The 57671-nt window shown below is 60.3% G+C and carries 51 protein-coding genes, 1 tRNA gene and 1 pseudogene (2 of these 53 running past the window's edge); 24 read left to right on the top strand and 29 right to left on the bottom strand.

Features of this window, described 5'->3' with window-relative positions:
• Positions 1-799, top strand: the 3' end of a protein-coding gene (locus ACSQ26_RS28605; protein WP_436015014.1) for a Na/Pi cotransporter family protein. It extends 839 nt beyond the left edge of the window; the window shows 799 of its 1638 coding nt (coding positions 840-1638); its start codon lies beyond the left edge, outside the window; its stop codon occupies positions 797-799.
• Between the two features lie 282 nt (positions 800-1081).
• On the top strand, positions 1082-1450 hold the full coding sequence (locus ACSQ26_RS28600; RefSeq protein ID WP_436015012.1) for a hypothetical protein: 369 nt from the start codon (positions 1082-1084) through the stop codon (positions 1448-1450).
• Between the two features lie 169 nt (positions 1451-1619).
• On the opposite strand, the gene ACSQ26_RS28595 is transcribed toward ACSQ26_RS28600, so the two are convergent.
• From ACSQ26_RS28595 to ACSQ26_RS28585, 3 genes are all read right to left on the bottom strand, one after another.
• Positions 1620-2990: an IS1182 family transposase gene (locus tag ACSQ26_RS28595; RefSeq protein ID WP_436010012.1), complete on the bottom strand. Its 1371-nt coding sequence runs from the start codon at positions 2988-2990 to the stop codon at positions 1620-1622.
• A gap of 101 nt (positions 2991-3091) precedes the next feature.
• Positions 3092-3799 (bottom strand): response regulator, encoded by a 708-nt coding sequence (locus ACSQ26_RS28590; RefSeq protein ID WP_436015010.1) that lies wholly within the window; start codon positions 3797-3799, stop codon positions 3092-3094.
• Entirely contained in the window at positions 3799-6780 is a 2982-nt protein-coding gene (locus ACSQ26_RS28585; protein WP_436015008.1) for a PAS domain S-box protein, read from the bottom strand. The genes ACSQ26_RS28590 and ACSQ26_RS28585 overlap by 1 nt, the downstream gene beginning before the upstream one ends.
• Before the next feature lie 267 nt (positions 6781-7047).
• Here ACSQ26_RS28585 and ACSQ26_RS28580 point away from each other — a divergent pair, with 267 nt between their 5' ends.
• A complete protein-coding gene (locus ACSQ26_RS28580) occupies positions 7048-7737 on the top strand; it encodes a response regulator (RefSeq protein WP_436015006.1) in 690 nt (229 codons plus the stop codon).
• 181 nt (positions 7738-7918) lie between these two features.
• A complete protein-coding gene (locus tag ACSQ26_RS28575) occupies positions 7919-8893 on the top strand; it encodes a L,D-transpeptidase family protein (protein WP_436015004.1) in 975 nt (324 codons plus the stop codon).
• 119 nt (positions 8894-9012) lie between these two features.
• On the opposite strand, the gene speB is transcribed toward ACSQ26_RS28575, so the two are convergent.
• From speB to ACSQ26_RS28540, 7 genes are all read right to left on the bottom strand, one after another.
• Complete coding sequence (gene speB, locus ACSQ26_RS28570; protein ID WP_436015002.1) at positions 9013-9966, bottom strand: agmatinase; 954 nt, start codon at positions 9964-9966, stop codon at positions 9013-9015.
• A 260-nt stretch (positions 9967-10226) separates the two neighbouring features.
• Positions 10227-11849, bottom strand: coding sequence for a 5-guanidino-2-oxopentanoate decarboxylase (locus ACSQ26_RS28565; protein WP_436015000.1), 1623 nt, complete (start codon positions 11847-11849; stop codon positions 10227-10229).
• A gap of 68 nt (positions 11850-11917) precedes the next feature.
• Positions 11918-12721: an ABC transporter permease gene (locus ACSQ26_RS28560; RefSeq protein WP_258158498.1), complete on the bottom strand. Its 804-nt coding sequence runs from the start codon at positions 12719-12721 to the stop codon at positions 11918-11920.
• The gene (locus ACSQ26_RS28555; protein WP_436014997.1) at positions 12721-13548 is read right to left on the bottom strand and encodes an ABC transporter permease; all 828 of its coding nucleotides are present in this window, start codon (positions 13546-13548) and stop codon (positions 12721-12723) included. Before ACSQ26_RS28555 ends, ACSQ26_RS28560 begins: the two co-directional genes overlap by 1 nt.
• A gap of 273 nt (positions 13549-13821) precedes the next feature.
• Positions 13822-14937, bottom strand: a complete 1116-nt coding sequence (locus ACSQ26_RS28550) for an ABC transporter substrate-binding protein (RefSeq protein ID WP_436014995.1) — start codon at positions 14935-14937, stop codon at positions 13822-13824.
• Between the two features lie 63 nt (positions 14938-15000).
• Complete coding sequence (locus ACSQ26_RS28545) at positions 15001-16074, bottom strand: ABC transporter ATP-binding protein (protein WP_436014993.1); 1074 nt, start codon at positions 16072-16074, stop codon at positions 15001-15003.
• 109 nt (positions 16075-16183) lie between these two features.
• Positions 16184-17089 (bottom strand): LysR substrate-binding domain-containing protein, encoded by a 906-nt coding sequence (locus ACSQ26_RS28540; protein WP_436014991.1) that lies wholly within the window; start codon positions 17087-17089, stop codon positions 16184-16186.
• A 136-nt stretch (positions 17090-17225) separates the two neighbouring features.
• On the opposite strand from ACSQ26_RS28540, the gene ACSQ26_RS28535 reads away from it, so the two are divergent.
• The 5 genes from ACSQ26_RS28535 to ACSQ26_RS28515 all read left to right on the top strand — a co-directional run bounded on the left by ACSQ26_RS28535 (position 17226) and on the right by ACSQ26_RS28515 (position 23445).
• A complete protein-coding gene (locus ACSQ26_RS28535) occupies positions 17226-18806 on the top strand; it encodes an amidohydrolase (RefSeq protein WP_436014989.1) in 1581 nt (526 codons plus the stop codon).
• Between the two features lie 33 nt (positions 18807-18839).
• Complete coding sequence (locus ACSQ26_RS28530; protein WP_436014987.1) at positions 18840-19775, top strand: dimethylarginine dimethylaminohydrolase family protein; 936 nt, start codon at positions 18840-18842, stop codon at positions 19773-19775.
• A 17-nt stretch (positions 19776-19792) separates the two neighbouring features.
• The gene (locus tag ACSQ26_RS28525) at positions 19793-20944 is read left to right on the top strand and encodes an alpha-hydroxy acid oxidase (protein ID WP_436014985.1); all 1152 of its coding nucleotides are present in this window, start codon (positions 19793-19795) and stop codon (positions 20942-20944) included.
• 6 nt (positions 20945-20950) lie between these two features.
• On the top strand, positions 20951-22330 hold the full coding sequence (locus ACSQ26_RS28520) for an FAD-binding oxidoreductase (protein WP_436014983.1): 1380 nt from the start codon (positions 20951-20953) through the stop codon (positions 22328-22330).
• Positions 22331-22440: 110 nt separating this feature from the next.
• The gene (locus ACSQ26_RS28515) at positions 22441-23445 is read left to right on the top strand and encodes a LacI family DNA-binding transcriptional regulator (RefSeq protein ID WP_436014981.1); all 1005 of its coding nucleotides are present in this window, start codon (positions 22441-22443) and stop codon (positions 23443-23445) included.
• Here ACSQ26_RS28515 and ACSQ26_RS28510 read toward each other — a convergent pair.
• From ACSQ26_RS28510 to ACSQ26_RS28495, 4 genes are all read right to left on the bottom strand, one after another.
• Positions 23442-24125 (bottom strand): hypothetical protein, encoded by a 684-nt coding sequence (locus ACSQ26_RS28510; protein ID WP_436014979.1) that lies wholly within the window; start codon positions 24123-24125, stop codon positions 23442-23444. The genes ACSQ26_RS28515 and ACSQ26_RS28510 overlap by 4 nt on opposite strands.
• A gap of 79 nt (positions 24126-24204) precedes the next feature.
• On the bottom strand, positions 24205-24954 hold the full coding sequence (locus tag ACSQ26_RS28505) for a glutamine amidotransferase (protein ID WP_436014977.1): 750 nt from the start codon (positions 24952-24954) through the stop codon (positions 24205-24207).
• A 66-nt stretch (positions 24955-25020) separates the two neighbouring features.
• The gene (locus tag ACSQ26_RS28500; RefSeq protein ID WP_436014975.1) at positions 25021-25827 is read right to left on the bottom strand and encodes a phosphodiesterase; all 807 of its coding nucleotides are present in this window, start codon (positions 25825-25827) and stop codon (positions 25021-25023) included.
• A gap of 199 nt (positions 25828-26026) precedes the next feature.
• Positions 26027-27388, bottom strand: coding sequence for an aspartate aminotransferase family protein (locus ACSQ26_RS28495; RefSeq protein ID WP_436014973.1), 1362 nt, complete (start codon positions 27386-27388; stop codon positions 26027-26029).
• 182 nt (positions 27389-27570) lie between these two features.
• Here ACSQ26_RS28495 and ACSQ26_RS28490 point away from each other — a divergent pair, with 182 nt between their 5' ends.
• The 15 genes from ACSQ26_RS28490 to ACSQ26_RS28420 all read left to right on the top strand — a co-directional run bounded on the left by ACSQ26_RS28490 (position 27571) and on the right by ACSQ26_RS28420 (position 40685).
• Positions 27571-28929 (top strand): glutamine synthetase family protein, encoded by a 1359-nt coding sequence (locus ACSQ26_RS28490; protein WP_436014971.1) that lies wholly within the window; start codon positions 27571-27573, stop codon positions 28927-28929.
• Positions 28930-29005: 76 nt separating this feature from the next.
• Positions 29006-29281, top strand: a complete 276-nt coding sequence (locus ACSQ26_RS28485; RefSeq protein ID WP_436014969.1) for a DUF1778 domain-containing protein — start codon at positions 29006-29008, stop codon at positions 29279-29281.
• Complete coding sequence (locus ACSQ26_RS28480) at positions 29278-29817, top strand: GNAT family N-acetyltransferase (RefSeq protein ID WP_436014967.1); 540 nt, start codon at positions 29278-29280, stop codon at positions 29815-29817. The genes ACSQ26_RS28485 and ACSQ26_RS28480 overlap by 4 nt, the downstream gene beginning before the upstream one ends.
• A 55-nt stretch (positions 29818-29872) precedes the next feature.
• A complete protein-coding gene (locus ACSQ26_RS28475) occupies positions 29873-31534 on the top strand; it encodes an amidohydrolase (protein WP_436014965.1) in 1662 nt (553 codons plus the stop codon).
• Between the two features lie 52 nt (positions 31535-31586).
• Positions 31587-31859 carry a CopG family ribbon-helix-helix protein gene (locus tag ACSQ26_RS28470; protein ID WP_436014963.1) on the top strand — a complete coding sequence of 91 codons (273 nt, stop codon included), beginning with the start codon at positions 31587-31589 and terminating at the stop codon, positions 31857-31859.
• Positions 31856-32155, top strand: a complete 300-nt coding sequence (locus ACSQ26_RS28465) for a type II toxin-antitoxin system RelE/ParE family toxin (RefSeq protein WP_436014961.1) — start codon at positions 31856-31858, stop codon at positions 32153-32155. Before ACSQ26_RS28470 ends, ACSQ26_RS28465 begins: the two co-directional genes overlap by 4 nt.
• Before the next feature lie 128 nt (positions 32156-32283).
• Positions 32284-33381 carry an ABC transporter ATP-binding protein gene (locus tag ACSQ26_RS28460; protein ID WP_436014959.1) on the top strand — a complete coding sequence of 366 codons (1098 nt, stop codon included), beginning with the start codon at positions 32284-32286 and terminating at the stop codon, positions 33379-33381.
• Between the two features lies 1 nt (position 33382).
• Positions 33383-34303: an ABC transporter permease gene (locus ACSQ26_RS28455; RefSeq protein ID WP_436014957.1), complete on the top strand. Its 921-nt coding sequence runs from the start codon at positions 33383-33385 to the stop codon at positions 34301-34303.
• Positions 34296-35096, top strand: a complete 801-nt coding sequence (locus ACSQ26_RS28450; RefSeq protein WP_436014955.1) for an ABC transporter permease — start codon at positions 34296-34298, stop codon at positions 35094-35096. Before ACSQ26_RS28455 ends, ACSQ26_RS28450 begins: the two co-directional genes overlap by 8 nt.
• Positions 35097-35116: 20 nt before the next feature.
• Complete coding sequence (locus ACSQ26_RS28445; protein WP_436014953.1) at positions 35117-36151, top strand: ABC transporter substrate-binding protein; 1035 nt, start codon at positions 35117-35119, stop codon at positions 36149-36151.
• Between the two features lie 68 nt (positions 36152-36219).
• The gene (locus tag ACSQ26_RS28440; RefSeq protein ID WP_436014951.1) at positions 36220-37251 is read left to right on the top strand and encodes a histone deacetylase family protein; all 1032 of its coding nucleotides are present in this window, start codon (positions 36220-36222) and stop codon (positions 37249-37251) included.
• A 114-nt stretch (positions 37252-37365) separates the two neighbouring features.
• Positions 37366-37440: transfer RNA gene (locus ACSQ26_RS28435), tRNA-Val, on the top strand.
• A gap of 317 nt (positions 37441-37757) precedes the next feature.
• Entirely contained in the window at positions 37758-38381 is a 624-nt protein-coding gene (locus ACSQ26_RS28430; RefSeq protein ID WP_436014949.1) for a tyrosine-type recombinase/integrase, read from the top strand.
• A gap of 13 nt (positions 38382-38394) precedes the next feature.
• The gene (locus ACSQ26_RS28425; RefSeq protein WP_436014947.1) at positions 38395-38775 is read left to right on the top strand and encodes a DUF3768 domain-containing protein; all 381 of its coding nucleotides are present in this window, start codon (positions 38395-38397) and stop codon (positions 38773-38775) included.
• Positions 38776-39953: 1178 nt separating this feature from the next.
• On the top strand, positions 39954-40685 hold the full coding sequence (locus ACSQ26_RS28420; RefSeq protein WP_436014945.1) for a DNA-processing protein DprA: 732 nt from the start codon (positions 39954-39956) through the stop codon (positions 40683-40685).
• A 325-nt stretch (positions 40686-41010) separates the two neighbouring features.
• Here the strand turns inward: ACSQ26_RS28420 and ACSQ26_RS28415 are convergent.
• From ACSQ26_RS28415 to ACSQ26_RS28345, 15 genes and pseudogenes are all read right to left on the bottom strand, one after another.
• A pseudogene (locus tag ACSQ26_RS28415) lies at positions 41011-41299 on the bottom strand (transposase); the annotation flags it as partial.
• Between the two features lie 7 nt (positions 41300-41306).
• Positions 41307-42509, bottom strand: coding sequence for a tyrosine-type recombinase/integrase (locus ACSQ26_RS28410; protein WP_436014943.1), 1203 nt, complete (start codon positions 42507-42509; stop codon positions 41307-41309).
• Positions 42510-42723: 214 nt separating this feature from the next.
• A complete protein-coding gene (locus ACSQ26_RS28405) occupies positions 42724-47532 on the bottom strand; it encodes an NAD-glutamate dehydrogenase (RefSeq protein ID WP_436014941.1) in 4809 nt (1602 codons plus the stop codon).
• 205 nt (positions 47533-47737) lie between these two features.
• Complete coding sequence (locus ACSQ26_RS28400) at positions 47738-48547, bottom strand: IclR family transcriptional regulator (protein WP_436014939.1); 810 nt, start codon at positions 48545-48547, stop codon at positions 47738-47740.
• Positions 48548-48566: 19 nt separating this feature from the next.
• Complete coding sequence (locus ACSQ26_RS28395) at positions 48567-48956, bottom strand: RidA family protein (RefSeq protein ID WP_258158522.1); 390 nt, start codon at positions 48954-48956, stop codon at positions 48567-48569.
• Positions 48957-48972: 16 nt separating this feature from the next.
• Positions 48973-49743: an amino acid ABC transporter ATP-binding protein gene (locus ACSQ26_RS28390; RefSeq protein ID WP_436014936.1), complete on the bottom strand. Its 771-nt coding sequence runs from the start codon at positions 49741-49743 to the stop codon at positions 48973-48975.
• Positions 49744-49750: 7 nt separating this feature from the next.
• Positions 49751-50413 (bottom strand): amino acid ABC transporter permease, encoded by a 663-nt coding sequence (locus tag ACSQ26_RS28385; RefSeq protein WP_436015516.1) that lies wholly within the window; start codon positions 50411-50413, stop codon positions 49751-49753.
• A gap of 5 nt (positions 50414-50418) precedes the next feature.
• Positions 50419-51081: an amino acid ABC transporter permease gene (locus ACSQ26_RS28380; RefSeq protein ID WP_436014934.1), complete on the bottom strand. Its 663-nt coding sequence runs from the start codon at positions 51079-51081 to the stop codon at positions 50419-50421.
• A gap of 69 nt (positions 51082-51150) precedes the next feature.
• Positions 51151-51993 carry a transporter substrate-binding domain-containing protein gene (locus tag ACSQ26_RS28375; protein ID WP_436014932.1) on the bottom strand — a complete coding sequence of 281 codons (843 nt, stop codon included), beginning with the start codon at positions 51991-51993 and terminating at the stop codon, positions 51151-51153.
• 322 nt (positions 51994-52315) lie between these two features.
• Entirely contained in the window at positions 52316-52975 is a 660-nt protein-coding gene (locus ACSQ26_RS28370) for a TetR/AcrR family transcriptional regulator (RefSeq protein ID WP_436014930.1), read from the bottom strand.
• A 131-nt stretch (positions 52976-53106) separates the two neighbouring features.
• Complete coding sequence (locus tag ACSQ26_RS28365) at positions 53107-54534, bottom strand: amidase (protein ID WP_436014928.1); 1428 nt, start codon at positions 54532-54534, stop codon at positions 53107-53109.
• Between the two features lie 108 nt (positions 54535-54642).
• Complete coding sequence (locus ACSQ26_RS28360) at positions 54643-55677, bottom strand: extracellular solute-binding protein (protein WP_436014926.1); 1035 nt, start codon at positions 55675-55677, stop codon at positions 54643-54645.
• 39 nt (positions 55678-55716) lie between these two features.
• Positions 55717-56529: an ABC transporter permease gene (locus ACSQ26_RS28355; RefSeq protein WP_436014924.1), complete on the bottom strand. Its 813-nt coding sequence runs from the start codon at positions 56527-56529 to the stop codon at positions 55717-55719.
• Between the two features lie 37 nt (positions 56530-56566).
• Positions 56567-57487 (bottom strand): ABC transporter permease, encoded by a 921-nt coding sequence (locus ACSQ26_RS28350; protein WP_436014922.1) that lies wholly within the window; start codon positions 57485-57487, stop codon positions 56567-56569.
• 3 nt (positions 57488-57490) lie between these two features.
• A protein-coding gene (locus ACSQ26_RS28345; RefSeq protein WP_436015514.1) for an ABC transporter ATP-binding protein crosses the window boundary here: on the bottom strand, positions 57491-57671 show its final stretch. 902 nt of this gene lie beyond the right edge of the window; the window shows 181 of its 1083 coding nt (coding positions 903-1083); the start codon falls outside the window, past its right edge — the gene reads right to left on this strand; the stop codon is at positions 57491-57493.

Here is a 57671-nt window from a genome sequence, read left to right as displayed (position 1 = left end):
CCATCTCGCCTTCAATCTCCTGCTCGCTGCCGTCGCCTGGCCACTGTCGCCGGTGCTAAGCCGAATGATGACGCGAATTGTGCCGGATGACCCCAAGGGTGACGACGGCCCGAAATTTCTCGATGTGCAGGCACTCGAATCGCCCGTCGTGGCGCTTGCCAATGCCACCCGCGAAGTGCTCGGCATCGGCGACCTGATCGAGAAGATGCTGATCCAGTGCCAGAAATCGTTCGTGCAGAACGATCTGGCGCCAATGCGCGAGGTCGCCGCGCTGGAGAAGAAGGTCGACCGGCTGCAGCAGGAGGTGAAGATCTATCTCTCGCGCCTCGGCCGCGCCAAGATCGACCAAGCCAACGATCGGCGTTCTATCGTTATCATCGAATACGCAATCAATCTCGAACATATCGGCGACATCATCGAAAAAGGCCTGAACGATCAGGTTACCAAGAAGATCTCCAAGGGGCTGACCTTTTCCGAAGATGGCTACCAGGAACTGAAAAGCCTGTTCGGTATGACGATCGACAACCTCCGCATCGCCCAGACGATATTCGTCACCGGGGACGAAGCCCTCGCCCGTCAATTGATGGAAGTGAAGGTGCATGTCCGCCGGCTGGAGAAGCAATCTTCCGATCGCCATCTGGCGCGTCTTCGCGACGGCCGGGCCGACAGCCTTCAGACCAGTTCGCTGCATCTCGACATGCTGCGCGACCTCAAGCGCATCAATGCCCATATCGTCTCGGTCGCCCATCCGATTCTCGACGAAAGCGGGCTGTTGATCGAGAGCCGCTTGCGTAGCTGACACCTGCGAAGGTCGCATCATCTAGCCAAATTTCTGACACGATCGTTACAAAATTGAGGAATGCGCGCCAAACCGGCGCGTGAAATTCCTATATGGCAGCGCTACCACATGGCTTCACGGCGCCTTCATGGGGATTTTCCTCACGCAAAACCACATAAACCCACATCACCGAGTGTTTCTGTATCAATTGACCGCATCTCGCGACATCGTGGTGAAACAAACTTTTCTTAATTATGTTCTCAACAAGGCGGCCGGGGAGACGGTCGAGCCGGGGACATTCAGATGAGCAACATCGGAAATCAGATCGTAGCCGTCGTAGCCACCCTGTTGGGCTTTGTCGCTCACGACTTCCTGTCTGACGCAAAAACAGTCTCCACCAACGACACCAACATGGTTGTCGCTGCAGCAAACGTCGATCCCATCGTCACGCGTTCGGTCAATATGGAAAGCCTGTCGGTCGAATTCATCGAGACTGCCGCCATCGCCCCTGCAGCCATGCCAAGCGCTCCGGCAAGCAGCGTCACGATCCGCACATCAGCCGTGAAATTCGATCATAGCGAAAACGCCTTCGCGAGCGTCAACAATGTCCGTGGAAACGGTATCCCGGTTGAAACCTCGGTCTCCGACCGCGTCGCTGGATACATCCGCTAGAATAAAGTGCCACATCCTCCCAAGGACCTGGCCAAGGAAAAGGCGCGCTGCACCCAGCGCGCCTCAGACTGCTGACAAACCCGTCGATATTTTCGGCGGGTTTTGTTGTTTTTGGATGGCGCGGTTTTTGGGTTGGGTTTTGTCGGCTGCGATGAGGGGTTTGCCCCGCTCATGCGGGTCTTGGGGATGGCTTTGGGGCCATTGCCATGGCGATTTTCTTGATGTTCTGGGCGCAAGCGGCCAGCAGGCACTGGCAGGTGACGCGGACCAGACCTCGGAAGCGCGCGTAGCGATGGCCGTGAAGCTGCTTGGCATCGGCAAAGGAGCGCTCGACCGTCTCCTTTCGTCGCTTGTAGATCGCCTTGCCCTTCGGGGTCAGGCGGTGGGCGTCGGTTCGCTCGCGGGCGTCGGCCCAGACATGGCGGGTGATGGTGCGGATCGCCTTGGCATTGGATGTGCAGGAGGCAAGCAGCGGACACGTTTGGCAGATGGCTGGATCGGAGGTGTAATGCCGGTAGCCGTTGCGGTCGGTGGTGGCAAAGGTCAGTAACTGTCCCTCGGGACAACGATAGCCGTCGGTCTCCGGCTCAAAGGCATATTTCGACTTGCGCATCATGCCCGGCTTGGGCGGCGTCGGGTTGCGATAGCCGGTGATGCCGGTGATCTCGCGATCTTCCAAGCCCTTGGCGATGCCTGCCGCCGCATAGCCCGCATCCAGGCCCACCGCCTGGACGTCGAAGTCGAAGCGCTGACGCTGCCGGTCGAGCCGGGAAAGATAGACGATGCTGTCATGGACATTGGCCGGCGTGGTGTAAGTGTCGGTGATGATGGCGAATTTGCCATCGACCGTGCGGTGGTCGAGATAGAAGAAGCCCTTCGGCTTGCCATCCCGCACCATGTAGCCGCTCTCCGGGTCGGCGCGAGACACCTTGGTTTCCTTCACCTCCGGCTCACGTTCCTTCTCCTTCAGCGGCGACTTGCCATGGGCGATGCGATCCGCGTCGATGGCAAGGTCTAGGTCGTCCCAATAATCAGCGCGCGACTTGGCGACCATCGCAAGATCATATTTGCCCTTGTTGGCATTGGCTTTGAGATGCGTGCTATCGGTGTAGAGAACCCGGCCATCGACCAGGCCGTGACCGATCGCCTGCTCGACGATCGCATCGAAGATATCCTGGGCCACCGACGCATCCTGATAGCGCCGCCTGCGGTTCTGCGACAGCGTCGAGGCATCGAACACCGGATCGGTCAACCTCAGCCGCAGGAACCAGCGATAGGCGACATTGACTTCGATCTCGCGCACCAGTTGGCGCTCGGAACGCACGCCATAGAGATAGCCGATGAACAGGGCCTTGAACATCAAGGTCGGATCGAGCGGCGGGCGGCCGTTGTCGGGGCAGTAGAGCCCCGCAACGCGATCGTGAATGAAAGAAAAGTCGATCACCGCATCGATCTTGCGAAGCAGGTGATCTGCGGGAACCAAACTCTCGAGACTGACCATCTCAAGCGCGGTCTGCTGGGGCGCTGGTTTCTTCAACATGTCCCAGTGAATCACAAACCCCCAGAAATCACCAGGGGTTTGTCATCAGTCTGAGGCGCGCTGCACCCAGCGCGCCTTTTCTCATTCTGGAAGAGCAGATTTTAGTTGGCCGGTTCGAAGACGTAACCTTCGCCACGCACGGTCTTCAGGACCGGGGGCATGGAGGGGTCGGTCTCGATCTTCTTGCGCAGCCGGGCGATCCTGATGTCGAGGCTGCGATCGGCCTGTGACAGGGGCCGTCCGAAGGCCAGTTCGCAGAGCCGGTCGCGCGACAGGATCTGCCTTGGATGCCGAGCAAATGTCTCGAGCAGGTCGAAATCCATGCTGGACACTTCGACCTCTATTCCCTCGGGTCCGAACACGCGTCGGCCTTCCATATCAAGTTCATAAGGGCCGAGATTGAGAACCTGCCGGGTTCGGGATGGCTTCTCCACCTTCGCCGGCATGCGGCGCAGCACGCTGCGCACCCGCGCGAGCAGTTCCCGCACTTCAAAAGGCTTGGACAGGTAATCGTCGGCGCCGTTCGAAAGGCCGCTCACCTTGCTGTTCTCATCGGCATTCGCGGTCAGCATGATGATGCCCATGCGCTCGCCGGCATTGCGGAGCCGCTTGACGATCGACAGTCCGTCTTCGCCTGGCATGTTCACATCCATCAGGATGATATCCGGGCTGGTACTCACCAGCAGCCGATCGAGCGCCGCGCCATTCTCGGCGGCACTGACGGCGAAACCCTGCATGGACAGGTAGTCCTCGATCATGCCACGAAGGCCCGCCTCGTCATCGACGACGATGATATTCACGTCTGACATTACACATTCTCTCTTTGGTCTTCCGCCGCGTCCTCTTCGTCCGCGGCAAGTCTTTCGTTTTTGTCCAGCATCGGCCGCAGCGCCGAACGCAGGGCCGATAGTTCGAGTGGCTTGACGATCACCGGGACATCGCTCGAATTGGTGTTGATTTCCGGGCCGAGCGCATCGCCGGTCATGATCACGACACGATCCGCGAGATCCGGACGCTTTGCCGCGATGAAGGCCATGAGCTTGTCGCCGCTGACATCGGGCATGCGCAAATCGGTCAGCACGGCGTCGAAGGCCGTGCCCTTGCGCAACAGGGTCTGCGCTTCCCGGCCGCTCGAAACCGCCGTCACTTCGACGCCCTCAACCGTCAGATATTCGCTGACATAGCGGCCGATGGCAGGTTCGTCATCGACGACGAGAAGCTTGCCCGAAAGCCGGAACGTCGCCTCTTCGAGGCCCGCATCGGGTCGTAAGCCCACAGCAGTGACGGGCAGCCGAATCCGGCAAATCGTGCCGCCGCTATCGGCATTGTCGAGGAAGATCGTGCCGCCATGCGCCTGCACGATGCGAAGGCACACGGAAAGGCCGATGCCTGTGCCGACGCCCTGCGGCTTGGTGGTGAAGAACGGCTCGAACACCCGCTTCCGGATGTCTTCGGGAATACCGTGGCCGCTGTCCCTAAGGTCGATCGCAATCTGCTCGCCCTCAAACCGGCTTTCGACATCGAGCGTGCGGGCACCGTCAATGCCCATCATCGCCTGCTGTGCGTTGAGCACGATATTCATGAACACCTGATGCATCTGGTCGGGATCGGCCAGCGTTGCGGGCAGCTTGTCCGCCCGCTTCCGCACCACGGTCACGCCATTGCTACGCAGGCCATAGGCGGCGAGTTCCAGCACGTCGTCGATCACCGTATCCATATCGACGCTGCGTTTTTCGATCGGTTTGGACCGGGCCATCGAGAGGAAGGTCTTGACGATGCGTCCGCAACGTTCGGCTGCCGAATGAAGCTCGCGCGTCCTGCGTTTCGTCGCCTCGTCGGTTGCCATTTCATTGAGCATGCCGGCATAGCCGACCACGATCGACAGGGGATTGTTGAGTTCGTGCGCCACGCCCGCCAGCAGCGAGCCAAGTGCGGCGAGCTTCTCGCTCTGGTGCAACGCGCCGCGCTGCTGGTCGAGTTCGAGCTCGGCAAGTTTTTCGCGCGTCTGGTCGACGACAAAGACGCCCGCCCCGGTGATCTCGCCGGTATGCGCGCGCAGTGGAAAGCGGATGAAGAGACTGTAAAGGAACGGATCGAGCGAGGGATGATGCTGCTCTTCCAGCTGCATCGTGCCGGTTGCCAGCACGCGCGCGATGGACCTATCCATCGCTTCGGCTTCCTCCGGCGGCAAGAGGTCCAGCGTCTTCTTGCCGATCACCTCGTCCGCCGTTTTCTTGAGCCGCTTCAAGGCCTCGGGATTGGCCATGGTGAAATGACCGTCCAGGTCCTTGGCCAGCATCGCCACGGGCGCGTAATTCAGGAAGGCGGACATCCGTGCCTCGCTGATACTCAGCGCCTCCTGGGCTTCTCTCTTCTCGGTCACATCGCGACCGATCGCCTGGATCTCGACAAGATTTCCATCGGCGTCGAAAATACCGGTATCCGTCCATTCCTCCCAGTGAATGGCATCGTTTTTCAGCGTCCGGCAGCGGATCACGATCGTCTCCGAGGGATGGCCCGGCGTAAGCGACGCGATATAGGCGCGGTGGCGCTCCCTGTCCTCGGGCACGACGAGTTCGAAGTCGCTCCGGCTGCGGTCCAGCATTTCCTCGAGCGTCACGCCGAGATAACGGCAATAGGCCTCGTTGGCGAAGGTGGGGTTTCCCTCGCCGTCGTAGCGGACCACCAGCTCGGTCTGGGTTTCGACGACGTTGCGATAACGCTCCTCGCTGTCGCGCAGCTTCATCTCGGCGGTCTTGGAATCCGTGATGTCGCGCAGAAGAATGACGCGCCCGCCATCCGGCATGACGCTCTGACGTCCCGCGACCCAGCGCCCATTGTCGAGCTGCCGCTCGATATCGACGCCATTGCTGCCGGCCCAGATGCTATCGACGAAATCGCGCACGTCGCGGCCGACAAACAGCTTTTCGCGCTGCTCCTCGGAGAGATGCCAGGTCAGCGCCTCGTTGAAGAAAGCGAGCTTTCCATCCGGCCCGATAATGGCAAACCCATCGCGAAGGCTCGCGGTCGCAGCCAGGAAGCGAGCCTCGCTCTCCTCCAGCTGCGCCTGATACCGCCGGCTGCTGGCGAATGCGTTGGAGACGACGCTGAATTGCTTGCGCCAGATCGACGGCAAGGCGGGAGGGATAGCCTGCGAGCCCGACGCGTGATCGCTGATATAGCGCGCCAGCCGCAGGCTCGGGACAATGTAGGTGCGATGCAGGAAATAGAAGATGCCGAAAACCGTCGCCACCAAGCCTGCCAGGATGAAGAGAAACGGTGCGAAGCGGGGCAGCAGGAAGATCCGAAGCTCCTCGTTTGGAACCAGATAGACAAGCTTGTAGCCCGTGATCCCGAACCTGCGGGTCAGCACCCTGAAATCGTTGCGCCGCTCGAAATTGAGGCCTGGCGTATCGGTCAATCCGAAATCCGTGGCATCCAGGCTCGCGATGTGTTGCTTGAGGCGAACGCGATCCTCATCGTGCATCTCGCCATTGATGCTGACGACATTGTTGTGCGTGTCGAGTATGGCGGCGAGACCGATCTCCGGCTTGAACAGATCAAGCCCCATGGAAAGCCGAAGTCGTGCCAGTTGCGGCCCCGCACCCTCGAGCGAGGAACTGACAAGTCCATGTTGTTCGTTGGCCTTGCCGGCGAGATCGTTAAGGAGCGCTGCGCGCTGGCGAACGTATTGGTCCGCCGCCAGGCCGATGATCAGGACGGCGAGCGGCAGGAAACAAAGGAACAGAAGCCGAGGAGAAGGGCCGATGCCGGCGATCTTGGTTGCCATGACGTCTTCACGCTCCCGCACGCTTGTCGCAAGTTTCTCCAATACAACTCCATGCGCGGGGCGGAATTCAATCATTTTCTCCCATTATTCGCCGAATGTTTCATCAGGATGTCGCCGAGCGCGGCGCAATTGGGGTCTTGGAAAGCAGAATTGTGACACCGGCCGCGAAATGGCGTCCAGATCAGGCTCAACTCATTGCTTTTCCTACGCGTCTGGACGATATTTCGCTTGGCGGCTTTGTAGCGGAAACAGAAGTCCGGGGATCAGATGGCGGAACTCATTGTTGTCGATGACGACCAGGGCTTGAGTGGCATGTTGATGGATTACCTGACGATGTCGGGGCATGCCGTCCGTGTCGCCGGGAGCGCCGTCGAACTCGACGCGTTGTTTGCCGCAGCACCCGCCGAACTCCTCATTCTGGATGTCAGCTTGCCGGGCGAAGATGGCTTCAGCATTGCGCGCCGCATGCGCCAGATGGCCGATATCGGCATCATCATGCTCACCGGCGCCGGCGAAATGGTCGATCGCGTCGTCGGCCTGGAAATCGGCGCCGACGACTATGTCACCAAGCCTTTTTCACTGGCCGAAATGTCGGCGCGGATCGAAGCCATTCTCCGCCGCCGCCGCGCGCGTGGCGCCAATGTCATGCCGTTCGGCGCCTTCTCCCTGGATCTCAAGCGTTGGGCGCTTTTCGATACCAAAGGCGAGCAGATACAGCTTTTCCCGACAGAGATCGATCTGGTCGCCGCCTTCGTCACCAACCAGGGCAAGCTGATGAGCCGCGACGAGCTTCTGAAGCTCGCGCCGGGCAATGGCTCCGACCCGATCGACCGTTCGATCGACAAGCGTATCGAACGGCTGCGCCGCAAGCTGGAAAAGCAGGGCCTGGAGGCGGATATCATCCAGACTGTGCGCAGCGACGGCTATATCTACAAGGGACCTTTGAGCCGGGTGTGAGAGATTTTCTAACCCTCTCTTAACCCTGATGTCGCATTGTGATACGGAAGCCGCAATCTCTTTGGCCGGCGCCAAAATGGCGACACAAGCGTGTCGCAAGGAGACGGGCGCATGACAGATGCTTTCAGGGATTCCTAGAGTTCAGCCGATGACCACCAACTTGACGTCCTTCAAGAGAACGATGAGCCGCCTTTCCCTAGGCGCATTCGTGAGTGCGACCGTGCTGCTTGCCGGCTGCTCGGGCGGCCTCGATGCATTGGCGCCTTCGACGGATATCACGCCGAAGCTCGCCCGCGAGATCAAGTCCAAGGGCTTCAATCAGCAGGACGCGGTTCTGGTCCGCATCTTCAAGGAAGAGAGCGAACTCGAAGTCTGGAAGAAGAAGGCGTCGGGCCAGTATGCGTTGTTCAAGACCTATCCGATCTGCCGCTGGTCCGGAAAGCTCGGTCCCAAGAAGAAGATCGGCGACCGCCAGGCGCCCGAGGGCTTCTACCAGGTCGATATGGGCCTGCTCAATCCGAAGTCCCAGTATTATCTCAGCTTCAATCTCGGCTATCCGAACCGGCTTGAAAGCGCACTCGGCTATACCGGCGAAGCGCTGATGGTGCATGGCGCCTGCTCTTCCTCGGGCTGCTACGCCATGACGGATGCGCAGATGGCCGAACTCTATCCGATCGTGCTGAAGGCGATGCAGAGTGGCCAGCGTTCGTTCCAGGTCCATGCCTATCCCTTCCGCATGACGTCGGCCAACATGGCTGAGCACGCGGGCGATCCCAACATGGCCTTCTGGCAGAACCTGAAACAGGGTTATGACAACTTCCAGTCGACAAAGCGCGAGCCGAAGGTTTCCGTTTGCAACGGCAAATATCAATTCAACAAGAACTTTGTCGAAGACCCGGAAAGCCCGCTCAGTGCCTGCCCGGCCGTTGTGGGCCAGTCCGACATGGTCGCCGACGCGGCGCCTGCGACCCGCGAGATCGTGATGGAAAGCCGTATCACCGAACATTCCTATGTCGACGGCGGCATGCATCCGCAGTTCCGCGAACAGCTCAAGCGCTACGGCGCCAAGAGCTTCTCGGCCAAGACCTCGACGCGGAAATACCCCGTCAGCCGGCCGGAAGCAGCGCTTTCGGATCCGTTCACCCCGGCCAAATAGCGCGGAAATCGTGCCGGGCGCGGAAGGCGCACCAGCGGTCGCGGCTTCACTCCCCGGTAGGCGATCTACGCGCACGGCTTCATTCCCGAGGCCGCGCAATGATGCCGGAGTAGCCGAGGTCAGCCCCGCTTGACGCCCGGCAGCACGCACAGCATTTCGTAGAGCAGATTGGCACCGATCAGCGCTGTATTTCCCGACGGATCGAACGGTGGCGAGACTTCGACCAGATCACCGCCAACGAGGTTCAACCCCGCACAGCCGCGGATGATTTCCAGCGCCTGCCATGTCGTCAACCCGCCGATCTCGACTGTGCCGGTGCCGGGCGCGAAAGCCGGATCGAGGCTGTCGATGTCATAGGTCAGGTAAACCGGCGCATCGCCGATCTTGGCGCGCACCTCCTCCATCAACGGCTTCATCGACTTGCCCCAGCAATCCTCGGCCTGCACCACCGTCCAGCCCTTGCCGCGCGCCCAGTTGAAATCCTCCGGCGAATAGCCGGTGCCGCGCAGGCCGATCTGGAAGACCTTGTCGTTCTGCAGCAGTCCGTCATCGTAAGCACGGCGGAATGGCGTGCCATGGGCAATCTTCTCGCCGAACATCTCGTCATTAATATCGGCGTGGGCATCGATATGGATCAGCGCCACCGGCCCATGCTTCTTCGCGATCGCGCGCAGGATCGGATAGGTCAGCGTATGATCGCCGCCGAGCGTCAGCGGAATGCAGGGGTGCTTGAGGATGTCGTCATAGAAGGCGGTGATGATATCGACGGACTTCTTGAGATCGAACGTGTTGATCGGCACATCGCCGATATCCGCGACCTGGATGGAATCGAACGGTGCTGCCCCCGTAGCCATGTTGTAGGGCCGCAGCATGCAGCTTTCCTGTCGGATCTGACGCGGCCCCAACCGCGTGCCCGGCCGGTTGGACGTACCGACATCGAGGGGAATGCCCACGAAGCAGGCATCGAGGCCCTCGGCGGTGGGTTGGGTCGGCAGCCGCATCATCGTGCCGGGGCCGGCAAAGCGGGGCATCTCGTTGCCGCCGAGCGGCTGGTTGAATTTCTGTTCGGACATTTGCGTCAACCTCTTTCGTGAATGACCCGCTTGGCGTTCACCCCTCACCAAGCGCGCCCATGCATTCGACTTTGTCTCATGCGGGCTTGCTATCCTCTCCCGCAAGGGGAGAGATAAAACTCGTGGCACTGCTTCGCCCAAATTGAAGGCAGCGAGTGCGACACCCTACCTCTCCCCCTGCGGGAGAGGATACGAAGGCCGGGTAAGCGCAGCGAACCCTTGGCCGAAGTTGGTGAGGGGTGAGTCCTCGAGCAAAACAACTACCCCGCAGTCACCACCTTCACCGCCTCATCCCGCACCGCATCCCCGAACACGATCATGCTCGGCTCATCACGCTCGTTCGCCTCAAGCAGCGCCGCCCGCAACCCATCAAGGTCTTTCACCATCTCCGCATGCCATCCATAAGCCCGGCCGATGCCGATGAAATCCGGCGTGTAGAGATCGACACCCAGCGGAGGGATGTTCTTCGACACCATGTAGGACTTGATCTCCCCATAGCCCTTGTTGTCGAAGAGCAGCATGATGACGGGTAGTTTCGCTTCCTTCGCCGAGGCAAGCTCGGCGATGGCGAACTGCACGCCGCCGTCGCCGGCGAGGATCACGACGGGGGCATCCGGGGCCGCGACCTTGGCACCGATGCCGGCCGGCAGGCCGTAGCCCAGCGTGCCGTAGCCGGTGGCGGAATTGAAATACTGCGCCGGGGCAGCCGAAGAGAAACCGAGATTTCCGGCATAAACGAGCTGGGTCGAGTCGCCGGCGAAAATCACGCCGGGCAGCGTGTCGCGCACCATGTCGAGAATATGCAGGTCGCCACGCATCTGTTCCGTCAGGTCGCCGGTCTCGCCCTTTTCGCGCGCGCCAGCGGCACGGGCCTCGCCACGCCGGCCGGTGCGATCCACGAGATCGAACAGCAAGGCCGCGCTTGCCCTCGCATCGCCAGCAATGCCGATTTCCGGCAACCATGTGCGCATGATCTGGGTCGGGTCGATATCGATGCGGATCAGCTTGCCGGGGATTTCGAAGAAGCCGTCCTCATACATGTCGTAGTCCGTCGGCCCAAGTTCGGTGCCGATGGCGAGAACCACGTCCGAGGACTCGATGAGTTCACGCGTTGCCTTGAAACTTGGGGAGATCGAAATGCCCAGGGGATGGCCGGGCGGCAGTATGCCGCGTCCGTTCGTGGTCATCGCAACTGGCGCATCGAGCTTTTCGGCAAGTTCGGCGATTTCCTCACTCGCCCATTTGGCGCCGCCGCCGACAAGGATGACCGGCGCCTTGGCCGCATTGAGCAGTGCCGCAGCCTTGCCGAGTTCTTCCGCCGAAGGCACAGGCAGACCGACCCGCGCCGGATTCTCCGGCACGCTAAGATGCCCGGCATCGGCCAGCATGACATTGATCGGCAATTCGATATGGACTGGGCGCGGCCGGGCGCTGTCGAACACGGCGAACGCTCGCGCCAGCGCCGGCGCCAGTTCCTCCGGGCGGTTGACCGTATAGCTGGAAGCCGAGACCTGGCTGACCAGCGCCTGCTGGTTCGGCAGTTCATGCAGCCAGCCTTCTCCGGAACCCATCCGGCCATGACTGTTGACGGTCGAAATCACCAGCATGGGAATGGAATCGCCATAGGCCTGGCCCATGGCCGTGACGATATTGGTCATGCCCGGCCCGGTGATGATGAAGCAGACGCCCGGCTTGCCCGACACGCGCGCATAGCCATCCGCCATGAAGCCCGCGCCCTGCTCATGCCGTGGCGTGATGTGGCGGATCGAACTGCCCGCGAGCCCGCGATAGAGCTCCACCGTGTGCACGCCGGGAATGCCGAACACGGTGTCCACGCCATAGGCTTCCAGCAATTTCGTCAGATACATGCCCGTGCTGATCACGTTCCGCTCCCGTCGATTCTTTTAATTCTACAAACGTATAATTTATCTGGGAATTGTCCAGCCGCGCGTCAGGCCTTTTTCGAAGCCAGGGTGGAAATCACCGTCTTGCCGACGATCGCGGCGATCACAAGCACGATCAGCACCACCGAAATGGCGGCAATCGCCGGATCGATATTGTCACGCAGCCCCATCCACATCATGCGCGGCAGCGTCACCGCGTTCACCGAAGTTATGAACAGCGTCACGCCGATCTCCTCCCAGGAGAGAACGAATGCGAGGAAGGCCGCAGTGAAAACACCGAACTTTATGTTCGGCAGGATCACCCGGAAAATCCGCTGCGTCATGCTGGCGCCGAAGCCGCGCGCGGCAAGATCGATCCGGCGATCGACCTGGGCCAGCGCCACCGTGATCAACACCACCGCAAAGGGTGCGATCATCACCGCATGCGCGATCGCCACGCCGACCACCGTGTCATAGCCAATCACGTCATTGACCTTGGAAAGCGAAGTCAGAAAGAAATAGAGGGTGATCGCGGAGACGACGGGCGGCGCCACCATTGGCAGCAACACAAAACCGTAAAAAGCACCCGGATAAAGCGGCCGGTACATCCACATTCCCAGGCTGAAGGCCAAAGCCAGCGCCGTCGAAATCGCCGAACTCAGGACCGCGATCCTGATCGACAGCCAGGTCGCCTGCAACCAGGCGGGATTTTCGATCAGCGCCATGTAGTGGCGAACCGACCAGTTGCCTGATGGCATCGACAGGAACCGCGCCGGGGTGAACGACACCGGAATGACGGCAAACAGCGGCAGCAGCAGGAAGATTGCAACCACGGCGGCAAGTAGAATGGCGATCGGGCTCGGCTTTTCCATCACTTCACCATCCCGCCCGGCTTGGCGTAACGCATCAGCAATGCCAGCAGCAACCCGACAATCAGCATCATCAGCACGCTGATCGCAGCGCCCAGGCCCCAGTCCGGGCTCTGGAACAGCCGGAGATAGATGAGTTCCGCCGCCATGACGCTGCGGCCGCCACCGAGAATGGCCGGCGTGATGAAGAAGCCGAGCGAAAAGACGAACACCATGATCGCGGCACCGAGAATACCCGGGGCGGTCATCGGCAGGAATATCTGCCAGAAGGTCCGCATCCGCGATGCCCCCATGCCGCGCGCGGCGAGCAGCACGCGCTCGTCGAGGCTGCGCATGGCGGACGCGATCGGGAACACAGCGAATGGAATGAGGAAATGTGTCATGCCAAGCACGACGCCGAGTTCGTTGCGCACCATGGTCAGCGGCTCGGCAATCACGCCGAGTTGCGTCAGCCAGGTGTTGATCAGGCCACGATTGGAAAGCAGCGCCACCCAGCCGAAGGCGCGCGTCAGAACCGAAATCCAGAACGGGATGAGGATGCAAAGCTCGGCGATCAGCCGCTGCGTCGGCGAACCCCGCACCCAGACGAGCGCGATGATGTAGGCCATGGCTACGGCGAGAATGGTGACGAAGAAGCAGATCCGGAAGGTGCGGATGAAGACGGAGATGATCAGCGGATCGCTAACCGCCCGGCCGTAATTGGCGACGCCAAGTTCCGGTAGCGTCACGCTCCAGCGCACGACGCCGAGGAACGGAATTGCGTAGGCGAGTAGCAGGAACAGCATCAGGGGGCCGAGCAGCAGTGCTGGCTTGAGATAATCCGATCGCATGTCTTGGCCTCCTTTCTCTGTTCTTGGTCTCGATAGAAAATTTACCCCTCACCAAGCGCGTCCATGCGTTCGCCAGCTGCTCACGCGGACTTGCTATCCTCTCCCACAAGGGGAGAGGTAGAGGTGCCACAAGCACCGCCTTAGCTTGAAGCGAAGGCAGCGCAACGGGTTTACCTCTCCCCTTGTGGGAGAGGATACGCAGGCCGGGCGAGCTTGCGAGCCCTTGGCCGAAGTTGGTGAGGGGTGAATCTCGAACTCACCCCTTGCCTCACATCAAGCCGCGATGATCTTCGTATACTCGTCCAGCGCGGGACCGTAATTGGTCTCATACCAGGCCATATCAAGCGCGATCTGCTTGCTCATGTTCTCCGGATCGACCGGATTGAGGTGCTTCTGATCCGCCGGAACCAGCGCGTCGGCCGCCGGATTGGCCGGACCCTGTCCGAGCTTCTCGAACATCACGAGCTGTTTCTTGGGGTCCTGCGCGGAAGCGATGAACTTCATCGCATTGTCCTTGCCGCCGGGATTGCCCTTGAGCACGCCCATGGCGCCCGGCGAAATCAGGCCCTGGTCCCAGATGAACTTGATCGAACCGCCGGAATCCTTCTCGATCAGGCCGGCACGCGTCGACCAGATCAGCGCCATCGAGGCTTCGCCGTTGAGCAGAACCGACTGGCTTTCCGCACCGCCGCCCCAATAGGAGACGACATTGTCCTTGAAGGCCGCGATCTTGTCGTGCGCCCGCTTGAGGTCGAGCGGGTAGAGCTTGTCAGGGGCCACGCCATCGGCGAGCAGCGCTGCTTCCCACATGCCCGCGCCCCACTTGTAGAGCGAGCGCTTGCCGGGGAACTTCTCCACGTCGAAGAAATCCGCCATGCCGGTCGGCACCTTGTCGCCGAACTTCGAGGAATCGTAGGCAATGATGTAGGAGAAGAAATAGGTCGAGGCGGCATATTCCCAGCCGAAGCCCGGGCGGAATTTGCCCTTGTCGACGATATTGTAGTCGATCGGCTCCATCAGCCCCTTTTTGCCGAGCGCCTGCGCCGAGAACGGATCGGCATCGACGATGTCCCAGCTCGGCTTGCCACTTTCGACCTGGGCGGCGATCGCGCCTTCGGTCGGGCCGGAGCCGTCCTGCTTGACCGTCACGCCGGCCTCGGCCAGGAACGGCTTGCCATAGGCCTCGTCATAGGCGGTCATGGCATCGCCGCCCCAGTTGACGAAGACCAGTTCGTTGGCCGCAGCCCAAGCACCCTTGGCCTTGAGAGCCAGCGGCGCGCCGCCGATCAGCATGGCGGCAATCTGCGTGAAACGGCGGCGTGACAGCTGGCCGTTATCGACCTTCTTCGAGAGAATCTCGAGGGTTTCCTTTTCGAATTCCATGGACATGTCGTTCTCCTCTATTTTTGTTGTTTGTCGTCATTCCCAGTCTGCTTCAGGCTTTCTTGGGCGTCAGAGGAAAAATCCTTGATCCGGCGCCCAGCTTGCCCAAACTCTTTTTCCTTTCGCGAAATCCGGCCCCGTCTCGCGGGTCGGCATTTCAAGCGTCAGTCCCTTGCCACCCGGCGTCTTCAGCGCGAATCGCGTCGCGGCGCCGAGATAGGTCACGTCCTCGATATCGGCGGCCAGCGCGTTGCAATTGGCCGGCTCGGCGCTCGAGAGGACCATATGCTCGGGGCGGATGGCGAAGTGATTTGTCGGACTGCCGGCCGCATTCGAGGCACGGATGACCCTGTCCTCGAAGCGGCATTCCGCAAGCTCGCCCGAGAGCTTGGTGTCCTTGAGATCGAAGATATTGATATCGCCGAGAAATTCGGCAACGAAACGATTGGCCGGATGCTCGTAGACGGCCTTCGGTGTATCGACCTGCTGCAGCTTGCCCTTATTGAAGATCGCGACGCGCGTCGAAAGCGCCAGGGCCTCCGACTGGTCGTGGGTCACGAAAACAAAGGTCGTGCCGGTCTCCTGATGCAGACGGCGGACTTCCTCCTGCATCGAGCCGCGCAGGTTCTTGTCGAGCGCCGAAAATGGTTCGTCGAGCAGCAGCACGGACGGTTCGAACACCAGCGCACGGGCCAGCGCCACGCGCTGCTGCTGGCCTCCCGAAAGGTCGGCGGGACGCTTGGTGGCATGCTCGCGCAACCCGACACGATCGACGATATTGTCGACCTTCTTCTTGATGTCCTTGATATTGCGGCCCTGCACCTGCAGCGGAAAGGCTATGTTCTTCTCGACCGACATGTGGGGGAACAGCGCATAACCCTGGAACACCATGCCGAAGGCGCGCTTCTCGGCCGGCAGATGCGTTATGTCGGCGCCGTCCTTGGTCAGTGAACCCGATGTGGCGTTGACGAAGCCGGCGAGGATCATCAGAAACGTCGTCTTGCCCGAGCCGGAAGGTCCGAGAAGCGTCAGAAATTCGCCCCGGCCGATCGTCAGGGAGACATCGTCCAGTGCGTGAAAATCGCCGTAAGTCTTGCCAATTCCCCGGGCGTCCAGTTCGGCCGCCCTATTCTTGGTCTGCATGGCCGTTCCCTTATTATTGAGCTTAGCCTATGGGCGAAACGAGAGCCGTACAAACGAAATCTTTTCACCAACTCGACAAATTCCATTCACCTTTGCCGGGTGAAACTGGTCAAGCCTTGATCGGCGCCGCCTCATTTTTCATCACCTCTTCCTTCAGCCAATCGCTGAAGGCCATGACCGTCTTGTTGTCCGCCTTGGCTTCGGAAACGACGAGGTAATAGGAGCGCTTGGACTTGATGTTAATATCGAACGGCCGGACCAGTTGCCCCGTCGCCATGGCAGTCCGGCAGATGAATTCGTCTCCCATCGCAATCCCCTGCGCCGACATGGCGGCCGAATAGACGAGGTTCATGTCGGAGAAGACGATCCCAGTCTGCGCGAACGACGGATCGACGTCGGCGATCGTCAGCCACTCCTCCCAGTCGTCGTCATCGACAAGATGCAGCAGGCAGGTCTTCTTGATATCCGAGGGATCCGACAGGCCCAGCGACTTGTTGATCAGCACGGGGCTGCAAAGCGGCGTGAATTCGACCTCAACCAGCAGTTCCACTTGCATATCCGGCCAGTATCCCGTGCCGAACGCGATGAAGACGTCGACATCCGGATTGGAGACATCATCGAGCCGCATAGGCGTCGAGATCGACAGCCGCACATCGGGGTGCGTCTCGCGAAAACTCGATATGTGGCTACACAGCCAGCTCGACGCAAAGCCCGGCGTGCAGCAGACATTGATGGAGCCCGACACGCCGCGATTGGCGTGCCGCACTGCAGAACCCGCAATCGTGTTGAGCGCCTTGCGCACGTCGAGCGCATAGCCCATCCCCTGCTCCGTCAGCTCGATCTTGGTGCCGATCCGGTTGAGCAACTGGAAACCGAGATCCCGCTCGAGCAGCCTGAGCTGGTGGCTCACCGCGCTGCGGGTGAGATTGAGTTCATCCGCCGCCTTCCACACCGAACCATGGCGGGTGAAGCTGTCGAGCGCACGCAGCGCCTGGGTCGATGGAATTCGCTTCATGGAAGTCCTCCTGGAGGGTCTGAGGCTAAACATATTTTGAGCATTGGTGAACCAAATTTGCGGGCACTGGGAAAAGATTTCACTTTTTCGAATGCGCGATCTGCGGTGTACTCCCCGGCGACGAGGAGAATGTCCCATGCCGATCTCGGCCGCCCAGCGCCATGCAGCCAAGCATATCGACGCGATCAGGTCCGATCTCTCGGCCTGGACCGCGACGATTTTCGACTTCGGCGAGACGGCCTGGCGCGAATATCAATCGGTGGATTGGTACGTGAAAACCCTGCGTTCCCATGGATTTACGGTCGAGGAAGGCTCGGCGGGCATGCCCACGGCCTTTGCCGCGCACTGGACCAATGGCCCTGGTCCCTCGGTCGGCATGTATGCCGAATATGACGCCGTGCCCGGCAACTGCCAGGCGGCATCGACGCGCAAGGAACCCCGCGCCGGCCTCAACGCACATGCGGGCGGTCATACCGATCCGCATTCCGGCCTCGGCATCGGCGCGCTCGGCGGATTGCTCGCCACCAAGGCCGCCATGGAGCGCCACGGCGTCACCGGCACCTTGCGCTTCACCGGCGAACCGGCCGAGAAAGTACGCGGCTCCAAGCCCATCCACGCAGCCAAGGGTTATTACGACGGCCTCGACGGCATGCTCTCCTTCCATCCGTTCTACATGCTGCCGATGTGCAACACCGTCCGCTGGGACACGCATTGCGGCGCCGCCTATTCGATGATCTACCGCTTCATCTGCGACCAGCCCGAGGAGTGGGGCAAAAGCGACGGCGCGCCGATCCCGCAATCGCATTCGGCCATCCGCGCACCCGGCGCCAACGATGCGCTCATGATGATGTATATGTCATCCAAGGCGCTCCGCGATTCCATGCTGCCGCATCAGGGCGGCTGGTCGGTCAGCGAGGCGATCCTCACCGCCGGCCAGGCGACCGCCGACAACCTGCCAGCGGGCTTGGCCGAAATCCAGTACATGATGCGCATGCCCGATCTCGCCATGGCCGAGCAGGCAACCGCTTTCCTCGACCGCAACGCCTGGAATGCCGCGCAGATGTCCGGCTGCCGCTATGAGCGCCACTGGGTCTGCAAATCGAGGCCCGGTCTCGCCAACCATGCCATGGCGAATGTGGTCTGGGATTCGCTGCAGGCCGTCGGCGCCCCCGTTTGGGACGAAGAGGCCAAGGCCAAGGCGCGTGAAATTCAGTCCAATCTCGGCCTCGAGCCGATGACTGAGCCGTTCATCGACGAGATGACAGCGTTGGTCGATCCGAAGGAGGCCGAGGCGATTCTGCGCCGCGACCTGCCACCATCGCAGCTCAATTCCACCTCGGACGACTACACCGACATGAGCTGGCATACCCCGCTTGCCCGGTTCTACATTGCCCGGCCCGCGCTCAAGGCGCCGTCAGGCTATCGCTATCCCGGTTGGGTGATGAATGCACTCGGCGGCATCCCGGCAACGATCGATCCGATGGTGACGACGGCTGCGAAAGTGCTGGCTTTCTCGGCGCTTCGCCTGATGGAAGATGCCGAAGCCCGCAAGGCCGCCCGCGACGAATTCGAAACCCGCACCGGCGGCGGCATCGGTGGATCGAAATGGATTCCGCCGCTTTGCGATTACGACCCACCAATTCATTTCCGCTGGCCCGAATATGTCACCACGCAGCGTGGCCGGGACTGGTGGATACCCACGCAACCCAATTCCTGATCGAGCAATTCCTGCCTTAACGGAGAAACCGCCATGAACATCCAGAGCGCCTTCGCATCCCAAGAGCCCTTCTCGCTCCAGCGCCGCAACCCCAAGGGCGGCACCAAGCGCCTGGAAGGCTGGGGCTTTGCCAACGAGACCGACACGCTGACCGATGTCCTGCTCGGATCGCCCGCTTATCTCCGGCATCTCGCGACCTCGTCGCTCTCGCGCAAGCATCTGCGCGAAAACCCCTGCAACATCCAGACCGCCCAAGCCCAGCACAAGGAGTTGGTCTCGGCCTATGAGCATTTCGGTGTCCGCATCCACTGGCATGAGCCGACCCCGGAACTGCCGATGCAGGTCTATTCCCGCGACTCCTCGGTCATGACGCCCTATGGCGCCATCATCACCGCCATGGCGCAGTGGTGGCGGCGCGGCGAGAACTATGCCGCGATCCGCACCTATGAGAAACTCGGCATCCCGATCTACGACATGGTCACTGCCGGCACGTTCGAAGGCGGCGATTTCAACGTCATCGAGGACGGCGTGGTGTTGATCGGTTGCGGCGGCGCCCGCACCAACGAGGAGGGCGCCCGCCAGGTCAAGGAATGGTTCGACAAGGAAGGCTGGGAAACCCGCCTCGCCTTCATCGACGAATATTATGTCCATATCGACCTGATGGTCGTGCCGATCGCGCCGAAGCTGACGGCGGTCTGCCTCGATTGTACCGACCCCGCGATCGTCACTTGGCTTAAGGACAAAGGCCATGATATCGTCGATGTGCCCTTCCAGGATACGATGGCGCTCGGCTGCAATTTCATGTCTCTCGGCAATGACAAGATCATCGCACCGACCTCGTCGAAGACGTTGATCGAGCAGTTGAAGGCGCGCGGCTTCGAAGTCGCCGCCGTCGATACGGCTGAGATTTCCAAGACTGGCGGCGGCATTCATTGCATGGCGCAGGCCCTCCGTCGCGAGGCTGCGTAAGCGTCGCGGAGGACGAGTTGGCGAATATACAGAAGCGGTTTCCCTCGATACCGCATATGAAGGCGAAGGCCCGGTGGCGTATACCGGCCTTTGCCTGGGACTACATGACCGGCGGCATCGGCATGGAGGAAAATGTCCGCCGCAACAGCGACGACCTGCAGAAGATCATGTTCATGCCGCGCTATCTGAGCGCAGCGCCCAGCCCCGACATCACCACCGCGATCTTCGGCCAGACGCTTTCGGCCCCCTTCGGCGTGGCGCCCGTCGGCTTGGCAGGCCTGCAATGGCCGGGTTGCGAACCGCCGATCGCGAAAGCGGCGCAGGCGCATAATGTGCTGCATATCCTCTCGACACATGCCACCCAGAGCCTTGAGAAGATGAAGCTGCATTCCGGCCCGATGGGCTGGTTCCAGCTCTATCCGCCGAACGACGCCAGGATGGAAACCGACATGATCGAGCGGGCCAAGCGCGCCGGCTACGAGGTCCTCGTCGTCACCGTCGATATCCCGGCCGTGACGCGCCGGGACAAGGACATCCGCAACGGCCTGTCGGTGCCGCCGCAATTCGATGCCCGCACGGTTTTCCACGCCGCCATGCGCCCGCACTGGCTGCTTCGCCTCGCCCGCCACGGCATTCCGCATTTCGAGAATCTCGAGCTCTATGCGCCCAAGGGACAATCGATCAAGGAATTCTACGATTTCCTCGGCTCGGTCCTGTCTAACCACATAACATCAGACCGCTTCAAGCAGATCCGCGACCAGTGGCCGGGTAAAGTCATCGTCAAGGGCGTGCTCGACCCCGAGGAAGCCGCGGCCTACATGGCCATGGGTGCGGATGGCATCATCGTCTCCAACCATGGCGGCCGTCAGCTCGATGCGGCACCCTCCTCAGTCTCGATGCTGCCGCTGGTCCGCAAGCGCCTTGGGCCGGATGCGCTTGTCATGGCCGATGGCGGCGTGCGCTCCGGCCTCGATATCGCCCGGATGATCGCGCTTGGCGCCGACTACGTCTTCATGGGCCGGCCGTTCATCTTTTCAGTGGCGGCGATCGGCGACGATGGCCCGGCACATCTGATCGATGTGCTGAAGCTGGAATTGGCGGGCACCCTGTCGCAGCTCGGCTGCCAGCGCCTCGCCGATCTTCACACGTTTCTGCATCAGCCGGAGTAACCAGCAATGAGCCGTGCGCAGGACGAGCTTCTTGCCGTTTTATCCCAACTGCTCGACGACACGGTGCTTCTGCGTGGCGACGGCATCCCCGAGAAAGCGCGGAGCGATGCGAGCCTGTCCGGTCGCAGCCTGCCCTGGCTCTATGTCAGGCCCGCCACGGTGGAACAGGTTGGTATCGCCCTGCGTGCCTGCGATGCCTATCGCTGGCCGGTGACGGTCCAGGGCGGCATGACCGGCCTAGCCGGCGGCGCCAATCCGGAACGCAGTGACGTTGTAATCGCACTCGACCGCCTTTCGGGCATCGAGGATATCGACACCGACGCCGGCACGATGACCCTGCTCGCCGGCACGGTACTCGAAACCACCCAGAAAGCAGCTGAAGAAGCCGGCTTTCTGCTGCCCATCGATCTCGGCGCGCGCGGCTCCTGCCAGATCGGCGGCAATATCGCAACAAATGCCGGCGGTATCCGCGTGATCCGCCACGGCGTCACGCGCGACAATATCCTGGGGCTCGAAGCCGTCCTCGCCAATGGCACCGTGATCTCCTCGATGAACCGCCTCCGCAAGAACAATACCGGCTACGATCTCAAGCAGCTCTTCATCGGCTCCGAAGGCACGCTCGGTGTCATCACCCGCGCCGTCATTCGCCTCCAGCCGCTGCCGTCGGGCAGGGCGACCGCGCTGGTTGCGCTCTCGAAATATGAGCACGCTGTCACCCTGCTCAAACGCGCGCAGGCGGGGCTTGTCGGTCTCTCCGCCTTCGAGATCATGTGGGACAGCTATTTTTCCTTCAGCAGCAAGGGCGAGGGCCTCACCCTGTTCGATCGTAGCCATCCCTTCGTGGCGATCGTCGAGCAATCGGGAACGCCAGATACCGAGAACCTCGAAACCTTCCTCGGCACGATGTTCGAGGAGGGTTTGATCGAAGACGCCCTCATCGCCCAGTCGGAGAAGGAGAGCCGCCGGTTCTGGACCATACGCGAGGGCGCCGCCTATGACCGCCTGCAAGGCCTCATCAATTTCGACGTCTCAATCGCGGTCGGCCAGTTGGGCGATTTCGCCGATACGTGCGAAGCGGCACTACGCGAAAAATATCCCGATGCCCATATCGCCTTCTTCGGCCATATGGGTGACAGCAACCTGCATATCGCGGTCTCGGTCGGGCCGGCCGACGATGCGACCTTGCATAGCATCGATGCGATCACCTATGGCGTGGTGAAGCAGTTCGCAGGCTCCATCTCCGCCGAGCATGGCATCGGCCTTCTCAAGCGCGATTTTCTCGGCCATTCCCGCAGCCCCGAGGAACTGGCGCTGATGTGGTCGATCAAGAAGGCACTCGATCCGCACGGTATCCTCAACCCCGGTAAAGTTCTGCCGCCGAATTGAGGACCGCGCTCCAATTCCTTCCATCTGCCGCCAGAAAGAGTAAAGCGGATAACATACTGCCGCTCTGGCATCTTCGCCGTGAACTGTTATGAAGGCTTACGAGGGGAAACATGACGAAGCCACCGTCATTGCAGGATGTTGCGCGCGCGGCGAAGCTCTCGCCCGCCACCGTTTCGCGCTATCTGAACGGCTCGCTTAATCTGCCGCAGGAAACCTCGGACCGCATCGACGCCGCGATCGCCGCACTTAACTATCGCCCCAACCCGCATGCCCGCAGCCTCAGTCGCGGACGATCCGACACGATCGGGCTCGTGGTGCCAGATGTCGCCAACCCCTTCTTTGCCAAGCTCGCCGCCGCCGTCGAGCATCATGCCGGCCAGGCGGGTCTCGGCCTCATGCTTTGCTCGAGCGTCAACCGCCAGAGCCGCGAGCTGGATTACATCGAGCGCCTGAGACGAAACCATGTCGATGGCCTGCTTTTCACCACCAATCACCAGGACGAGAATCAGGCTCTGGCGCGCGCGATCAATGCCAGCCGCAACATCGTGGTCATGGATGAGGATGTCGAAGGCACCGACGTGCCGAAAGTCTTCTCCGACAATATCCAGGGCGCCCAACTCGCCGCGCGGCATTTCCTCGAAGCCGGTCATCGCAACGTCGTCTATGTCGGCGGCCCGCGCAACATCATGACCTCGCGCGAACGCGCGCAGGGCTTCACCGAAGCGATCGAAGCATCCGGCGCAACGCTCGCTGGCGAGCTTCTCGGTCACTATACGGCAGCCTATGGCCGCCAGGCGATGGCCGAGATTCTCGAACGATTTCCCAAGGCCACCGCCATCTTCGTCGGCAGCGACGAAATCACCTATGGCATGGTCGAGGAAGCAAAGACCCGGGGGCTCCGCCTGGGAGAAGATATTTCCATCATCACCTTCGACGATGTTGGGCCGATGGCGCTGTTCGACCCGCCCGTGACCGCCATCCGCCAATCCGTCGACGAGATCGGCCGGATCGGTTTCGAACTGCTGCGCAAGCGCATGGAGGGCGACATGTCCGCACCCCGAATCCGGCTTCCGGTCACGCTGATGGAGCGTGGCTCGGTGAAGCGGCTTCGCTAGATTATATCCTCACCAACAACGATGGTCGTTGCATCCACGTTGAGCAGCTTGATGATGCCGCCGTTTTCGAATTCGATGATCGTGTGGGCTCCAGCCTGATTGATCTGAAGAACATCGAGTTGCGTCTCGATACGGTCCTGGTCGGTACCATCGGCATCGAAGTCGGTGATGATATCCACCCCGCTCAAGCTACTGAAAATGAACAGGTCGGAACCCGTGCCTCCAGTCAGCGTATCGCGGCCGCCGACGCCGAATATCTGATCGTCGCCACCTTTTCCGTTGATCACATCGTCATTTGCCGCGCCAATGAGATAGTCATTGGCGTTGCTGCCCAGTATCTTGTCGTCGCCCAGGAAGAAATGGTGAAAAAACGCCGCGAGATCGTCGGCCAAAAGATACTTGCCCAGCGTCGCCGCTTTGTAGTCAGCATTGGTGACGATGATAAATTCATTGCCATCATGATCGGTCATCTCGATCTTGTCGATCGTCCCACCCGTCATGCGTTCGCCTTTGAACTTCAGGTCTTCCCCGAAAAATATCAACCGGTTGCCGGTGACTTCGTCGAGATAGCTCGCCTTCGACTTGCCATGGCTTCCGAGGTCCATGGACGCGCCGGTGGAATAGAGACTTCCCAGGCCGATAGGTCCGCCTGCCAGATCTGTATATTGAAACTTGGCCATTTCATCTCCTGTGCGTTGGCGGCATCGGCATGCAGATCATGCCATTGCATCGGTTCATGAAGGAATGCACTGCGATCTCTCAACGGTTCGCCGCGAGCCAGCTCGCCAATTGCGACCAGAAGCGGGAATAGTGCTCCCAGCCGACGAATTCCGGCGAGCCCCAATGCGGCGAACAATCCGACGCGAAAGCTGCGACGCGACCTTCGCCGTGAGAACCAAGGACAAGGAACGGATCGTCGCTGGCCTTCAGCAAGGTCTCGGTGCCGGGCTTGGCAATCAGCCGCTGGTAGCCCAGGAAATGCGGCCAAGCGCGACCCGTGCCGGAGAGAATGGCATGATCCCCGGCAACCGCCGGATTGATTCCTTCCGGGCACTCCACACGATCGTCATGGCCGAGCATCGTCACCGGCAACACATCGGCGAAGACAGTGTTGTGATAGCAGGCATTGCCGCCGAAGCCGGAAAAGCTCATGAAGCCGCCGACCATCAGCAACCCGCCGCCATTCGCGACATATTCCGCCATCACCTTCAGCGTATTCGGGCGACGGAGCGATTTGGTCAGTGTATCGGGATGCAGCAGGAACGTGTCCGCGCCGATGTCGGAAAGCACGATTACGTCATAGCCAGACAATCCGTCGACGCTGTTCGGAAATTGGGATGGCACGAGATGATTGGGGATATAAGTGACCGCGTGGCCTTGCTTCTCAAGCGCCTCGATCAACGGCTTGCCACCCTCCTCGTAGCCTCCGGTCGTATAGATCGAGAACCCCTTGAGATGCAGCCCGAGCGATGTCCAGGACTCGCCGGCAAGCAGAATTTTCAGCCCCATAAGTCCCGCCCTCCGGATATCGGAGAAGAGTTTAGAGCCGAAACGTCAGGGTTGTAAAGCGCTTGATCAATACCAGGTGCCGCGCTCGGCATCTTCAGGCATGACGGCGGGTTTGCGATCAAGGAAGGCATCGTTGTGCACGATGATCCCCTCACCCGTCACATGGACCACCGCGTAAGCCGGCGGTTCGTGCGAATAGACCGTCTCCACCGAACCCCCGACGAGTGGAAGCTGGTGATTGAGCGAGGGCAGCGCCGAAAAGCTGATGCCGCGCCACACACCGCTGACTGCCCGATGCCCGTGGCCGAAGAAGATATGCCTGACGTCGTGACCCTGCAACAGTGCCGCGAACTCCTCGGGATCGTCGAGCATGATCGTGTCCATGAGTTCATGCGCAATTGAAAATGGCGGGTGATGCATGAAGAGATAGACCGGCCTGCCACCCGCCTTGTCGAGTTGTTGCGCCAGCCATTGCCTGCGCTCTTCGGTATAAAGCCCTGCCGACGACGGCGGCCCTTTGAGCGTATCGAGAAACATGAAGACGCCGCCGTGCTCTTCACGCACCTGCTGCACGAAGCCGCCGTGATCGAGCGTCGCGTCCGAGAAAACCGACTTGAAATTGACGCGGTCGTCGTGGTTGCCGAGCATCAGCGGCACAGGCAGTGGAAAATCCTCTAGGCGGCGCTGCAGAAGCTGGTAGGCCGCGATCTCGCCCCGCTCAGCTAGATCACCCGTAATCGCGACAAAAGATGCATCCGGATGATGCTGCGCGATATCTGCCAGGCAGGCATCAAGCTGCTCGATCGGCTTGAGACCCCATAGGACCTCCCCTTCCGGCACCAGGTGCAGGTCGGTCACGTGGATGAATTTCATGCGCTTCCCTCAATGCTTTTTCAAAAACAAGACCCCGCCCCAACCCCTCCCCACAAGGGGGAGGGGCTAACCCGTAGCACTGCCTTGCCTCAAGCGACCCTTCAGCAAGTGAAGGGACTGGAGAGGGGGTAAAGGTAGCGCGGCAAGTTGGCCCCTCCCCCTTGTGGGGAGGGGTTTCGGGGCGGGGTCTCTATTAAACTTACTTCAATTCCATCCACGCCGCATCCAACGCGCCGCGCAGCGTCCTGATCATGAAATCCACTTCCTCATGGGTGATGATCAGCGGCGGCGAGGCCAGCATCCGGTCGCCCGTTGCCCGCATGATCAGCCCTGCCTCGACGCAATGATTGCGCACCAGCGTGCCGACGTCGTCGGGTTTCTCGAACCGCTCTCGCGTCTTCTTGTTCTTGGCCATCTGCACAGCCGCCATCAGGCCGACCGACTGCACGTCACCGACGATGTCGTGATCGAGCAGCGTGGCCAGCCCCTTGGCGAGATATGGGCCGATATCTTCGCGCACCCGCTCGACCAGCTTTTCCTCCTCGATGATACGAAGGTTTTCGAGCGCCGCCACGGCGCAGACCGGATGGCCGGAATAGGTGTAGCCGTGGTTGAAATCGTCGGCCATGATGACATCGGCCACACGATCGCTGACCAGCACGCCGCCGATCGGCAGGTAACCGGAGGACAAGCCCTTGGCGACCGGCGCCATATCGGGCACGAAGCCGTAGTGCTGGTGGCCGAACCAATTGCCGGTGCGGCCAAAACCGCAGATCACCTCGTCGGCGACCAGCAATATGTTGCGCGCCTTGCAGATCCGGACGATCTCCGGCCAGTAGCTGTCCGGCGGCACGATGACGCCACCCGCGCCCTGGATCGGCTCGGCGACAAAGGCCGCGATATTCTCTTCGCCCAGTTCGTCGATCTTAGCCTCGAGTTCGCGCGCCACCTTCAGCCCGAATTCCTCCGGCGTCATGTCACCGCCCTCGGCATACCAGTGCGGCTGGCCGATGTGGTGGATGCCCTCGATCGGCAGCGCACCCTGCTCGTGCATGTATTTCATGCCGCCGAGGCTGGCACCGGCGACCGTCGAGCCGTGATAGCCATTCTTGCGGGCGATGATCTGCTTCTTCGATGGCTGACCCTTCGCCGCCCAGTAAACACGCGCCATGCGGAACCACGTATCGGTAGCCTCGGAGCCGGAGCCGGTGAAAAACACTTTGTTGAGCTTGCCGTCGGTATGCGAGGTGATCTTCTGCGCCAGCAGGGCTGCCGGCGGCGTCGTCGTGCCGAAGAACAGGTTGTAATAGGGCAGTTCGTTCATCTGCGCCGCGACGGCTTCGGCGATTTCCTTGCGGCCATAGCCGATATTGACGCACCAGAGACCGGCGAAAGCATCGAGATACTTCTTGCCCTTCGAATCCCAGATCGTCGAACCTTCGGCGCGCTCGATGATGCGGCTACCGCCTGCGTTCAGCTTCGACATATTGCTGAACGGATGAATATGATGGGCCGCGTCGATGGCGCCGAGATTGGACAGGGCGACGGACGTTTCTGACATTCTTGCTCTCCCCCACGCCGCATTCTGCTGCCGGTCCACCACGATTGGCGGTCCGTTCTGCCTGATTGAAAGGCGGCTTGAATTCGGCTACGAAAATGACCTTGCCCGATCATTTTGGCAAGGGACCGGCGAAAATTTGCCTCCCGCGCCGAAAAATCTCAAAAAGTGAGCCATTTCACATCATGAATGACAACATACAGGCCGAGACCACACTCGACGCCTCCCTGCCGCCGCGCATCGAAATCCTGCTGGTCGATATGAACGGCCGACTGCGCGGCAAGCAACTGCCGCTCGATGCCGAAAAGAAGGTCTGGTCGGGCGCCACGCGCCTTCCCGCATCGACCCAGTCGCTCGATATCTGGGGTGATGACAACGACGACCTGACGGGCATTTCGCTGACCCTCGGCGATCCCGATGGAGCTGTGATCCCCGACAAGCGCAGCCACGTGGCCATGCCCTGGGCGCCGGCCGGCTCCAGCCAGGTTCTGGCGACCATGCACACGCTGGAAGGTGAACGGCATTTCTGCGATCCGCGCGGCATGCTCGCGCGGGTGCTCGAGCGCTATGCGGAGCGTGGCCTGACGCCCGTTGTCGCCACCGAACTCGAATTCTATGTGATGGATGGCAAGAGCCGTGAGACCGGCATTCCCATGCCGCCCTCCTCGCTGACCTGCATGGGCGACAAGAACGGCTTCCAGCTCTACGAGATGGATGCCGTCGACAATATGAGCGCATACCTCCAGACCGTGCGCGCCTATTGCAACGCAATGGGCCTGCCCGCCGATGCGACGACGGCAGAATTCGGCGCCGGGCAGTTCGAGATCAACCTCAACCACCGGCCGGATGCGCTCGCCGCCGCCGATGACTGCATCTATCTCAAGCGCGTCGTCGAGCAGGCCGCGCGAAAATTCGGGCTGAAATCCACCTGCATGGCCAAGCCCTATTCGGACCAGGCGGGCTCCGGCCTGCATGTGCATGCGAGTCTGATCGACAAGCACGGCGTCAATGTGCTCGATGCCAAGGGCTGCGATCCGGTCCTGCTGAAATCCGTCACCGCGGGTATGCTGAAGACGATGCGGGAAGCCCAACTCATCTTCGCGCCCTTCGCCAATTCCTACCGCCGCTTCCAGCCCGGTTCCTTTGCGCCGGTCGATGTGACCTGGGGCTTCGGCAATCGCGGCACCGCCATCCGCATTCCTGACAAGGATGGCCCCGCCGCCCGCGTCGAGCACCGCGTCGCCGGCGCCGACGCCAACCCCTATTTCCTGCTCGCCGCCATGCTCGGTGGCATGCTGCTCGGTTTGGAAGATACTCTCGATCCCGGCCCGGACACCAATCCCGCCGGCGGTCCCGAAAAGCCCCAACGCCTGACGCATGATTTCCTCACCGCAGTGGAGGAATTCGCCGCCTCGGAATTCATCGGCGATATTTTCGGCAAGCAGTATCAGAAGCTTTTCGCCGACACGAAGCGTAAGGAAGCGATTACCTTCATGCGGACGGTGTCGGACTTCGACTACCGGACCTATTTGCCTAGAATTTGAAGCCGTCTTTGCGTGGCGCAAGTCTTGACCACAACGGGAGCCTGTTGTACACTTTGAATGCGTACAGGAGACTTCCATGCCCAGACCTGCTGTGGAAAACAGTCGTTATGCAATGCGCATCGATGCAAGCGAGAAGGCTCGGCTCATGCGGGCGGCATCGCTCGAACAGACGGACCTCAAGGATTTCATCCTGCGCAGTGCTCTGGAGGCTGCCGAAGCCGTGATCGACCGCGCCGAACATATCGCACTTTCCGAACGGGACACCCGACTGTGGCTCGATCTCCTCGATAATCCACCTCGGCCGAACACAAGGCTCGTCGCCGCCGCAAAAGCTCTGCCGGACAACCGATGAGCCTTCCCGTCTGGAACGAGGCTGCGATCGAAAAGATTCACGACCGCAAGGGCTTTGATTGTGGGCAAACGGATCTCAACACATTTCTTGCGCAGCATGCCCGGCAGGCCCATGAGAGCAGCGTCTCCAAGACCTATGTCGCTCTTGATGCAGCGGATCGGACCACAATCCATGGCTTCTATACCCTGAGCCCGGCGCAGGTGGAATTTCACCGCGTACCGGATCTCGCGCGCCCGAAAGGCGGAAGGTATCCGGTCGGAGGATTTCGCTTGGGAAGACTGGCAGTGAGCAAATCGCTGCATGGAAAGGGACTGGGCGGCCAGTTGCTTGTGGCTGCGGCCATACGCTGCATGCGGGCATCCGTGGAGATGGGTGGAACAGCCATGATGATCGATGCCAAGGACCAGGGTGCCGCCGCATGGTACCGACTCTATGGCGCCGTTCCGCTCAACGATGCGCCGCTTTCCCTGCTGTTACCTTACAACCTGTTGAAAGCCACACTCGAAGCAGCCGGCAAGCCGCTTGCTTTGAATTGAGCGGCGTTCAGCGATCATACCACAGACGATCTTTGCAATACCCCGGAGTTGACCCATGCCCCTCCTCATCACCAACGCCCGCATCCTCACCATGGACCCGGCCAATCCGCATGCCGAAGCAATGCTGCTCAAGGACGGCAGGATCGCCGCGATCGGCGGCCGGGCGGAGGTCGAGGCACTGAAGACGACCGACACGCGTGTCATCGACGCCGGCGGCAACACTGTCCTGCCCGGCCTCTCGGAAAACCATCTCCACCTCTTCTCCGGTTCGGCCGAACTCGATCATCTTCATCTCTCCGGCATCCAGGGCTTCGACGCCCTGAAGGATGCGGCGCAAGCCTATGCCGCGCGCATGCCGAACGAGATCGTGCTGTTCGGCCAGGGCGCCGATTACACGATCCTTGGCGAGGGCGAGCGCGTCACCCGCCACCATCTCGACCGAATCATTCCAGACCGCCCCTTCGCGATCTTCGCGCACGACCATCACACCGCCTGGGCCAATACCAAGGCGCTGGAACTGGCCGGCCTTCTGCATGGCAAGGAACTCGGCCCCGGCAACGAAGTGGTGATGGGCGAGGATGGCCTTGCCAATGGCGAACTCCGGGAAATGGAGGCCTTCGGCCCGATCCAGTTCGCCGCCGGCTTCGATCGCTATCGCCTCGGCCTCGCCACCGGCGGCGAGCCGGCCCCTTATCCCGCAGGTGCGGAATTCGAAAAAGATATCGCCGTCATGCGCCGCGGGCTCGATTACTGCGCCCGCCACGGCTTCACCTCGCTGCAATGCATGGACGGCAATCTCTATCAGCTTGAACTTCTCGCCGAGATCGAGAGGCGCGACGGCTTCCTGCCGCTCCGCGTCCGCATTCCCTTCCATCTCAAGAACTTCATGCCGCTGTCGATGCTGGAAAAGGCTTCCCAGATGGCCGAGAAATACAATTCGGACTTTCTCAGCTCCGGCACGGTCAAGATGTTCTATGACGGCGTGCTCGACAGTTGGACCGCAATCATGGTCGAGCCCTATGCCAACAAGCCGGATTCGACCGGCGGCGACAGCCTGTTCACCCCGGATGAGATGAAGGCGGCCGCGATCGAGATCGACCGGCGCGGTCTCCAGGTCGCCGTCCACGCCATCGGCGATGGCGCCGTCCGCGCCGTGCTCGATGGCTACGAAGCCGCACGAGAAGCGAATGGCACGCGTGACAGCCGCCATCGTGTCGAGCATATCGAGGTCGTCCACCCCGCCGACATCCACCGTTTCAGGGAACTCGGCGTCATCGCTTCCATGCAGCCGCCGCATCCGCCCGGCGCAATGGGCCTGCCGCTCGAACCGACCGTCTCGATGATCGGCCGCGACCGGTGGCCCTATTCCTATGCCTGGCGAACCCTGAAGGATGCCGGTGCGCATATCCCCTTCGCCTCGGATTGGCCCGTTTCACCGATCGATCCGATGCATGGCATCCAGGCGGCGGTAACACGCCAGAAATGGGCCGAGACCGATCCTGACCAGCGCTTCACCCTGATGGAGGCCATCGCCGCCTACACGATCGAAGGCGCCTACGCCGAATTCGCCGAAGACCGGAAGGGCATGCTGAAGCCGGGCTATTTCGCCGACGTGACGATCCTCGACAGCGATATCGAAGCAGTCGCCCCGGAAGATATCCACGCAATCAGGCCGTCCACCGTTATCTGCGGCGGTCGAATTACGTTCGAATCCTGATCGACCCACAGTTGGCGATTGCCCCAGCACGTCCATGTGCTACAATGTACACATGACAGCACAAGCCACTGACACCATGACCATCCGGCTGAGCAGTTCGACCAAGGAGAAACTGGCCGAACTCGCTCAACACACCCGGCGCACCAAATCTTTTCTCGCAAGCGAGGCGATCGCCGATTACGTCGAACGTGAGCTTGCTATTGTGGCCGGCGTGCAGCGCGGCCTCGACGATATGGCAGCAGGGCGGGTGACCGCCCATGATGTGGTCATGGATGAGATCGACCAGATCATCGCTCAATCCGAAGTGAGCCGGAACACCAAATGAGGCGTGTCGTATGGTCGGACACAGCGCGTGAGGACCTCCGAGCAGCCGTTCGCTACATCGCCGCCGAGGATCCGGGTGCTGCACGCCTCGTGCGAGGCAGAATAGATCGCACCGTCGCGCTTCTGGCGGAAGCAGCCGTCGGGCATCACGGACGCGTCAAAGGCACTTACGAGAAACTCATCCTGCGCACGTCCTACATTCTCGCCTACGCCATTTCCGACCGCACCATCACAATTCTCCATCTGATCCACGCACATCGCGACTGGCCCGAAGGCGCATGGCCTGCCGACGACTAGAAACCTTGCTTCGGATTTCCGGATCTTTCGCCTTATGAAATTTTGTTGAATGGCGAATCAGAATCCAGATTGTCAATTGCGGTTCCCTGTGGTCATCTAGCGGCCAAGAACAGGGAACAGCAAACAGCATGACAGCGAGCAACGCGATTGAAATTCGCGGCGTATCGAAATTCTACGGCTATGGCGAACATCGCATCGCCGCCGTCAGCGGCGCCAATCTGGCCATCCGCCAGAATGAATTCTTCACCCTCCTCGGCCCCTCCGGTTGCGGCAAGACCACGCTTCTCCGCCTGATTGCCGGCTTCGAATTTCCCCAGGAGGGCGAGTTGCTTCTCTATGGCGAAAATATCGCCGCCATGCCGCCCTACAAGCGGCCGGTCAACACGGTCTTCCAGAGTTACGCGCTCTTCCCGCACATGACCGTCGCCGACAATATCGGCTTCGGGCTGAAGATGCTCGGCAAGCCGAAGGCTGATGTCGATGCGCGTGTGGCCGAGATGCTCAAGCTCGTACGCATGGAGCAATATGCCAAGCGCCAGACCAGCCAGCTCTCCGGCGGCCAACAGCAGCGCGTGGCACTCGCCCGCGCACTGGCGCCGGCGCCGAAAGTGCTGCTGCTCGACGAGCCGCTATCGGCGCTCGATTACAAGCTGCGCAAGGAAATGCAGATCGAGCTCAAGCGCCTGCAGACCGAAACCGGCATTACCTTCGTATTCGTCACCCACGACCAGGAAGAAGCGCTCACCATGTCGGACCGCATCGCAGTCATGTCGTCGGGCAATATCCTGCAGGTCGGCGGCCCTCGCGAGATCTATGATACGCCGGCCAACCGCTTCGTCGCCGATTTCATCGGCGAGACCAATTTCCTCAAGGGCAAGATCACCGGCATCGACAACGGCACGGCGTCGCTCGCGCTGCCGGCCGGTGCCAAACTCTCCGCACTCTCACCGGAAAACGCAAAAAGCGGCGACGAGATTACCGTGATGGTCCGCCCGGAGCATGCGCGGATTGCCAGCCCGGCACGCGGCGAAGAGCCGATCCTTTCGGGTTCGCTGACCAATATCATCTATCTCGGCACCGACACCTATTTCAACGTCAAGCTCGCCGATGGCGAGGTCTTCACCATCCGCCAGCAGAACAGGCCAGGCGAAGAGGGATCGCAGGCCGTGGGCGACGCGGCCGGCATCACTTTTCCGCAGGGCGCGATCCGCGTGCTGAGGACATGACATGACGCCGCAGCAACAGATCATCGAGGACGAGGCCAAGCGGGATGTCCGCAATCGATGGCTGCTTTCGGCGCCCGCTCTTCTCATCGTGCTGCTTGCCGCGACCGGTCCGCTGCTCGTCGTCCTCGTCTATTCTTTCCTGACCCCAGGCCCCTATGGCGATGTCATCTGGAAGGGTTCGACCGACGGCTGGGTCAGCGTGCTTCTCCAGCGCGATATTTTCGATGATACACTATCTCTCGCGGATGCGCATCTCTCGATCTTCCTGCGCTCGCTGAGGCTGTCGGTCCTGACCACGATCCTGGCACTGGTGCTCGGTTTTCCTACGGCGTATTTCATCGCCACACGGCCGCAGCGCACGCGCGAACTCTGGGTCTTCCTGATCACCATTCCGTTCTGGACCAATCTCCTGATCCGCACATTCGCGATGCTGGAGATCATCCGCAACCAGGGCCTCGTCAATACGGCACTGATCGAGCTCGGGGTGATTTCGTCACCGATCCAGATGCTGTTCACCGATGGTGCCATCCTCGCCGGCATGGTCTATGTCTACCTGCCGCTGATGGTGCTGCCGCTTTATGCCAGCATGGAAAAGCTCGATTTCCGGCTCGTCGAAGCAGGCTACGATCTCTATGCCACGCCGTTCCAGGTTCTGCGTAAGATCATCATTCCATTTGTCAAGCCGGGAATGATCGCGGGCTCCATCCTCGTCTTCATCCCGTCGCTCGGTGCCTATGTCACGCCCTCGGTGCTCGGCGGCGGCAAGAACATGATGCTCGGCAACCTGATCGAGCTGCAATTCGGCCAGGGACGAAACTGGCCGCTCGGCTCGGCGATCTCGATCACCCTGATGATGATCGTCATGGTCGCTCTGCTTTTCTATGTCCGCAATGCCGGATCGGGAGAGCGCAGCCATGGCTAGGAGCTTCAATGTCCGCCGTCAGAAAGGCTTCACCACGATCGCGATGATCGCATTCTTCATGCTCTACCTGCCGATCATCGTGCTCGTCATCTTCGCCTTCAATGCCGGCGAGAACTTCTCCCAATGGGATGGCCTGTCGCTTCGCTGGTTCGAGAAGGCGGTCAACAATGTCGAGGTGATCGACGCCTCGATCCGCTCGCTGCAGATCGCCGTCATCGCCGCCCTGATCGCCACGGTCGCCGCCACCCTCGCCGCCATCGCCACAACCAGGACAACAGGCTATCGCGGCCTGACGGCGAAATATGCCTTCCTCAACCTGCCGCTGATGGTGCCTGAGATCGTCACCGCCGTGGCGCTGTTGATATTCTTCTCGCGGATCAAGATCTGGACCGGTTATTCCGGCCTTGGCTATCTCATCGCGGCCCATACCGCATTCTGCATTCCGTTCGCCTATCTGCCGGTCCGGGCACGGCTCGAGAATATGGACATGACGCTGGAAAGGGCGGCTGCCGACCTCTACGCCACACCCTTCAAGGCCTTCCGTTTCGTCACATTGCCGCTGCTGTGGCCGGGTATCATCGCCGGCTTCATGCTGGCCTTCGTGATCTCGCTCGACGACGTCGTCATCACCGAATTCGTCAAGTCCGGCGGGCAGGATACGCTGCCGACCTACATGCTCGGCCAGATCCGCCGCGCGACGACGCCTGAGATCAATGCGATCTCCACCGTGTTCCTGCTGCTCTCGATTGCGGCGGTCACGATCTTCTTCTTCATCAATCGAAAACGTGCGTAAAACAAGAAAGGGAAACAACTATGAAAACGGGTAGGAAAATTCTGGCTGCGGCAGCGATGCTGCTGGCCTCCACGGCGATGGCATATGCCGACGGCGAACTGCAAATTTACAACTGGGGCAATTACACCAGCCCCGACATGATCAAGAAGTTCGAGAAGGAAAACAACGTCAAGGTCACCATCACCGACTATGACTCCAACGATACGGCGCTCGCCAAGATCCGCCAGGGCGGCCATGGCTTCGATATCGTCGTGCCCTCGCAGAATTATGTCCCGATCTGGATTTCCGAAGGCCTGCTGCTCGAAACCGATCCATCCAAGATGCCGAACTTCAAGAACGTCGCCAAGCAATGGGCCGATCCTCCGTTCGATCCCGGTCGCAAATACACTGTTCCGTGGGCGATGGGCACCGTCGGCACGGTCGTGAACACAGACGTCTACAAGGGCGACATCAACACCTGGGCCATCGTCTTCGACACGCCTGATGAGCTCAAGGGCAAGGTCAACGTCGTGCCTGAGATGAACGACGTGATCGATGCGGCCGTGCTCTATAACGGCGGCAAGAAATGCACCGGCGACCTGACGATCCTGAAGAAGGTCCGCGACACGCTTGTTGCCGCCAAGCCCAACTGGGTTGCCATGGAATACGGCACGATCGACAAGATGGTTGCCGGCGACTTTGCTGCTTCGAGCGACTGGAATGGCTCGGCACTTCGCCAACGCCTGCAGAAGCCTTCGATCCGTTACGGCTATCCGAAGGAGGGCTTCGTCTACTGGTCCGACAATGTCGGAGTGCTGAAGGACGCCAAGAATGTCGAGAATGCCAAGCTGTTCCAGAACTTCATGATGGATCCGGAAAATGCCGGCATGAACTCGGGCTTCCACCGCTATGCCAACGGCATCGATGGCTCCGACAAGTTCATGCCATCAGACATGAAGGACGCGCCCGAGGTCAACGTGCCGGCGGAATTCGCCAAGAATGGCGTTCAGTCCGAGACCTGCCCGCCAGAGGTCCAGGTGCTCTACACCAAGATCTGGACTGAACTGCAGAAGTAAGACCAGTCTAATAGTCTGGCCGCCTCGCATACCTGCGGGGCGGCCTTTCTTCAATGCGAGTATGGATCATGAAGACTGTCTTTTCGCCGCGCCATCACGGCCATTCCGGCAACACCGAACTCGTCGCCGGCGCCATCGTGCCCGCCTTCGAGATGCCCTCGCGCGCGGAGTTCGTCCTCTCGCGTGTCAAGGAAGTCAATCTTGGCCCGGTAGTCGAACCCGTCGAGCACGATCTCTCCACCGCCGCCAAGGTGCATGACAAGGCCTATCTCGATTTCCTGCCCACCGTCTATTCGCGCTGGAAGGCGGAGGGCCGCGAGGGCACGGCATTGCCCTTCACCTGGCCGACGCGTGGCCTGCGCGGCGACAAGCTGCCCGAACATATCGACGGTCAGCTCGGCTTCTATTCCTTTGACGGCGGCTGTGGCCATGTCGAAGGCACCTGGGACGCGATCAAATCCTCGCATGACGTGGCGCTCACCGCCGCCGGTCTGGTGCAACACGGCGAACGCGCGGCCTTTGCGCTGTGCCGCCCGCCCGGCCACCATGCGGGCCACAACTTCATGGCCGGCTACTGCTACATCAACAACGCTGCCGTCGCCGCCCAGTGGTTCCTCGACCACGGCGCCAAACGCGTCTCGATCCTCGACGTCGATTATCACCATGGCAACGGCACGCAGGAAATCTTCTACGCCCGCAATGACGTGCAGGTGATCAACCTCCACGCCGACCCGATGCAGGAGTATCCCTATTTCCTCGGCCATGCCGATGAGAAGGGCCAGGACGCCGGCGAGGGCTTCAACCTGAATTATCCCATGCGCTGGGGCACCGACTGGGAGACATGGAGCGCCGCACTCGACGACGGCTGCCGCAAGCTCGCCGGATACGCGCCCGATGTCATGATCGTCTCGCTCGGCGTCGATACCTATGAGAAAGACCCGATCTCCAAGTTCAAGCTGAAGATCGAGGACTTCCCCAAGATCGGCGCCCGCATCGCCGGGCTCGGCCTGCCGACGCTGTTCGTCATGGAAGGCGGCTACGCCGTCGCCGACATCGGCACCAACGCTGTCGGCGTCCTGATCGGCTTCGAAGGCGGCTGATCCGAAATCTGGCGCCTACTGCTTTCCTGATCTCTTGCAAAGCCCAGGAAAAACTGCTAGTCAGGCGCCAATTCCGCCGAAGAGTTTCAATTCATTGTTATTTTTCATGGGGATGGGCGTGTAGCTCAGCGGGAGAGCACTTCGTTCACACCGAAGGGGTCACAGGTTCGATCCCTGTCACGCCCACCATCCTTTCCTCAATAATTTCAATATGTTGTTGCGCGCAAAAATTGATCGCATGCCGGCTTCATTATTTGCCAGTAATCACACAGTAATCAGCTTTATGGGAAGTCGCGGGAACGTTGGAACCGAGTTTTTGACGGTTCTCCACGGGCGTCCGCCCAATTCACATTTTGCCATGCCGCAGGATGAATTTGAACTCTGGCGCAGGCATTTCACGGCGGGCGAAAAAATCTCTAAATATCTGATATAATTACGTATTCGGACTTGAGAAGGAGGCTTCGTTGTGATTCAATGGGAGGGCAAACGTCCACATTGAGGCTCACATGGCAGGCGGTCAGGCAAAAATCCTATCCGACGCGGATATCAAGCGACTCCTGAAGGTCGCCAATGAGTCGCGGCATCCCTTTCGCAATTCCGCAATCGTGCAACTCAGTGTCCGCGCCGGACTGCGAGCATCCGAAATTGCACTGCTGGATTGGTCCATGGTGACGGATGGTCGAGGCAATGTGGCGAACGTCATCACCCTTCCCGGCGCGATCACCAAGTACGGGCTGGCTCGCCGCCTTCCCATTCATAGCGACCTCAAACGCTCGCTTGTGAAATTGAGAAGCCGCAGTATGCGCAAGGGTCCAGTGATCGTCAGCGAACGAGGGCCCGTTGAATCACCGTTCGACGGATTGGTGAGTGAGCCTCTAACTCCACTCCCCATGACACCAAAGTCTATCGTGAACTGGTTTACCCAAGCATGCCGCCAAGCTCAGTTGGAAGGGTGTTCGTCGCATTCAGGTCGCCGGACGTTCGTTACCCGAGCAGCGCGCCTTGTCTCGAAAGCAGGCGGCTCACTCCGGGACGTTCAGCAACTTGTAGGGCATCGATCCATTGAGACCACTCAAGCCTACATTGACGGCGACCACGATATCCAGCGTCGCCTCATTCGCATGATGTAAAAGGGGACTAGACATGAAAAATTCGGACTCAACAGAAGAACAAAAAGTGAACAAATCGAATGATGCCACTGAGGGCCAACTCAAAATCCGGGCTCTGAACGACGAACTTCGTGTGAACGGTCGTGGCGGACAAATTCTGCTGACACTTGGCGTTGATGGACTCGGTCACGACAGAAAGCGACATGTTATGGATGCCGTTCGCTCCTACAATTCATTCTCCGAGGATAACGATCCCTACGGCGAGCATGACTTCGGCGAGGTCGAGATCGATACCAACAGCGTAATGTTCAAGATCGACTACTACGATCTCTCTGGACGCTTCCGTTCGCCCAATCCTGCCGACCCGGCAAGCACAATGCGGATCATGACTATTATGCTTTCTAACGATTACTGAGGACGATGCGGTGAGGTTAGGAAAACATTCTGAAAGCTTTAAAACGGCCGTCATTCATCAGCCCGCCCGCCCGTTTAGACAGGGATCTTTGGACGCATATTGCGGGTTCTATTCCATCGCCAATGCCATGTTGAAGATCAGACCTGAAGTCTTCGATAAGCAGGAAAGTCCTTCGGGCCTACTCCGCGCGATGATGAGAACTGCGGCGCGTATTTGCCCCCCAGCAGAACTTGTTCACGAGGGGATGGACGGCATTGAATTGGACTGCGTCGCCAAAGCCGCAATCCGCTACATGCATCGAATCGGATATGACTTCCACCTCGTCCGGCCAAGTCGACTTGGGTTAGGGCCGCATAGTCGAGACCCGGCGAAATGGCTCTCCGACGCGGCAGCGTTGACATCGATCGCGGTGATCCTACACCTTGATGACGGCGATCAAGGTCATTGGTCGGTATTAAGCTGCACCAAAGGGACCCGCGTCACGCTATTTGATAGCGATGAGATGAAGTCGGCAAAGATTGCCCAATGCCAGCCTCACCTAGCAATTGCTCGAGCCCCCACCGCACGGCGGGCCGGTTAAGACTACCTGAGCGCTCGTTGCCTCTTCCTCAATTGCAGAGCGCTTGTAGCTTAGCGGGTTGCGTGCCTCCGGTCAAAATACGTTGCAAGCAATAGCTGATGGCCTCACAGAACGCGGCATCAAGGCCCTCGCGGCGGATCATGGGCGTTGGACAGGTTGCGAATTTGCTCGCACGGCTCGCTGCATAATCAGTTGCGCATTATTCCTTCGTGATGAACCGGGCACGGTCTAGCAGTTCGTCGAAAGTCAGAATCTCTATGTTGCGAGTGTCGCGACGAAAAGCTCGAATGTGTCACGCTTTCGGACGCGGGTGTAGTCTTGTCGAGGTGGGAATGCCAGCGGATTGGCTCGCCTTGAGCGATCACGTCCCATCGCCTTCGACGTGCTGCCCTAAGGCGTGGTCATATACCACAGGGGGAAATAGCATCACAAACCAGCCAGAATTGACTATCAAACATAGAACATATAGAGAACATTTGGTAGTGCAAGTCGCCGGTAACCGCGAGACAAGGAATATTTGTGTTAATAAGTATCTTCCGCCCGCTGAGGGAGTTGATACCTCGACGGCTTCGATGAAACTGGAGTTGGAGAACTTACAATGAACGGAATGTTGTTTTCGCAACGAGACAACGGCCCGGCTGTATCCCCCATTTTTCCGGGTAAGGAGCTGGGGGCCTATGAAGCCATGTGGCTGGAGGAAAAGGCAACCTTTAAGACCATCGCTGACCGTTTCAGCGCTGACCCCGCTGCCATGCCTTCGGATTTCGTTGAGCCGAAAGTTATCGAGCAGGCCACTCAAGAGGTCTATGAGAAGCTAAGGCACGCTGGCGTCAAGCGCTATGGCGTGCGAATTCATCATGCCGGCGACTATCCCGAAAAGCTGCGAGACGCAAAATATCCTGTAGAGGTTTTGTATTTTCAGGGCTACTGGGAATTGGCCGAAACGCCGAGTGTGGCAATTGTTGGCAGTCGAAAGGCTAGCCCGGATGGATTGGATAAGGCTGCGCGTATTGCCACGGCTATGGTCAAGAAGGGCCTCACGGTTGTGTCTGGGCTGGCCGAGGGCATAGATACTGCAGCCCTTACGGCCGCCATCGAAGCAGGTGGCCAGACGATCGCTGTGATCGGGACGCCGCTTGGTCAATACTATCCGAAGTCCAACAAGGATCTTCAGGACAAAATTGCGCGGGACTATCTTCTCATTTCGCAGGTGCCCGTGCTGCGATACGCCCGTCAGACCGTGAAACACAATCGACTGTTCTTCCCCGAGCGAAATGTGACCATGAGCGCGCTGACGCTTGGAACAGTGATAGTCGATCCATGCGGATGAAGTAGTTATCGACGTCATTAGCGAAATCATTGCCAAAAGGTTCTCCGACCCGGCTCGCTCCAGCGCAGTGCTGGAAAATTGGTTCGAAAATATCTCCGCCAAGCTTAGATTAGATTATGGCGTACAAATGAACTTTAATGGGTAACAATTAATTTCACCCCAAAGTTTATACCATAGGCTTACCCTGTAGCAGATAGTTGATGTCGACCGCATGTCACGGCGTCTGTTCACAAACAAGCGACTTCACGGCTGAATATACCCTAACGTGTGTTGATTTACACCAAGAGCTCTCGGTTCGGACCCGAAAAGACCTTAACGATATCCGCATCTTGCGAGTCATGAGCCTGCAGATTTGGGCGATCGTGATGCACCTCGACTGAAGCGATGGATTTCTTGAAGTCCTTTGCCAACCTGCGGAACCGACCCAGCCATTCGAACGTCCGGTCTACGTTCCAGCGGCACGGCAGGATTTCAAAACCCTTCTCCTCGTTGGAACGCTCGATGATTTCGAGCGTCCATTTGTCGATTTTGTGCCGTCGCTTTTTCAGCTTATCGCCCGCATGGCCGCCTCCATCGGCGAAGACATGAAGGAGCCACGGCCTTCGCCGGATAGATACGTTACTATCCCCCCACGCTCTTGTTCAACGCAATCGAAATGTCATCTGCGGCCTGCCGCATCGGATCCGGCGCTAGATGCGCATAGCGCTGAGTCGTTTGCGCTTGACTGTGCCCGAGTAGCTTTCCAACGACATAGAGGCTTTGACCCGAGGACACGGCCGCGCTGGCGAAGTTGTGCCGCAGGTCGTGAAGGCGAAGGTCATCAAGTTTGGCGGCTTTGCGAACTTTGTCCCAGACCTTCTGAATGCTAATCGGTGTGACACCACCCGCTGCGGACGGGAAGACGAGGGGCGCGTCATCGACCCTCTCCAAGTCCTTAAGCAAGGCTAAGGCCCCTGCCCCAAACATCAGCACCTTCTGTCCTGTCTTACTGTCAGGCAGCTTTGCAAGGCTATGATCGAAGTCGATCCACCCCCATTGCAATGTCAGCGCTTCATTGCGACGGCACCCCGAGAGGAGCAAGAACCGGATCGCGGCAATCGCGAACTCGCTCGCACCCCGTTCCCGTTCGGTTTTCAAGGCGTCACCGAGGCGTTCCAATTCCTCAGCATTCAGATATCGATCGTGCTTCTTCAGTTTGAATTTCTTGACGCCTTTCGCTGGATTATCTGACCGCCAACCCAACTCCACGGCGTAGGTCAGCATCGAGGCTAGCAAGTCCATCGACCGATTGGCGGAACCGCGCCCGCCCTTCACAATCGCACGTCCGCGAGCTTTGGTCTTCTCGTCGGTAGCGGTCTTGCCATCTGCAACCTGCCCCAAATAGCGCTGGAGATCAGCCTTGGTTAGGTCTGCCACCTTCCGACGCCCCAGCAGCGGCAGGATGTGCCGGCGAGTAAGTCCCGCCTCGATCTCCCTTGTTCCAGCTTTCTTATGACTCATGCCTTCGGCGATGTAAGTCTTGGCCAATTCCGCGACTGTCGGCTGATCGCGCTTGGCACGCTTCTCCGAAGTCGGATCAACGCCTCGACTAACATCTGCGAGCATCCGTAGAGCGGCCTCCCTCGCTTGGTCTGGAGACCAAGGATGTCCGTACTGGCCTATCGTGAACCGACGCACGTCACCGTTCAACCGGCATTGGAGCACGAAGTTCTTCTTTCCGCCCTTCGTGACCTTAACCCCGAACCCCTTCAAGCTGTCATCCCAATAGAATGCATCCTGAGACGTCGCTTCCACTTGATCGATCCAACGTTTCGTTATCCTCATCCTTGCCCCCTTCGCAGTAATCAAATAGTAATCACTTCGACGGGAATTGGCAAGACATCGTCATATTCCTTGAGGCGCGCAATCCTCTTTATGTGTTTGAAAATAATGTAGTTATTTCACTAGGCAGGAAGTACCGGGAAATACGACCACTACATTCACACCGAAGGGGTCACAGGTTCGATCCCTGTCACGCCCACGATCCTTTTTCATCTCACTATCCCGGCCCACCCCGCCGCGTGCCGAATTCGGTTCCCGCGGTATCGCGCGCCAGATCGGTCAGCAGGCCGGCGGCGACGGTGATGCGGGCGAGGTTCGGTTCACCGCCGTCGCTGAGGCCCGAGAGCTCTTCGACGATGCGGTTGATGCGGACCTGGTCTCCGGCATGCCAGACCTCGACCGGACGTTTCTCCCTGGCGTGATTGGCGAGCGCGGCGATCACGATGTCACGCCGCGAGGTGGCGATCTGGTCGATGCTGCGCGCAAGCGCCAGATTCTCGTAGTGGTCGGACGTGACGATCCTGTTGCCTGCCGCAAGAAGGCGCTCGATGCGGAAGGTCTGCGACACGTCGAAATAGCCCTCGGCGGCACGCGTCAATGGCGCATCGGTACGCTCGACGATCTGCATGATCTCCGGCACCAGGGCGAAAACCGAAAGGCCGGCGATCTCTTCCGCCAGCTTCGCCGGCACCCCAGCATCGACATATTCGGTCCGGCGCGCGGCATATTCCGGCAAATGCCGTCCGGCCAGCGTCGGCTTGAGTTCCTTGAGCATGGCTTGAATGGTACCGACAACACTGGACATGTCGTCTTTCACCATGGTGGTCTTCAACAGCAGGCGCGTTAGCACGGTGAAGACATGGCCGATTTCCGCATAGAGACGATTCTGCATGCGTCCGGAAATCTTGCCGTCGAGCGCGTCGGTCTCGGTCCATAGCCGGGCGAGATGGAAACCGTCGCGGGCGATGATCGATGCGCGCACCACGTCGGGCGCAGTGGCGGCTGTCGCATCCATCATGTTGACGACGAAGGGCGAACCGCCGCGATTGATCGCCTCGTTGGCGAGGACGGTCGCAACGATCTCGCGGCGTAGCCGGTGACTTGCAATATCGGCGGCGTTCGACTTCCGCATCTTCGCCGGAAAATATTGGGCAAGCGTTGCTTCGAAATAGGGATCGTCGGGTAGTGGGCTCGCCACCAGCGCATCGAAGAGCACGATCTTGGCATAGGAGAGCAGAACGCCGATTTCCGCGCGGGTCAGCGGCTTTCCGGCCGCATAGCGTTCGGCAAGCGTGACATCGTCCGGCAAGGTTTCGACCTTGCGGTTCAATTGCTTGGCGCCTTCGAGCACGCTCATGAAGCGGGCCAGTTCCAGGCCGTTGGCCGTACCCTTCCTCTCCGTCAGCGAAATCGCCAGCGATTGTAGATAGTTGTTGCGCAGCACGAGCTCCGCCACCTCCTCGGTCATCGACGGCAGCAGCTGGTCGCGCTTCGCCCGCGTCAACCGTCCATCATGCATGGCGGCGGCAAGCGCGATCTTGATGTTGACCTCGACGTCAGAGGTGTTGACGCCGGCCGAATTGTCGATCGCATCGGAATTGCAGCGGCCACCCTTCAGACCATAGGCAATACGCCCCTTCTGTGTGACGCCGAGATTGGCGCCCTCGCCGATCACATTGGCGCGCACCTCATCCGCGGCGATGCGGATCGGATCGTTGGCGCGGTCGCCGACGTCGGCATCGGTTTCCGAAGCCGATTTGACATAGGTGCCGATGCCCCCGAACCAGAGCAGGTCGACGGGGCTCCTGAGGATCGCGCTCATGATCTCGAAGGGCGTCGCAACGCTCTTGTCGATCCCGATGGCCGATACCGCTTCCGGCGTCAGCGTCACCGATTTCGAGGCGCGGGAGATAATCATCGCCCCTTTCGAGAGCACGCTCTTGTTGAAATCCTGCCAGCTCGACCGAGGCAGGTCGAACAACCGCTGGCGCTCGGCGAGCGTCTTCGCCATATCCGGGTCCGGATCGATGAAGATGTCGCGATGGTCGAAGGCGGCGATGAGCCGGATCTTCGGCGAAAGCAGCATGCCATTGCCGAAGACGTCACCGGACATGTCGCCGACACCAGCCACCGTAAACGGCGTTGTCTGGATATCGATGTCCATCTCGCGGAAATGGCGTTTCGCCGTTTCCCAGGCGCCACGGGCCGTGATGCCCATCTTCTTGTGGTCGTAACCCGCCGAGCCGCCTGAGGCGAAGGCATCGTCCAGCCAGAAGCCCGCCTCCTGCGCAAGCGCATTGGCCGTGTCGGAAAAAGTCGCCGTGCCCTTGTCGGCCGCCACGACGAAATAAGGGTCGTCTCCATCGATGCGGACCGTATCCGGCGGTGGCACGATGTCGGCGCCCGAGATGTTGTCGGTGATCGAGAGCAGCGTTCGGATATAGGTCTTGTAGGCCTCGCGGCCGGCATTGAAGATCTCTTCACGGCTGCCGCCGACCGGGAGCTTCTTCGGATAGAAGCCGCCCTTGGCGCCGACGGGCACGATGACCGCGTTCTTGACCTGCTGTGCCTTCACGAGGCCCAGTACCTCCGTCCGGTAATCCTCGGCGCGATCCGACCAGCGCAGGCCGCCGCGTGCCACCTTACCGAAGCGCAGATGCACGCCTTCGACTTCGACGCCATAGACGAAGATTTCGCGGAAGGGCCGTGGCGCAGGTAGGCCGTCCACCAGTTTCGGATCGAGCTTGAACGCAAGCATCGCCCTCGGTGATCCGTCGGGATTGCGCTGGAAATAGTTGGTGCGCAGCGTCGCGTCGATGACATTGACATAGCGGCGCAGGATGCGGTCGTCGTCGAGGCTCGGCACATCGGAAAGCGCATTTTCGATCGCTGCGTGGAGGCCCTTAAGCTTCTTGGCGCGCGCCTTCTCCGCGAGCTTGATGTCGTGCTCGTCGTGGAAGAGACAGAACATGTTCGCGGCGATCTCTGGATATTTGTCCAGCGTCGCAGCGATATAATCCTGCGAATAGGCAATGCCCGCCTGGCGCAGATAGCGCGCATAGGCCCGTAGCACATTGGCTTCGCGCGCCGAAAGACCGGCGGACAGGATCAGCCGGTTGAAGCTGTCATTGTCGATGGCGCCGTTGAAGGCGGCGACGAACGCCTCTCCGAGCGCCGTGCCATATCGTTCGAGGTCGATGGCTCCGCCGTCGACGGCCTCGACCTTCATGTCGTGCAGAACGACGGACTTCGCTGCACTTTCGGCAGCCGGCATCTCGATATCGAAGGTTCGCTCGCTGACGGCATTGAAGCCGAGATTTTCCAGTAGCGGCACCCGGCGCGACAGTGCGAGCTGACCGCCCGCGTGGAAGATCTTGAGCGACAGCGCCGGGCCGTGCTCCTCCTCGCGGTGATAGAATTTGATGCGGATCGGCTCACCCCTGGCGCAGGCGAGGATGTCGGGAAGATCGGCCACAGTCTCCTCGGGCGTGAAAGAGTCCTGGAAGGCGTTGTCGACGCGGATCCTGCTTGCCTCGTGTCCGGCCAGGGCCTCGAAGCGCTCGACCCAGCGCGCGGTGATGCCACGGACCTTGTCTTCGAGCTCGGCCTGGGGAATACGCGGCGTCTTGCCGCCCGAGCGCCCGATGATGAAATGCACGCGTGCCACGCCGCCTTCCGGGAAAGCCGGATAATAGGCGGAGACGCGGCCGTCATAGACGGTCTTCAGATAGATCCCGATCTTCTCGCGGACGATGGAATCGTATTCCTCGCGCGGCACATAGACGAGCACGGAGACGAACCGATCGAAGTGGTCGATGCGCGGCAGCACGCGCACACGCGGCCGATCAGCCAGATCGTTGATCTGTTCGGCGAAGCTTGCGAGCAATGTTGCATCGATCTGGAAGAGGTCGTCGCGTGGATAGGATTCGAGCGTATTGGCCAGCATGCGGCCCGAATGGCTCATCGGGTCAAAACCGAAATGCGCCTTGACCCGCTCGACCTTGGAACGCAGGAGCGGGATCTCATCCGGGGTGGAGGTATAGGCAGTCGACGTGAAGAGACCGACGATGCGCAGTTCGCCGCTGACATTGCCCTTGTCGTCGAAGCGCTTGACGCCGACATAATCCATATAGCCGCGACGGTGTACCACCGACTTGACGTTGGCCTTGGTCACGATCAGGAAGTCGGGACCATCAAGGAAAGCAAGGATTTCAGGGGTGGTGGTCACGGCGTCCGTGCCCGTGCGGAGCACGCGGACATCCGGGTCCGACAGGATGCCGAGGCCGGCGCCCTTGTCGCGCTCGACCTTGGCGTCCAATCCCTTGCCGGAATAGACATATTCCCGCATGCCGAGGAAAGTGAAATTCCCGTTGCGCAGCCAGTCCAGGAAGGCGATTGCCTCGTCGCGGTCAGCCTTTCTGCGGCCAGCATCATGAGCTGACAACTCCTCGATGACAGCATCCATCTTGGAAAGCATCGGCTTCCAGCCGGAGACGACAAGCCCGACATGCTCCAGCACTGTCTTCAGACGTTTCAACAGATCGGCGGATTGCAGCTCTGTCAGGGGCGCAAGGTGAAGCTGAATGTGGCTGACCCGACTTGCCGGCGAGCCAGGATGTTCGGCCGAATAGAGTTCCGGCGACTTGCCCTTCTCGACAACCAGCATCGGGTGGACTGCCATGTAGAGGTCGCGATAGCTGCTCGTCACCTCGCCCATGACTGATTCAAAAAGGAAGGGCTTGTTGTGATCGGTCACCGAAAGCACTGAGACAGCCACGCCGCCAGGCTCGACATTTGCGACAGGCTCGATGCTGACGCGGGACGTCTTGCCGTCCCATGCGGCTAGCTCGCGGGCTGAACGAATGGCCGAATGCGCCAGCATTTCAGGGGTGTAGAGCCTGAGATCGTCGTCGCTCGCCCGATTGAAGAGAATTGCGGGGTCGAGATACGGCTTGCCAGTCCCCGCGGCAATGTCCCGCGCACCATCGAACTGCTTCCGCCTCTTGAGATCAGGTTTTCCAGCCATTTGTCGCTCCTCCCGATTGACGTATTCTTTTGATTAAGGCCGCACCGACATCACCATAACCAACTTCTTTCATTATGGCTTCGAAAGAAATGCATTGCCCTCCGCGACGGCGCGGCCTTCGTTGACACTATTCGGTTTTGATTGGATGTGAACCACCAGCCGTTCAATTGTCGGGGGATGCATTTTGTTGCGAGGTAGGTGGTTATCACGCCCGAGCTTGGGCAGCCGGGATTTTCGAGTTGTGAAAGCCCAGCTTCTCGGAGATTTCTCTGGCGGCATTCAGCAGGCTATCGAGATAGGCCGTTCGATTTCGCAGGCCATCTTCTCGCGGGGCAACCAGACAAAGCGTGGCGATACAGGCACCGTCAACCTGATGAATCGGCACAGCAAAGCAATGCGTGAAATTCTCGACTTCGCTGTTGAAGGTGAAATAACCGTCAGATTCCGCGCGCCGCACCTGGGCTATGAAATCGGCGGGTTCCAGTCTGCGCGCGCTTGGCAGGGTGAAATCCTCAGGAGGGATCAGGTCCAGGATCTGCTCGTCGGCGAGATGCGAAACCAGCAGCCGACCGGAAGCCGTCCACGGAATTGGTACGAGTTCGCCGATATTCGAGGAGATGCGGAACGGACGGATACCCTCGCGCATCATGGCAACCGTGTATTTGTCGCCTTCGAGCAGGCACATCTGCGCGGTTTCCCGGGTTTCCTCGGCAAGCCTAACCAGCATGCGGTCGCATTCCCGCATCAGATCGAATTGCTGGGCATAGGCCGTGCCAAGAAAGTAAAGGCGGCGGCCGAGGAAAACCCTGCCATCGCCGCCCTGATAGTCCAGCATTCCATGGCTGAGCAGCAGGTTGACCAGCTCGTAGATGGACGAACGTGGCGCACCGATCTCCGAGGCGATCTCGTTCGGGCGCATCGGCTGACGCTTGACCCGGAGGAATTCCAGGATCTCGAAAGCCCGATCCAAACCGCGCGTGCGCCGCGATATCGTGTCACCGATGGCCTCGGCCATGCCGTTCTCCAGATTATGTCTATCCACGATCCGCACGATAGGCGACGCAGTCGACTTCCACTTTGCAATCGACCATCATGCGCGACTGAACGCAAGCGCGCGCTGGAGGGTTCTTGCCAAAATACTCCGCATAGACGCCGTTGAAGCTCCAGAAATCCCTGGGATCATCGAGCCAGACCCCGATCCGCACCACGTCATCGACGGTGTAGCCGGCCTCGTGAAGGATGGCGATCATGTTTTCGATCGCCCTGCGGCTCTCCGATATGATGCCGCCCTTGACGATCTCGCCGTTTTCCATCGGAACCTGGCCCGAGACGTGGAGCCAGCCATTGGCCTCCACCGCACGTGCAAAGGGCAAGGCCTGACCGCCCGCGCCCGTTTCGCCTGCGCCATAGCGTTTGATTGTCACAATTGTTCTCCGCTTTTCAGTTGAAGGTCGAATTCTTGAGGAACTCCGCGAGCCGCTCTGTTTGCGGCCGGTGAAACATCTCGCGCGGATTGCCCTGTTCGCCGATCCGCCCCTGGTTCATGAACACCACCCGCGCCGAAGTCTCATAGGCGAAGCGCATTTCATGGGTCACCAGCAACATGCTCATGCCGTCGGCGGCGAGGCCCTTGATCACCTGCAGCACCTCATTGACCAGTTCCGGATCGAGCGCCGAGGTGACCTCGTCGAACAGCATGAGCTTCGGATTCATGGCGATGGCGCGGGCGATCGCCACGCGTTGCTGCTGGCCACCGGAGAGCTGCCCCGGATAGTGATCGACGCGCGAGAGCAGGCCGACCCGGTCGAGCCATTTCTCGGCGACCGCACGCGCTTCGTCGCGGCTCATCCGGCGCACCTTGGTCAGGCCGAGCATGACATTGCCCGCTGCCGTCATATGCGGGAAAAGATTGAACTGCTGGAAGGCCATGCCGGTCAGTGCCCGCTGGCGGGCAATGTCCTTCTCCTTCTTGCGGCGGCGCACGCCGCCCGCGCTGTCGTAGCCGATCTCCTGTCCATCGATGCGGATCGTTCCACCCTGGAAATCCTCGAGCATGTTGATGCAGCGAAGCATCGTCGTCTTGCCGGAACCGGAGGAGCCGATGATGGAAATCACCTCGCCCTGGTTCATGGTGAAATCGACACCCTTGAGCACTTCGACATTGCCGTAGCGCTTGTGAAGATCGCTTATTTCGAGAAGCGTGCCAGTCATCGGATCCTCATGACGCAACGGTTACCTTGCGCTCGACATAGCGGCCGAAGCGTTCGATGCCGTAATTGATGACGAAATAGAGAAAGCCCGCGAAGAAATAGAATTCGAGGCTCATGAAGGTGCGCGAAATCTGCTCCTGCGTCCGGAGCAGAAGCTCGGCCACACCGATGATCGATAGCAGCGTCGAGGCCTTGACCATTTCGGCTGCCGTATTCACCCAGGCCGGCAAGGCCGAACGCAGGGCCTGCGGGCCGAGCACATAGACGAAGGTCTGCGAGAAGGTGAGCCCGATCGCCTTCGCGGCTTCGGTCTGGCCGCTCGGGATCGACTGCAGGGCACCCCGCGTCAACTCGCCGACATGCGAACTGCAGAAAACCGAAAGTGCGAGGACGCCGGCCTGGAACGGGCCGAGGTCGATGCCGATGGTGCTCAGCACGTAATAGCTCGCCAGAACCAGGACCAGCACCGGCGTGCCCCGGATGAAATCCGTGTAGCCGCGGATCAGCCAGCGGAAGGGCCGATAGCCATAGGTGAGGACAAGCCCGACGGCGACACCGAGCAGGGTGCCGGCTAGGATGGCGAAAAACGAGATCGATATGGTGACGCCGAGGCCCTTCAGGATCGGAAGCCGGGCGAGCCATAGCTGGTCGAAAAAGGAGAAGAGTTCCATCTGCATCACCGTGGCACCGAGAGCCGCCGCTCGACCTGCCGGAGGACGGCGGCGAGCAGTGAGCAGGTGGCGACATAAAGGCAACTCGCGACGATCCAGGTCTCGATCACCCGGAACGTCTCGACATTGATCTTGCGCGCTTCGAACGTGAGTTCCGGCACAGCGATGGCTGCGGCAAGCGACGTATCCTTGAACAGCGAGATGAAGGTGCTCGAGAGTGACGGCAGGACGTTGCGCAGCATCAATGGGATGATGATCGAAGTGCGGATCTGCATCTCGGTCAGGCCGATCGCGAGCCCGGCCTCGCGCTGGCCCGAAGGCACGGAGAGCAATCCGCCGCGGAACACTTCGGCGAGATAGGCGCCGGAATAGAGCGCCAAGGTCATCACAAAGCTCTCGATCTTGCCAAGCCGTATGCCGAGCTCCGGCAGCGCGAAATAGCTGAAAAGCACGAGCACCAGGATCGGCGTGTTGCGGATCACCGTGACATAGAGGCCGGCGGGCTTCCTCAACCAGAGCGACTTCGACACCAGGGCGAAGGCGACGACGAGACCGATGGCGAAGCCAATGAGAATGGACCCCACGGCAAGGCCAAGGCTCAGCGCCAACCCCTCGAGCAACAGGTCGAAGCTCCGCCAGACGGCGGCGAAATTCAGGGTATATCCCATGCAAGCCCACGATCCATCAAACGTTCCAGCGGCTCCACCCGATCGGCGGAGCCGCGAGGGGAGAATGGCTTACTGATACTCGACCGGGAAGCCGATTTTCGGCGGCGCAAGGTCCTTGCCGAACCACATCTTGAAGGATTTCGCATAGAAATCGAACTCGACGCCGGTCATCGCTTCATGCAGCGCCGTGTTGGTGAAATTCAGCCAATCCTGGTCGCCGCGCTTGACGCCGCAGGCATAGGTCTGCGGGTTCCAGCCGTAGCCGGCGTCTTTGTAGCGGCCGGGATTCTGCGTCATGTACCAGGCCAGCGACGACTGATCGGTGGCAGCGGCATCGGAGCGGCCCGATTCAAGCGCCTGATAGATCAGGTCCACTGACTCGTACTGGTCGACCTTGGCTTCCGGCAAGGCGGCATGCACCATGGCTTCGGCATAGACATTCTGCAGCACCGAAATGGTGACGGCGGAGCCTGCGGCCTTCATCGCCGCGTAGTCGGCATATTTGCTGTCGGCCTTCAGCATGAGGCCCACGCCTTCGCGGTAATAGGGAATGGTGAAGGCGATCTGCTGGGCGCGCTCACCGGTCACCGTCATGAACTGGCAGGTGATATCCACCTTGCCGGTGGTGATGTTCGGAATGCGGGCATCTGACGATTGGTTGACATACTTCACCTTCTCCGGATCGCCGAACAGGGCCTTGGCGATGATGTGGCCCATATCCACGTCGAAGCCGACGAGTTTGTCGCTGGCATCCTTGAAATGCCAGGGCGCATTCGTGCTGCCGGTTCCGACGATCAGATGGCCGCGTGCAAGGATTTCGTCGAGCTTGCTGCCATCAGCGAGTGCTGGTGTCGACGAAAGAAGGGCGGCGGCGACCAGAGAGATCAATCTGGCACGGAGGGTCATAGACATTGCATTTCCCCTTTTTGACTGTTTTCCCAGTTGTCCAATATACCGGACATATGTCCGTGTTACTGGATTTCGATATCCAGCGACAAGAGGAACGAATTGTCAAGAGAGCACGTCGAATAAAAGTCGTTGGCCGGTGCCCGGCAACGGTGGGGCGGCGACTGAAAATGTGGTGATGGGATGCGAACCCCGCTGCCGCTCGAAATGCGGAAGTCTTCACTTGATCGCGTCAAGGTGAAGGTCAGGGTCACCTATGTCTTAGGCCTCTGGGGATCAGTGCGGCGACGCCCGTGCGGGCGCTCCCCCTATCCCGAGACCGTGAGCATCAGTCCGATGCGAGATCGATATGGCGGGGAAAGGCCTGGTGCAGCAATCTCAGCACGGTTTTCCGGAACACGTCGGAATCGGCGGATGGCGGGTTGACGTGATCCCAGAACCAGGCGCCGTGGACCAGGTAGTTGAGTCCCTCCGACAGGACGACCGGATCGACTGAATCGTAGCCGCCATCACGGGCGATCTCGGCGATCAGGTCGCGCGATTCCGCGTTGTAGGCGAGGTCGCCCGGCAGGCCGATTTCGTGATAGAGTTGCATGCTGTTGCGGTCGCTGGCGAACACGACGAACACCGAAACCCATTTCGGATGCAGCCGGCCGAAACGCTGCGCGCAGTCGACCGCACCCAGCAGGCGCTGGACCGGTGTCAAACCGGGCGCGCGTACCATGGTCTCCCACAGCCGGTCGTATTGCTCGCTCAGATATTGCAGCACCGCCCTGAACAGGTTTTCCTTGCTTTGAAAATGGAACACCACCAGCGCCGTGGACGCGTTGACCTGCCTGGCGATGCGCTGCATGGTCAGGCTCGCGAGGCCCTCGTCGGCGATCAGGTCGATCGTGGCGTCGATAATGCGCTGCACGCTCGCCTCACCGCGCTCCCGCCGGCGATCCCGGGGGGCTGGATTGGCTGTCGAACGCTTAACCTCTGCCATCGGATCCTGCATTTGCCTGCTCACTCGCGTGCCGACCACTCATCACACTTGCCGCCGCCGATCAAGCGTCGGATCGGGTATCGGCGGCCGGGTATTCTGCCCAGCCGCCGATGGCAACCTGTCCCGCCTGATCACAGCGACGGACGTGTTGCCGCGCTGCCATACCACTGACCTTGGGCGGTTTCATAGGCTGTTGCCGCGCGGAACACGTCGGCATCGCAATAGGTACGCCCGACGATCTGGATGCCGGTCGGCACGCCGTTGCTGGCATGGCCCGATGGCATCGACAGGACCGGGCAGCGGCTCAGCATGTTGAACGGCGTGGTCATCACCCAGCCGAGCGAAGGGTTGACGCTCTTTCCGTTGATCTCGACCGTGTCCGTGGTGTGATCGAACTCCGCCGGCACCGAGGCCAGCGCGTTGGTCGGGCAGATCAGCACATCGTATTTTTCCAGCAGCGGCCCCAGCGTCTGGTACATCCTGGCGGCTCTCTCCAGCGTCGCGACAAAGTCGGCGGCTTTCGAATCGCGACCGTCCTCGGCGAAGCGGCGCGCATAGCTCGTCATGTCGTCACCGTGCTCGGCAAGCAGCGGCGACAGCGAGGCGCCGAACAGGTGCTCGAGATAGGCCATGCCCGATTTCAGCACCCCGCCGCCCCAGCCGAGATCGACTTCCTCCACCGTGGCACCCAGCGAGCGGAACACATCGCAGGCGGCAAGCGTGTTGCGGCGTACATCCTCATGCACCTCGAACTCGCCGAGATCCATGGAGAAGGCGATTTTCCAGCCCTTAATCGGCTTGTAATCCAGCGGCAGCCGCAGCTTTGGACGCAGCGTCGCAATGTCCATCGGGCTCGGGCCGGCCATGACGTTCTGCAACAGGATCGCGTCCTTGACGTTTCGCGCCAAGGGCCCGGTATGGCAATAGAAGTCGAGGTTGAACGGCGGCTCGTCGGGATTGCGGCCATAGGGCGGCTTGAACCCCACCAGGCCGCAGGCCGATGCCGGAATACGGATCGAGCCCGCGATGTCTGAGCCCGTCGCAATCGCCGAAGTGCCCGCCGCCAGCGTCGCCGCGGTGCCGCCGGAGGAGCCGCCCGGCGTGAAATCCGGGTTCCACGGATTGCGGGTGACACCCCAGCGCTTCGACCAGGTATAGCCGGCGCAGCTGAATTCCGGCGTTGCCGTACGGGCATGCACGATGCCGCCCGCCTTCATGATGCGCTCGTTGATCGGCGACGTGTGATCGCTGATCTGGTCATTGGTCAGCAGCGAGCCATGCGATGTCGGCTTGCCCTTGATGTAGCTCTCGTCCTTGATCCCGATCGGCAGCCCCTCAAGCGCGCCGGTCGCCGCGCCCTTCGCATATTTCGCCTCGGCCTTGCGGGCGAGGTCCATCGCCTCGTCGAAATAGGTGAAGGTCAGGCAATTGATCGTCGGCTCCGTCGCCTCGGCGCGGGAAATCGTCGCCTGCATCAATTCGACGGGCGATAGCTTCTTCGCCTTGAACAGGCGGAGCGCTTCGTTCGCCGGCATGTAGCAAAGGTCGAGATCGGTCATGGATAGTCTCCTGCGACCGGATGGGTCGCGCTTGAAATGCGAAAGTGTGTGGCGGGGGTAACGTCAGGGACGACCCCGGCCGACATGGCCGGGGCGCCTTAGGTCACGCTATTTCTGGATATCGACCCAGATCTTCGTGTAGAGGTTCCGGATGTCCTCCGGGCAAGTGGGCATGAACTCGCCCTTGTCGAGAAACGCGGCCGGAACGTTGATCTCGGCGGCGGTCTTCATATCCTCGGGCATGAACGCCTCCGAGCCCTTGATCCCGTTCGCATAGCGCGCGAAGGCCGAGATCAATGCCGCGTTTTGCGGATCCATGATGAAGTTCTGGAAGAGCTTGGCGTTCTCGACGTTCTTCGCGTCCTTGAGCACCGCGACATTGTCCATGAAGATCGGGTAGCCCTCCTTCGGATAGCCATAGACGATCTTGTCGTTCACTATCCTCTGTCTGAGCGAGGCGCCGTTCCAGTTGACGCCAGCCGCGACATCGCCCCTGCCGAGGCCATCAACCGCTGCATAGTCGAGAGACATCCATTTGGGCTTCGCCTCCACCAGCTTGTCACGCACCTTCCTGAGGATTTGCTTGTCGTCGGTGCAATAGTCGCCGCCGAAATATTTGATTGTCAGGTAGAGAATATCGCCCAGTTCGGGCAGGACATTGATCTTGCCGACGAGTTCAGGGGGTGGATCGAGGAAGATTGCCGAGGTGTTCGGGTCCCCGGAATAGACCGAGGTGTTGACCGACACGCCCGTCGTGCCCCATTGCCACGGAACCGTGTATTTGCGACCCGGATCAAATGCGACGTCGACCCATCTGGGGTCCACGTTCCTGAAGTTCTCCATCTGGTCGGGGCGTGTCTCCAGCAGCAATCCTTCGCTGATCCAGATCGGCACCACGCTTGCCGACGGCACGACGATGTCGAAGCCGTGCCCGCCCTGGCGGACCTTGGCGAGTGCCGTATCGTTGGAATCGAAGTCGGTGACGGTGACCTTGACCTTGTAGGTCTCCTCGAACTTCTTGATCAGCTCAGGGCTGGTGTAATTTCCCCAGTTGTAGATGTTGAGCTCGCCCTCGGCCAGCGCCGTTCCCGCCGATCCGAGCATCATCAGGGCGGCCGTGACCGCGGTCGTTCTCCAGTTCATGTTCATTCTCCCCTTTTGTTGGACGCTCGGTCGCCGACCTCAGGTCCGTTTCCTGCTGGCAAAGAAAAATACCGTCACGATGCCGACCGAGAGCAGCAGGAACACCGTCGAGATCGCGTTGATTTCCGGCGTCACGCCGCGGCGCAGTTGGCCGAGCATGTAGGTGGGCAGGGTTTCCTGACCACCGGACTTGACGAATTCGGTGATCACCACGTCGTCGAGAGAGACGACGAAGGCGAGCATGAGGCCCGCGATGACGCCCGGCCAGAGCAGCGGCAGCGTCACCCTCCGGAAGCACTTCCATGGCGTGGCATAGAGGTCCGCCGCCGCCATTTCGAGCGACAGGTCCATGTTCTCGAGGCGTGCCCGGATCGGCAGGTAGGCGAAGGGAATGCAGAATGCCGTATGCGCCGCGATGAGATAGCCGAGCCCCGAATAGCCCGTCGCCAGCTTGATCCTTGAGAAGAAGATCAGCAGCGCCACGGCAAGCACGATTTCCGGGACGATCAGCGGCTGGTTGATGAAGGCATATTTGAACTGCAGCCCGCGATAGGGCCTGGTGCGGGTTGTCGCGAGTGCCGCCATGGTCGCCGCCACTGTCGCCAGCAAGGCTGATGTCGCGGCGATCTGGAAAGAGCGGATCGCCGCCTCGACGACCTGCTCGTTGTTCCAGGCCGCCTCGAACCAGCGTGCCGAGAACCCCCGCCAGACGGCCGTGGAATTGTTGTCGTTGAAGGAGAAGACGATCAGTATGGCGATCGGCACATAGAGGGCGAAGAAGCAGAGCGCTGCCACGAAGGTGAAGCCACCCTGCTGCCTGATATCGAATCCGCGCACGCGATTGGCTGTCATCCTGGCTCGCTCCGGGCGGGAAGTTGTCGATACGATGCTAGCCATGTCCGGCCCCCGATCTGCTGGTGTTGCGGACGAAAGCCATCATCGCGATCATCACGATCGCCATCAGCGTGATGGAGAGCGAGGCGCCGAGTGGCCAGTTGCGGCCCTGGCCGAATTGCAGCTCGATCAGGTTACCGATCATCAGGTTGGAGCCGCCGCCCATGACCCGCGGCGTCACATAGGCGCCGAGCGAGGGGATGAAGACGAGGATGGAGCCGGCGACGATGCCCGGCTTCACCAGCGGGATGATCACCCGCTTGAGCACCTGGAACCGGGTGGCGTAGAGGTCATAGGCCGCCTCGACCAGCCGGAAATCGATCTTCTCCATGCTGGCATAGAGCGGCAGCACCATCAGCGGCAGGAAGACGTAGATCATGCCGAGCAGCACGGCGAAGTCCGTATACATCAGCTGAATCGGCCGATCGGTGATCTCGGTCATCGCGAGCAGCGAGTTGATCACGCCGCCGTTGCGGATCACTTCCTGGATCGCGAAGGTACGGATCAGCACATTGGTCCAGAACGGTATCGTGATGAGGAACAGCCAGAAATCCCGGCTCCGCTCCGATCGCGTGGTGATGAAGTAGGCGGTCGGAAAACCGAAGACCAGCGTCAGCACCGTGGTCGCGACCGAGAGTTTGATCGAACGCCAGAAAATCGTCAGGTGGGCATCGGCGAAGGAAAGCGTGTCATCGAACATGTCGCGCTCGAGAAGCACGCCGATCCATGCGTCAGGCGAGAACTGCCACTTCACATCACCATAGGACCCCGGCGCCAGAAACGAATAGACCACCACGATCAATAGCGGGCCGACCGCGGCGAACAGGATGATCAGCAGGGCGGGCGCCGAAAGCAGCCAGCGCGAACGGATGTCCCGGCGTTCATTTTCTTCGATGACGTCGCTCGCTGTTCCCATCATTCAATCCTTGAGAACCTGGGCGGCATCATCGCCGATCTGGATGCCGACGGCCGCGCCGCGATCGAAGCCGCAGCCGCCGTTGCGGGCGTTCTGCTGGCGCACGGTGAACAGTGCGCCGTCGCCGAGCCGAACGTTGATATGCGTATCGGTGCCGAAGTAGACGACACTGTCGACAGCGCCC

Source organism: Rhizobium sp. LjRoot254 (assembly GCF_964254105.1).
In the GTDB taxonomy this organism is placed as follows: Bacteria; Pseudomonadota; Alphaproteobacteria; order Rhizobiales; family Rhizobiaceae; genus Rhizobium_E.
The sequence above is the reverse complement of the archived record's forward strand: the minus strand, read 5'-3'. Positions and strand labels throughout refer to the sequence as shown.

Excerpts from the sequence above, each read along its gene's own strand:
- ACSQ26_RS28600 (WP_436015012.1), top strand. The coding sequence starts at position 1,082 with ATGAGCAACATCGGAAATCAGATCGTAGCCGTCGTAGCCACCCTGTTG.
- ACSQ26_RS28595 (WP_436010012.1), bottom strand. The coding sequence starts at position 2,990 with ATGTTGAAGAAACCAGCGCCCCAGCAGACCGCGCTTGAGATGGTCAGT.
- ACSQ26_RS28590 (WP_436015010.1), bottom strand. The coding sequence starts at position 3,799 with ATGTCAGACGTGAATATCATCGTCGTCGATGACGAGGCGGGCCTTCGT.
- ACSQ26_RS28585 (WP_436015008.1), bottom strand. The coding sequence starts at position 6,780 with ATGGCAACCAAGATCGCCGGCATCGGCCCTTCTCCTCGGCTTCTGTTC.
- ACSQ26_RS28580 (WP_436015006.1), top strand. The coding sequence starts at position 7,048 with ATGGCGGAACTCATTGTTGTCGATGACGACCAGGGCTTGAGTGGCATG.
- ACSQ26_RS28575 (WP_436015004.1), top strand. The coding sequence starts at position 7,919 with ATGAGCCGCCTTTCCCTAGGCGCATTCGTGAGTGCGACCGTGCTGCTT.
- speB (WP_436015002.1), bottom strand. The coding sequence starts at position 9,966 with ATGTCCGAACAGAAATTCAACCAGCCGCTCGGCGGCAACGAGATGCCC.
- ACSQ26_RS28560 (WP_258158498.1), bottom strand. The coding sequence starts at position 12,721 with ATGGAAAAGCCGAGCCCGATCGCCATTCTACTTGCCGCCGTGGTTGCA.
- ACSQ26_RS28555 (WP_436014997.1), bottom strand. The coding sequence starts at position 13,548 with ATGCGATCGGATTATCTCAAGCCAGCACTGCTGCTCGGCCCCCTGATG.
- ACSQ26_RS28550 (WP_436014995.1), bottom strand. The coding sequence starts at position 14,937 with ATGTCCATGGAATTCGAAAAGGAAACCCTCGAGATTCTCTCGAAGAAG.
- ACSQ26_RS28545 (WP_436014993.1), bottom strand. The coding sequence starts at position 16,074 with ATGCAGACCAAGAATAGGGCGGCCGAACTGGACGCCCGGGGAATTGGC.
- ACSQ26_RS28540 (WP_436014991.1), bottom strand. The coding sequence starts at position 17,089 with ATGAAGCGAATTCCATCGACCCAGGCGCTGCGTGCGCTCGACAGCTTC.
- ACSQ26_RS28535 (WP_436014989.1), top strand. The coding sequence starts at position 17,226 with ATGCCGATCTCGGCCGCCCAGCGCCATGCAGCCAAGCATATCGACGCG.
- ACSQ26_RS28530 (WP_436014987.1), top strand. The coding sequence starts at position 18,840 with ATGAACATCCAGAGCGCCTTCGCATCCCAAGAGCCCTTCTCGCTCCAG.
- ACSQ26_RS28520 (WP_436014983.1), top strand. The coding sequence starts at position 20,951 with ATGAGCCGTGCGCAGGACGAGCTTCTTGCCGTTTTATCCCAACTGCTC.
- ACSQ26_RS28515 (WP_436014981.1), top strand. The coding sequence starts at position 22,441 with ATGACGAAGCCACCGTCATTGCAGGATGTTGCGCGCGCGGCGAAGCTC.
- ACSQ26_RS28510 (WP_436014979.1), bottom strand. The coding sequence starts at position 24,125 with ATGGCCAAGTTTCAATATACAGATCTGGCAGGCGGACCTATCGGCCTG.
- ACSQ26_RS28505 (WP_436014977.1), bottom strand. The coding sequence starts at position 24,954 with ATGGGGCTGAAAATTCTGCTTGCCGGCGAGTCCTGGACATCGCTCGGG.
- ACSQ26_RS28500 (WP_436014975.1), bottom strand. The coding sequence starts at position 25,827 with ATGAAATTCATCCACGTGACCGACCTGCACCTGGTGCCGGAAGGGGAG.
- ACSQ26_RS28495 (WP_436014973.1), bottom strand. The coding sequence starts at position 27,388 with ATGTCAGAAACGTCCGTCGCCCTGTCCAATCTCGGCGCCATCGACGCG.
- ACSQ26_RS28490 (WP_436014971.1), top strand. The coding sequence starts at position 27,571 with ATGAATGACAACATACAGGCCGAGACCACACTCGACGCCTCCCTGCCG.
- ACSQ26_RS28485 (WP_436014969.1), top strand. The coding sequence starts at position 29,006 with ATGCCCAGACCTGCTGTGGAAAACAGTCGTTATGCAATGCGCATCGAT.
- ACSQ26_RS28480 (WP_436014967.1), top strand. The coding sequence starts at position 29,278 with ATGAGCCTTCCCGTCTGGAACGAGGCTGCGATCGAAAAGATTCACGAC.
- ACSQ26_RS28475 (WP_436014965.1), top strand. The coding sequence starts at position 29,873 with ATGCCCCTCCTCATCACCAACGCCCGCATCCTCACCATGGACCCGGCC.
- ACSQ26_RS28470 (WP_436014963.1), top strand. The coding sequence starts at position 31,587 with ATGACAGCACAAGCCACTGACACCATGACCATCCGGCTGAGCAGTTCG.
- ACSQ26_RS28465 (WP_436014961.1), top strand. The coding sequence starts at position 31,856 with ATGAGGCGTGTCGTATGGTCGGACACAGCGCGTGAGGACCTCCGAGCA.
- ACSQ26_RS28460 (WP_436014959.1), top strand. The coding sequence starts at position 32,284 with ATGACAGCGAGCAACGCGATTGAAATTCGCGGCGTATCGAAATTCTAC.
- ACSQ26_RS28455 (WP_436014957.1), top strand. The coding sequence starts at position 33,383 with ATGACGCCGCAGCAACAGATCATCGAGGACGAGGCCAAGCGGGATGTC.
- ACSQ26_RS28450 (WP_436014955.1), top strand. The coding sequence starts at position 34,296 with ATGGCTAGGAGCTTCAATGTCCGCCGTCAGAAAGGCTTCACCACGATC.
- ACSQ26_RS28445 (WP_436014953.1), top strand. The coding sequence starts at position 35,117 with ATGAAAACGGGTAGGAAAATTCTGGCTGCGGCAGCGATGCTGCTGGCC.
- ACSQ26_RS28440 (WP_436014951.1), top strand. The coding sequence starts at position 36,220 with ATGAAGACTGTCTTTTCGCCGCGCCATCACGGCCATTCCGGCAACACC.
- ACSQ26_RS28430 (WP_436014949.1), top strand. The coding sequence starts at position 37,758 with ATGGCAGGCGGTCAGGCAAAAATCCTATCCGACGCGGATATCAAGCGA.
- ACSQ26_RS28425 (WP_436014947.1), top strand. The coding sequence starts at position 38,395 with ATGAAAAATTCGGACTCAACAGAAGAACAAAAAGTGAACAAATCGAAT.
- ACSQ26_RS28420 (WP_436014945.1), top strand. The coding sequence starts at position 39,954 with ATGAACGGAATGTTGTTTTCGCAACGAGACAACGGCCCGGCTGTATCC.
- ACSQ26_RS28410 (WP_436014943.1), bottom strand. The coding sequence starts at position 42,509 with ATGAGGATAACGAAACGTTGGATCGATCAAGTGGAAGCGACGTCTCAG.
- ACSQ26_RS28405 (WP_436014941.1), bottom strand. The coding sequence starts at position 47,532 with ATGGCTGGAAAACCTGATCTCAAGAGGCGGAAGCAGTTCGATGGTGCG.
- ACSQ26_RS28400 (WP_436014939.1), bottom strand. The coding sequence starts at position 48,547 with ATGGCCGAGGCCATCGGTGACACGATATCGCGGCGCACGCGCGGTTTG.
- ACSQ26_RS28390 (WP_436014936.1), bottom strand. The coding sequence starts at position 49,743 with ATGACTGGCACGCTTCTCGAAATAAGCGATCTTCACAAGCGCTACGGC.
- ACSQ26_RS28385 (WP_436015516.1), bottom strand. The coding sequence starts at position 50,413 with ATGGAACTCTTCTCCTTTTTCGACCAGCTATGGCTCGCCCGGCTTCCG.
- ACSQ26_RS28380 (WP_436014934.1), bottom strand. The coding sequence starts at position 51,081 with ATGGGATATACCCTGAATTTCGCCGCCGTCTGGCGGAGCTTCGACCTG.
- ACSQ26_RS28375 (WP_436014932.1), bottom strand. The coding sequence starts at position 51,993 with ATGTCTATGACCCTCCGTGCCAGATTGATCTCTCTGGTCGCCGCCGCC.
- ACSQ26_RS28370 (WP_436014930.1), bottom strand. The coding sequence starts at position 52,975 with ATGGCAGAGGTTAAGCGTTCGACAGCCAATCCAGCCCCCCGGGATCGC.
- ACSQ26_RS28365 (WP_436014928.1), bottom strand. The coding sequence starts at position 54,534 with ATGACCGATCTCGACCTTTGCTACATGCCGGCGAACGAAGCGCTCCGC.
- ACSQ26_RS28360 (WP_436014926.1), bottom strand. The coding sequence starts at position 55,677 with ATGAACTGGAGAACGACCGCGGTCACGGCCGCCCTGATGATGCTCGGA.
- ACSQ26_RS28355 (WP_436014924.1), bottom strand. The coding sequence starts at position 56,529 with ATGACAGCCAATCGCGTGCGCGGATTCGATATCAGGCAGCAGGGTGGC.
- ACSQ26_RS28350 (WP_436014922.1), bottom strand. The coding sequence starts at position 57,487 with ATGGGAACAGCGAGCGACGTCATCGAAGAAAATGAACGCCGGGACATC.